47 protein-coding genes, 1 tRNA gene and 6 pseudogenes (2 of these 54 only partly in view) are annotated in these 57,671 nt (G+C 58.1%); 28 read left to right on the forward strand and 26 right to left on the reverse strand.

Features of this window, described 5'->3' with window-relative positions:
• Positions 1-1,156, forward strand: the 3' portion of a protein-coding gene (locus KRR23_RS09200) for a nitrite/sulfite reductase (RefSeq protein ID WP_216742254.1). The gene continues 503 nt to the left of window position 1, outside the view; 1,156 of the gene's 1,659 nt are visible here — the last part of the coding sequence; its start codon lies beyond the left edge, outside the window; it ends in the stop codon at positions 1,154-1,156.
• On the forward strand, positions 1,140-1,634 hold the full coding sequence (locus tag KRR23_RS09205; protein ID WP_019690775.1) for a DUF934 domain-containing protein: 495 nt from the start codon (positions 1,140-1,142) through the stop codon (positions 1,632-1,634). Before KRR23_RS09200 ends, KRR23_RS09205 begins: the two co-directional genes overlap by 17 nt.
• A 78-nt stretch (positions 1,635-1,712) precedes the next feature.
• On the opposite strand, the gene KRR23_RS09210 is transcribed toward KRR23_RS09205, so the two are convergent.
• On the reverse strand, positions 1,713-5,546 hold the full coding sequence (locus KRR23_RS09210; protein ID WP_216742255.1) for a DUF6543 domain-containing protein: 3,834 nt from the start codon (positions 5,544-5,546) through the stop codon (positions 1,713-1,715).
• Between the two features lie 204 nt (positions 5,547-5,750).
• On the reverse strand, positions 5,751-6,773 hold the full coding sequence (gene sohB / locus KRR23_RS09215; protein WP_216742256.1) for a protease SohB: 1,023 nt from the start codon (positions 6,771-6,773) through the stop codon (positions 5,751-5,753).
• 205 nt (positions 6,774-6,978) lie between these two features.
• On the opposite strand from sohB, the gene KRR23_RS09220 reads away from it, so the two are divergent.
• The 3 genes from KRR23_RS09220 to KRR23_RS09230 all read left to right on the forward strand — a co-directional run bounded on the left by KRR23_RS09220 (position 6,979) and on the right by KRR23_RS09230 (position 10,207).
• Positions 6,979-7,689 carry a histidine phosphatase family protein gene (locus tag KRR23_RS09220; RefSeq protein ID WP_216742257.1) on the forward strand — a complete coding sequence of 237 codons (711 nt, stop codon included), beginning with the start codon at positions 6,979-6,981 and terminating at the stop codon, positions 7,687-7,689.
• 50 nt (positions 7,690-7,739) lie between these two features.
• Positions 7,740-8,054: an SCP2 sterol-binding domain-containing protein gene (locus tag KRR23_RS09225; protein WP_019690779.1), complete on the forward strand. Its 315-nt coding sequence runs from the start codon at positions 7,740-7,742 to the stop codon at positions 8,052-8,054.
• Between the two features lie 305 nt (positions 8,055-8,359).
• On the forward strand, positions 8,360-10,207 hold the full coding sequence (locus KRR23_RS09230; RefSeq protein ID WP_216742460.1) for an amidohydrolase: 1,848 nt from the start codon (positions 8,360-8,362) through the stop codon (positions 10,205-10,207).
• A gap of 51 nt (positions 10,208-10,258) precedes the next feature.
• Here KRR23_RS09230 and KRR23_RS09235 read toward each other — a convergent pair whose 3' ends face one another.
• Entirely contained in the window at positions 10,259-11,233 is a 975-nt protein-coding gene (locus KRR23_RS09235) for a zeta toxin family protein (RefSeq protein WP_216742258.1), read from the reverse strand.
• A 522-nt stretch (positions 11,234-11,755) separates the two neighbouring features.
• Here KRR23_RS09235 and KRR23_RS09240 point away from each other — a divergent pair.
• Complete coding sequence (locus KRR23_RS09240) at positions 11,756-12,121, forward strand: DUF6124 family protein (protein WP_216742259.1); 366 nt, start codon at positions 11,756-11,758, stop codon at positions 12,119-12,121.
• A gap of 503 nt (positions 12,122-12,624) precedes the next feature.
• Positions 12,625-14,343 carry a hydrogenase maturation protein gene (locus KRR23_RS09245; RefSeq protein ID WP_216742260.1) on the forward strand — a complete coding sequence of 573 codons (1,719 nt, stop codon included), beginning with the start codon at positions 12,625-12,627 and terminating at the stop codon, positions 14,341-14,343.
• A gap of 117 nt (positions 14,344-14,460) precedes the next feature.
• Here KRR23_RS09245 and KRR23_RS09250 read toward each other — a convergent pair whose 3' ends face one another.
• On the reverse strand, positions 14,461-17,085 hold the full coding sequence (locus KRR23_RS09250; RefSeq protein WP_216742261.1) for a glucosidase: 2,625 nt from the start codon (positions 17,083-17,085) through the stop codon (positions 14,461-14,463).
• A gap of 141 nt (positions 17,086-17,226) precedes the next feature.
• On the opposite strand from KRR23_RS09250, the gene KRR23_RS09255 reads away from it, so the two are divergent.
• The 3 genes from KRR23_RS09255 (at position 17,227) to KRR23_RS09265 (ending at position 20,463) form a co-directional block, all read left to right on the forward strand.
• Positions 17,227-18,090: a LysR family transcriptional regulator gene (locus KRR23_RS09255; protein WP_216742262.1), complete on the forward strand. Its 864-nt coding sequence runs from the start codon at positions 17,227-17,229 to the stop codon at positions 18,088-18,090.
• A gap of 112 nt (positions 18,091-18,202) precedes the next feature.
• Positions 18,203-19,357, forward strand: coding sequence for an SRPBCC family protein (locus tag KRR23_RS09260; RefSeq protein ID WP_216742263.1), 1,155 nt, complete (start codon positions 18,203-18,205; stop codon positions 19,355-19,357).
• On the forward strand, positions 19,357-20,463 hold the full coding sequence (locus KRR23_RS09265; RefSeq protein ID WP_216742264.1) for an SMP-30/gluconolactonase/LRE family protein: 1,107 nt from the start codon (positions 19,357-19,359) through the stop codon (positions 20,461-20,463). Before KRR23_RS09260 ends, KRR23_RS09265 begins: the two co-directional genes overlap by 1 nt.
• A 39-nt stretch (positions 20,464-20,502) precedes the next feature.
• Here KRR23_RS09265 and KRR23_RS09270 read toward each other — a convergent pair whose 3' ends face one another.
• From KRR23_RS09270 to KRR23_RS09310, 9 genes are all read right to left on the reverse strand, one after another.
• Positions 20,503-20,742, reverse strand: a complete 240-nt coding sequence (locus tag KRR23_RS09270) for a YdcH family protein (RefSeq protein WP_216742265.1) — start codon at positions 20,740-20,742, stop codon at positions 20,503-20,505.
• Between the two features lie 208 nt (positions 20,743-20,950).
• Positions 20,951-21,610 carry a DUF799 domain-containing protein gene (locus KRR23_RS09275; protein WP_216742266.1) on the reverse strand — a complete coding sequence of 220 codons (660 nt, stop codon included), beginning with the start codon at positions 21,608-21,610 and terminating at the stop codon, positions 20,951-20,953.
• A complete protein-coding gene (locus KRR23_RS09280) occupies positions 21,607-21,978 on the reverse strand; it encodes a DUF4810 domain-containing protein (protein WP_054596990.1) in 372 nt (123 codons plus the stop codon). Before KRR23_RS09280 ends, KRR23_RS09275 begins: the two co-directional genes overlap by 4 nt.
• A gap of 30 nt (positions 21,979-22,008) precedes the next feature.
• Positions 22,009-22,683, reverse strand: coding sequence for a CsgG/HfaB family protein (locus KRR23_RS09285; protein WP_162491272.1), 675 nt, complete (start codon positions 22,681-22,683; stop codon positions 22,009-22,011).
• A gap of 205 nt (positions 22,684-22,888) precedes the next feature.
• Positions 22,889-25,987, reverse strand: a complete 3,099-nt coding sequence (locus tag KRR23_RS09290) for an error-prone DNA polymerase (protein ID WP_216742267.1) — start codon at positions 25,985-25,987, stop codon at positions 22,889-22,891.
• The gene (locus tag KRR23_RS09295; RefSeq protein ID WP_216742268.1) at positions 25,963-27,378 is read right to left on the reverse strand and encodes a DNA polymerase Y family protein; all 1,416 of its coding nucleotides are present in this window, start codon (positions 27,376-27,378) and stop codon (positions 25,963-25,965) included. The genes KRR23_RS09290 and KRR23_RS09295 overlap by 25 nt, the downstream gene beginning before the upstream one ends.
• 7 nt (positions 27,379-27,385) lie before the next feature.
• Positions 27,386-28,003 carry a translesion DNA synthesis-associated protein ImuA gene (gene imuA / locus KRR23_RS09300; protein WP_145014601.1) on the reverse strand — a complete coding sequence of 206 codons (618 nt, stop codon included), beginning with the start codon at positions 28,001-28,003 and terminating at the stop codon, positions 27,386-27,388.
• Positions 28,003-28,620: a transcriptional repressor LexA gene (lexA, locus tag KRR23_RS09305; RefSeq protein WP_216742269.1), complete on the reverse strand. Its 618-nt coding sequence runs from the start codon at positions 28,618-28,620 to the stop codon at positions 28,003-28,005. The genes imuA and lexA overlap by 1 nt, the downstream gene beginning before the upstream one ends.
• Before the next feature lie 47 nt (positions 28,621-28,667).
• The gene (locus tag KRR23_RS09310) at positions 28,668-29,585 is read right to left on the reverse strand and encodes a LysR family transcriptional regulator (RefSeq protein ID WP_216742270.1); all 918 of its coding nucleotides are present in this window, start codon (positions 29,583-29,585) and stop codon (positions 28,668-28,670) included.
• A gap of 104 nt (positions 29,586-29,689) precedes the next feature.
• Here KRR23_RS09310 and KRR23_RS09315 point away from each other — a divergent pair, with 104 nt between their 5' ends.
• The gene (locus KRR23_RS09315) at positions 29,690-31,435 is read left to right on the forward strand and encodes an amidohydrolase (protein ID WP_216742271.1); all 1,746 of its coding nucleotides are present in this window, start codon (positions 29,690-29,692) and stop codon (positions 31,433-31,435) included.
• Between the two features lie 96 nt (positions 31,436-31,531).
• Here the strand turns inward: KRR23_RS09315 and KRR23_RS09320 are convergent, their stop codons facing one another.
• The gene (locus tag KRR23_RS09320) at positions 31,532-32,419 is read right to left on the reverse strand and encodes a Dyp-type peroxidase (protein WP_216742272.1); all 888 of its coding nucleotides are present in this window, start codon (positions 32,417-32,419) and stop codon (positions 31,532-31,534) included.
• A gap of 319 nt (positions 32,420-32,738) precedes the next feature.
• Between KRR23_RS09320 and KRR23_RS09325 the strand changes: the two genes are divergently transcribed.
• On the forward strand, positions 32,739-34,364 hold the full coding sequence (locus KRR23_RS09325; protein WP_216742273.1) for an NADP-dependent glyceraldehyde-3-phosphate dehydrogenase: 1,626 nt from the start codon (positions 32,739-32,741) through the stop codon (positions 34,362-34,364).
• Between the two features lie 30 nt (positions 34,365-34,394).
• The gene (locus tag KRR23_RS09330) at positions 34,395-35,474 is read left to right on the forward strand and encodes an FUSC family protein (protein ID WP_216742274.1); all 1,080 of its coding nucleotides are present in this window, start codon (positions 34,395-34,397) and stop codon (positions 35,472-35,474) included.
• 6 nt (positions 35,475-35,480) lie between these two features.
• Here the strand turns inward: KRR23_RS09330 and KRR23_RS09335 are convergent, their stop codons facing one another.
• Positions 35,481-36,374 carry a DMT family transporter gene (locus tag KRR23_RS09335; protein WP_216742275.1) on the reverse strand — a complete coding sequence of 298 codons (894 nt, stop codon included), beginning with the start codon at positions 36,372-36,374 and terminating at the stop codon, positions 35,481-35,483.
• A gap of 133 nt (positions 36,375-36,507) precedes the next feature.
• Between KRR23_RS09335 and KRR23_RS09340 the strand changes: the two genes are divergently transcribed.
• Both KRR23_RS09340 and KRR23_RS09345 read left to right on the forward strand, forming a co-directional pair.
• On the forward strand, positions 36,508-36,945 hold the full coding sequence (locus KRR23_RS09340; protein ID WP_019690796.1) for an Lrp/AsnC family transcriptional regulator: 438 nt from the start codon (positions 36,508-36,510) through the stop codon (positions 36,943-36,945).
• Positions 36,946-37,002: 57 nt separating this feature from the next.
• Positions 37,003-37,332: a YceK/YidQ family lipoprotein gene (locus KRR23_RS09345; RefSeq protein ID WP_103317930.1), complete on the forward strand. Its 330-nt coding sequence runs from the start codon at positions 37,003-37,005 to the stop codon at positions 37,330-37,332.
• Positions 37,333-37,396: 64 nt separating this feature from the next.
• Here the strand turns inward: KRR23_RS09345 and KRR23_RS09350 are convergent, their stop codons facing one another.
• Positions 37,397-38,068: a Bax inhibitor-1/YccA family protein gene (locus tag KRR23_RS09350; protein ID WP_216742276.1), complete on the reverse strand. Its 672-nt coding sequence runs from the start codon at positions 38,066-38,068 to the stop codon at positions 37,397-37,399.
• A 124-nt stretch (positions 38,069-38,192) separates the two neighbouring features.
• Here KRR23_RS09350 and KRR23_RS09355 point away from each other — a divergent pair.
• Positions 38,193-38,280 (forward strand) — tRNA-Ser (locus KRR23_RS09355).
• 205 nt (positions 38,281-38,485) lie between these two features.
• On the opposite strand, the pseudogene KRR23_RS09360 reads toward KRR23_RS09355, so the two are convergent.
• Both KRR23_RS09360 and tnpB read right to left on the reverse strand, forming a co-directional pair.
• Positions 38,486-38,935, reverse strand: a pseudogene (locus KRR23_RS09360) (transposase); the annotation flags it as partial.
• 68 nt (positions 38,936-39,003) lie between these two features.
• A pseudogene (gene tnpB, locus KRR23_RS29375) lies at positions 39,004-39,120 on the reverse strand (IS66 family insertion sequence element accessory protein TnpB); the annotation flags it as partial.
• On the opposite strand from tnpB, the gene KRR23_RS29380 reads away from it, so the two are divergent.
• Together KRR23_RS29380 and KRR23_RS09365 are read left to right on the forward strand one after the other, a co-directional pair.
• Positions 39,101-39,205 (forward strand): IS3 family transposase, encoded by a 105-nt coding sequence (locus KRR23_RS29380; RefSeq protein ID WP_367880646.1) that lies wholly within the window; start codon positions 39,101-39,103, stop codon positions 39,203-39,205. The pseudogene tnpB and the gene KRR23_RS29380 sit on opposite strands and share 20 nt — an antisense overlap.
• Before the next feature lie 98 nt (positions 39,206-39,303).
• Positions 39,304-39,686: pseudogene (locus tag KRR23_RS09365) on the forward strand (DeoR/GlpR transcriptional regulator); the annotation flags it as partial.
• 17 nt (positions 39,687-39,703) lie between these two features.
• Here KRR23_RS09365 and KRR23_RS09370 read toward each other — a convergent pair.
• Complete coding sequence (locus tag KRR23_RS09370) at positions 39,704-40,135, reverse strand: Lrp/AsnC family transcriptional regulator (RefSeq protein ID WP_019578517.1); 432 nt, start codon at positions 40,133-40,135, stop codon at positions 39,704-39,706.
• A gap of 200 nt (positions 40,136-40,335) precedes the next feature.
• On the opposite strand from KRR23_RS09370, the gene KRR23_RS09375 reads away from it, so the two are divergent.
• From KRR23_RS09375 to KRR23_RS09390, 4 genes are all read left to right on the forward strand, one after another.
• Positions 40,336-41,055: a YitT family protein gene (locus KRR23_RS09375; RefSeq protein ID WP_216742277.1), complete on the forward strand. Its 720-nt coding sequence runs from the start codon at positions 40,336-40,338 to the stop codon at positions 41,053-41,055.
• Between the two features lie 100 nt (positions 41,056-41,155).
• On the forward strand, positions 41,156-42,640 hold the full coding sequence (gene amrS, locus KRR23_RS09380; protein ID WP_216742278.1) for an AmmeMemoRadiSam system radical SAM enzyme: 1,485 nt from the start codon (positions 41,156-41,158) through the stop codon (positions 42,638-42,640).
• A complete protein-coding gene (locus KRR23_RS09385; RefSeq protein ID WP_216742279.1) occupies positions 42,637-43,782 on the forward strand; it encodes a PLP-dependent aspartate aminotransferase family protein in 1,146 nt (381 codons plus the stop codon). The genes amrS and KRR23_RS09385 overlap by 4 nt, the downstream gene beginning before the upstream one ends.
• A 61-nt stretch (positions 43,783-43,843) precedes the next feature.
• Positions 43,844-45,100 (forward strand): PLP-dependent aminotransferase family protein, encoded by a 1,257-nt coding sequence (locus KRR23_RS09390; RefSeq protein ID WP_216742280.1) that lies wholly within the window; start codon positions 43,844-43,846, stop codon positions 45,098-45,100.
• 84 nt (positions 45,101-45,184) lie between these two features.
• Here KRR23_RS09390 and KRR23_RS09395 read toward each other — a convergent pair whose 3' ends face one another.
• On the reverse strand, positions 45,185-45,817 hold the full coding sequence (locus KRR23_RS09395; protein WP_216742281.1) for a LysE family translocator: 633 nt from the start codon (positions 45,815-45,817) through the stop codon (positions 45,185-45,187).
• A gap of 492 nt (positions 45,818-46,309) precedes the next feature.
• On the opposite strand from KRR23_RS09395, the pseudogene KRR23_RS09400 reads away from it, so the two are divergent.
• A pseudogene (locus tag KRR23_RS09400) lies at positions 46,310-46,580 on the forward strand (DNA cytosine methyltransferase); the annotation flags it as partial.
• Between the two features lie 257 nt (positions 46,581-46,837).
• Here the strand turns inward: KRR23_RS09400 and KRR23_RS09405 are convergent.
• On the reverse strand, positions 46,838-47,299 hold the full coding sequence (locus KRR23_RS09405) for a hypothetical protein (protein WP_216742282.1): 462 nt from the start codon (positions 47,297-47,299) through the stop codon (positions 46,838-46,840).
• 116 nt (positions 47,300-47,415) lie between these two features.
• On the opposite strand from KRR23_RS09405, the pseudogene KRR23_RS09410 reads away from it, so the two are divergent.
• Both KRR23_RS09410 and KRR23_RS09415 read left to right on the forward strand, forming a co-directional pair.
• A pseudogene (locus tag KRR23_RS09410) lies at positions 47,416-47,721 on the forward strand (integrase); the annotation flags it as partial.
• A gap of 107 nt (positions 47,722-47,828) precedes the next feature.
• Positions 47,829-48,268 (forward strand): annotated as a pseudogene (locus KRR23_RS09415) (glutathione S-transferase N-terminal domain-containing protein); the annotation flags it as partial.
• A gap of 126 nt (positions 48,269-48,394) precedes the next feature.
• Here KRR23_RS09415 and KRR23_RS09420 read toward each other — a convergent pair.
• From KRR23_RS09420 to KRR23_RS09435, 4 genes are read right to left on the reverse strand one after another with little or no spacing between them, the layout of a single operon-like run.
• Positions 48,395-51,307 carry a bpX6 domain-containing protein gene (locus KRR23_RS09420; protein ID WP_216742283.1) on the reverse strand — a complete coding sequence of 971 codons (2,913 nt, stop codon included), beginning with the start codon at positions 51,305-51,307 and terminating at the stop codon, positions 48,395-48,397.
• The gene (locus KRR23_RS09425) at positions 51,300-53,135 is read right to left on the reverse strand and encodes a hypothetical protein (RefSeq protein ID WP_216742284.1); all 1,836 of its coding nucleotides are present in this window, start codon (positions 53,133-53,135) and stop codon (positions 51,300-51,302) included. Before KRR23_RS09425 ends, KRR23_RS09420 begins: the two co-directional genes overlap by 8 nt.
• Positions 53,135-53,569: a hypothetical protein gene (locus KRR23_RS09430; protein WP_216742285.1), complete on the reverse strand. Its 435-nt coding sequence runs from the start codon at positions 53,567-53,569 to the stop codon at positions 53,135-53,137. The genes KRR23_RS09425 and KRR23_RS09430 overlap by 1 nt, the downstream gene beginning before the upstream one ends.
• Positions 53,566-54,687: an AAA family ATPase gene (locus tag KRR23_RS09435; RefSeq protein WP_216742286.1), complete on the reverse strand. Its 1,122-nt coding sequence runs from the start codon at positions 54,685-54,687 to the stop codon at positions 53,566-53,568. The genes KRR23_RS09430 and KRR23_RS09435 overlap by 4 nt, the downstream gene beginning before the upstream one ends.
• 283 nt (positions 54,688-54,970) lie before the next feature.
• Here KRR23_RS09435 and KRR23_RS09440 point away from each other — a divergent pair, with 283 nt between their 5' ends.
• From KRR23_RS09440 to KRR23_RS09450, 3 genes are all read left to right on the forward strand, one after another.
• A complete protein-coding gene (locus tag KRR23_RS09440) occupies positions 54,971-55,453 on the forward strand; it encodes a GNAT family N-acetyltransferase (RefSeq protein WP_216742287.1) in 483 nt (160 codons plus the stop codon).
• Between the two features lie 177 nt (positions 55,454-55,630).
• A complete protein-coding gene (locus KRR23_RS09445) occupies positions 55,631-56,068 on the forward strand; it encodes a T6SS immunity protein Tdi1 domain-containing protein (protein WP_216742288.1) in 438 nt (145 codons plus the stop codon).
• 56 nt (positions 56,069-56,124) lie between these two features.
• On the forward strand, positions 56,125-56,484 hold the full coding sequence (locus KRR23_RS09450) for a DUF3630 family protein (protein WP_216742289.1): 360 nt from the start codon (positions 56,125-56,127) through the stop codon (positions 56,482-56,484).
• Positions 56,485-56,730: 246 nt separating this feature from the next.
• Here KRR23_RS09450 and rtcA read toward each other — a convergent pair whose 3' ends face one another.
• On the reverse strand, positions 56,731-57,671 hold the 3' portion of the coding sequence (gene rtcA / locus KRR23_RS09455; protein ID WP_216742290.1) for an RNA 3'-terminal phosphate cyclase. 91 nt of this gene lie beyond the right edge of the window; 941 of the gene's 1,032 nt are visible here — the last part of the coding sequence; its start codon lies off the right edge, out of view; it ends in the stop codon at positions 56,731-56,733.

The following is a 57,671-nucleotide window of genomic DNA, read 5'->3' on the forward strand; positions in this document are numbered from 1 at the left end:
CGCCATCAACGGGTCGACGTCGGACCGTGCAGCCATTGAAGTCCATGACATCGGCCTTGAGCCGGTGCACAACGCCGCAGGCGAACTGGGTTTCCGCGTGCTGGTCGGTGGTGGCCTCGGCCGAACGCCTGTCGTTGGTGCGTTCATCAATGAATTCCTGCCATGGCAAGACCTGTTGAGCTACCTCGACGCCATCCTGCGTGTGTACAACCGCTATGGCCGTCGCGACAACAAGTACAAGGCGCGGATCAAGATTCTGGTCAAGGCCCTGACACCTGAAGTCTTCGCACAAAAAGTCGATGCGGAAATGGAACACCTTCGCGGTGGCCAGACCACGCTGACCGAGGCTGAAGTGCATCGCGTCGCCAAGCACTTCGTCGATCCGGACTACAAAGCCCTGAACGATCAGGCGGCAGAGCTGGCTGAACTCGACAAGCAATATCCGGGCTTTGCTCGCTGGCGCACCCGCAACACCCTGGCTCACAAGAAGCCGGGGTATGTCGCCGTGACCCTGTCGCTCAAGCCGACTGGCGTTGCTCCGGGCGACCTGACCGACAAGCAGCTCGATGGCGTTGCCGACCTGGCCGACCGCTACAGCTTTGGCCAACTGCGTACCTCCCACGAACAGAACATCATTCTGGCTGACGTCGAGCAGAGCCAACTGTTCACCCTGTGGAGTGAATTGCGTGAACAAGGTTTCGCTACTCCGAACATCGGCCTGCTGACCGACATCATCTGCTGCCCGGGTGGCGACTTCTGCTCCCTGGCCAACGCCAAGTCGATCCCGATCGCCGAAGCCATCCAGCGCCGTTTCGATGACCTGGACTATCTGTTCGACATCGGCGAACTGGACCTGAACATCTCCGGCTGCATGAACGCCTGTGGTCACCACCACGTCGGGCACATCGGCATTCTCGGAGTGGACAAGAAAGGTGAAGAGTTCTACCAGGTATCCCTCGGCGGCAGCGCCAGCCGTGACGCCAGCCTGGGCAAGATCCTCGGCCCGTCCTTTGCACAGGACGACATGCCTGACGTGATCTCGAAGCTGATCGACGTCTACGTGGAACAACGTACCGAAGACGAGCGCTTCATCGACACCTATCAACGTATCGGCATCGACCTCTTCAAGGAACGCGTCTATGCAGCGAATAATTAAGAACAACGAAGTCATCGACGAAACCTGGCACTTGTTGCCCAAGGACGCGACTTTCGACGGCATTTCCAACTGCGACGACCTGATCGTCCCGCTGGCCCTGTGGCGCGATCACGCGCATGCGCTCAAGGCGCGTGATGGCGGTTTAGGTGTGTGGCTGGATGCCGATGAAGAAGCCGAGGAAATCGGTGACGACGTCGATCAGTTCCAGGTTATTGCCTTGAACTTCCCGGCCTTCACCGACGGGCGCAACTACTCCAACGCGCGCCTGCTGCGTGACCGTTACGGCTACAAGGGCGAACTGCGGGCGATCGGCGATGTGCTGCGCGACCAGTTGTTCTACCTGCACCGCTGCGGTTTCGACGCGTATGCATTGCGCGCCGACAAGGACCCGTACGAAGCCCTTGAAAGCCTCAAGGACTTCTCGGTGACCTATCAAGCTGCCACCGACGAACCGCTGCCGCTGTTCCGTCGCCGCTGATCGACAAAAAACCTTGAGCCCGGCACCTATGCCGGGACTCAAGGTTTTTCGTTGTGGCTACAGACTTCCCGCCCCCACCTACGACGCTTGAAAAGTCTCGCCATCGAGACTGGCTTTTTTCACAGGCGGTTCCTTGAGTAAAGTGATTCTGTCTTCCAGTCGCACAAAACTGGCAAACGGGTCCCCCCCATCGAAGCCCGACCATTCCATGCCCTCGAAAAGGTGTTGGCAAAGCTCCTGCGAAGCATCCATCTCTTCAACCATCCGCCACACTCGCTGCTGCAAAGGTGCGTAGTCCACCAGGAAATCAGCCGTGCGCGTCAGCGCTGCCAGGGTATCGAAGAAACGACCATTCCCCCCTTTTGCAAAAATACGCTCCCAGCGTGCAGTCTGTTGTGCCGCCTGCTCAGGGAGAAGCCCGGTCAACCAGGCGTTTGGCCTGGCAACACCGCGTATCCCCGACCCCATCCATAAGTTGATCCCCGTCTGTTTTCGATGGGCCACTATCCATCGCAGACTGTCTACGTCGGTTAGCGGATTGCCTGAAAGCAAGACGTTGCCCTCGACCACCGACTGCTTACGAACCGACTCAGGCACTCGGGTAATCTGGTTATCACGCAGATCCAACCGCTCCAGGCCATGAAAATCGAGAGTAAAGACCGGGCACGACCGAAGCTCTGCCCTTCTCAAATTGAGTTGACGCAATTCGGACATATCAAACACTGCCGGCGAGAGACCGAGCGGATTTTCGCTTAGATCGAGCTCCTGAAGTCGGGTGAGCTCGGCGAGTTGGCCTACGGTTCCCTCCGTCAGGACCAGCCGGGTCGCTTTCAGGTTCAAGACCTCAAGCCGAGACAGCTGGCCGATGGCAGGCGGCAATCGACCAACCGCTATGCCATTGCGATCAAAGAGACGTAGATCAACGCCCTGCATATTCAACGTGCGAAGATTGGGGAAACACTCAAGGAATCCGTTAAGGCTGCCGCGCTGCGTTAACGTGAAATTCGGCATGGTGAGAGAAACTACGTCGTTCAACTTTACATTGAGCTGCGGGAGGTAATGCATCTGCTCGAAGTCCATGTCCAGATGAAAGCCGATGAACTGCCCATCCCGATAAACCCTGCTGTCTGGCCCGCTACGTTTTTGCCAAATGGCGATCAGTGCCTCGGCCAGTTCATATCGGGTATCACGTTCAATATCCATCCATTCGTCTATGCGCGCGTCGTTCTCCGCCTCAATCTCGGCGGCGCTCATTCCCTCGGCCTCCGCATCACCCTCGCGCAGAATCTCGATATCCATCTCTTCGACATCATCGGTTACGTCTTCGACCCAATCGGTGATATCGACGCGCAGTTGCTCCGACTGCAACCTCAGCCGATAAAGATCGGCCTGGGTCTGGGCTCCCGCATTCAACAAAAACTCATCCACTTGCTCAGTCGTAAAAGCAGGGTAAATCTCTTTAACCTGAAGCCTCATCATCTCTGTGGACAGCTCGCCGGACTGCGCGGTGTCAGGGAATCCACCACCTCGCAACCCGAGACGCTGAAAGGACAATCCGGAGTCCATCCGGTGTAGCCCGAGCATCAATTCGGAGCGCGGCAGGGCGTTCTCCCGAATTTTGAACTGCAAGTCCTGCCATTCATGGCCTGTACGCAAACCGAGGGCCGTGCGTTGTTCTTGCGGCAAAAGCCCGAGCAGCGCTTGATCAAAGCCAGCCGTACCAACTCGCTCGTAGAGCGCCTCGATTCGAGTCGCACGCGACCAGCCCGGCAGCCGTTCCAGTGCCTGCAAAACGAGCACATCACTGTCGGCGTTTTCGACCGACTTTAGATAAAGCCCCTCATAGGCGCGGCACAGACGTACATGCTGCGTGTACTGCTGCGCCTTGCCGCCCAACTGCCCCAGCACTCGCTTGGCGTCAGCCCGTGTGTGGGGCGCAGCAATGTCCACTCCCGACCTGTCGAGCATTTGCTCCACCGCGCTTTTTGGTAAACCCGGGTATTGATCCCGAAACAACCTGATCCAGTCATTATCCGAATGCTGCAGCGCGTCGTAGCGCTGCTTGAACTGTCCGACTCGTGTGCTCTTTAGCTGCTCGGCCTGCGCCGAGCCTTCGGGAAACGCGTCAATGGCACGCTGCAGATCCTGATCGAGCGTGAAACGACTGATGGTATCCGCCAGCATCGGAGCCGGCGACCGCTGCCCGGTGTGCATCAGGCGTAAGACATCATCGTCCACCGGGCTGACATGCGCTATCTGGGCCAGAACCTCATCGCTGAATGACTCGACACTCGGCCCAATACCTCGCATCAGCTGTGCCCGTTCAGCGGCAGCGGCGGAAGGTGCAACATTTCCGGCCACCAGCCAGGGCTCGCCGGACAAGGGTTCGTCCACAAGCGCAGGGGCAGGACCGGGTTCAGACCCAATGCCGACGGCATGCTCTTCGGCCTTGATGGCTGCCCCTTCCGCGGCCAGTGGCAAGGCATTGAGCAAACCGAATATGGTACGCGTGACACCTGCCGAGCGCTCTTCAGAGGTCTTGCCATCAACCGCCTGAGCCAACCCATAACCGGCATCGATCAACCCGGCCAGCGCCAACAAACCTTCGCCACCCGGAACGAACAACGCCAAGGGACCAAATTTGTTGATCCATTGCACAATGGGCTGAACCACCGCACTCAAATCATCCCGATTGACCTGGGCATCGTCTCGAATCGATTCAATACTGGACTGGGCTGCTTGCTTCATCAGCAACACCCACTGCGCGAAGGGATCGATTGGAGACGTTGCGACCTCGAAGTGAATGTAATCGGCAGGATCCCAGTAACCATCATCGTTGAAAAAACCATGGCCTTTCTTCAAATGATGCTGTTTGGGGTAAATCGCCATGCCGTCCAACGCGGTCAACACACCCGCGTGGAACGTACCGTCCTGCCGGTCATCTTCGGAAAAATGCGTTGCCAGAGCCGCGTTCCTGGCAACATCCCCGCCCACCTCGGCCACCCATTTGTGCAACGTCTGTTGATCGGCAAACTCGTGGAACGGAGAAGAGTTACTCGGGATATAAAGCAAAATCCGCTCACTGGTTTTCTCCCGAAAGCTCCAGATATCGCTCGATACATAACGGTAAACGACCAGACGCGCAGCCTCTATGGAAGACTCGGTCGTCGCCCAGGCTTTCAATTGCTCAACTGTCAGTTGCTCCCATGTTTGCTGCGGCTCAAACCCGGCAGCCCGCAGCGCCAGTTTGAGTCCGTCCTCGCTCAGGCTGTTTTCCTGGTGCTGCAAATAAGCCGCCATGACAAAGGCCGTCTTGACCGAAGTGCGCAGCGGATAACCTTGCGGTGCAAGACAGACCTCGTCGGACGGCCACGCAGCGTGCACATAAGCGGTGTATTTGTCCTTGAACTCCAGCTCCCACACCCACTTCTTGAACTCTGCCGGCTGCAGCTTCAGCTGAGTGCTCGGACCGTAGCGCTGAGGGACGGTTTGACGATAGATGCCCTCATAGTCCTGGAGCCCACCGTCTGGCTTGATAGACTCATCGATCTCGACGATTTGGACTTCCGGGCCCACGGCAGGAGGTGTGTACAGGCCGAATGCCGTTTCCCCGAAACGACCCGCGCCCACGGTCTGATCGTTGGACAACAGGGCCTGTACCAGGCTTTGTGATTTTCTGACCCGGCCTTGCTGCACGTCCTGTTGTGCAGGGTAACCATAAAAATGGTAATTGAGGTCAACCAGGCGAGCAGCCAATAACTCTGCTCCCCAACGTTCCTCGATCAGCTTCGCGGCAAATTGGGTCGGGGTCGAGGGCAATACAACGTCGAGAGCAAGGCTCGACAGTGGTTGTTTTTTCTGAGCAGATAACCGGCTGGTGACAGGCTGGTGTTGACTCTCTAGCGCCATCATTTGCAATCCTTTGCAGTTGATTCGGGAGCTAAGAGCTTATGCATCGCCTGCCGCAAAAAAAGCAGGAAATGTCTTCAATCTGGTGGGAAAACACGACGGCCTCAAAAGACTGAGATACGGAGGGTAAACACCAGCGGCTGAGCCTGTGCAGCGCCGAGCATTGCACTCGACGCTGCAATAACAGTGGCTAGAGTCCCGTGTTTCTTACCAAAAACGCTGCTGGGTGAGACGGCTCCACCACGTCAACAAGACCCGATCAATCGAACTGCTGGCCGCCAGGCCAACGCGTTCTTGCAGGCTCTTGCGCTCGGCATAATGCAGGTGAAACAGTTCCGCACCCTTGGCCCGTTCGGCAAGGTATTCATCGCTGGTTTTCAGCTCATCGACCAGTCGTTTTTCCAGCGCGGCAACACCCAGCCAGATTTCACCGGTGGCCACTTCATTGATGGCCAGTTGCGGCCGGTAGCGTGAGACGAAGTTCTTGAACAATTCGTGAGTCACGTCCAGGTCTTCCTGAAACTTCTCCCGGCCCTTCTCGGTGTTTTCGCCAAACACTGTCAGCGTGCGCTTGTACTCACCCGCCGTCAGGACTTCAAAGTCGATGTCGTGCTTTTTCAGCAACCGATTGACGTTAGGCAACTGCGCCACCACCCCGATCGAGCCCAGAATGGCAAACGGCGCGCTGATGATCTTCTCGCCGATGCACGCCATCATGTAACCGCCGCTGGCCGCGACCTTGTCAATACACACAGTCAATGGCACACCAGCCTGACGAATACGCGCCAGTTGCGAGGACGCCAGACCGTAGCTGTGAACCATGCCACCGCCGCTTTCCAGACGCAGCACGACTTCGTCCTTTGGCGTGGCCAAGGACAATAGCGCGGTGATCTCGTGGCGCAGGCTTTCAGTCGCCGAAGCCCTGATATCGCCATCGAAATCCAGCACGAACACCCGGGGTTTGGCTTCCGGCTTTTTCTTCTGTTTTTTCTCGGACTTGGCTTCGGATTTACGCAAGGCCTTGAGCTGGTCCTTGTCGAGCAGTGTCTGCTCCAGGCGCTCACGCAGTTCCTTGTAAAAATCATTGAGTTTACTGACCTGCAACTGGCCCGTGAACTTGCGCCGGCCTTTGCTGCGTAACGCCGCAAAGCTGGCCAGGACCACCAGAATGGCGATCACCAGGGTAACGGTTTTAGCCAGAAAACTTGCGTACTCGGCAAGAAAATCCACATTGACTCCTTAACGACAGTGCGCCGCAGAACTCGCGGGCGCGTATACCTTCAGCATACCCATGCGGCCGCGTTGCGACCAGTCGCGAAACCTTCTGTGACAGGCCTCCAACGAGCATTTCAAACAAGCGTATGTTTTTTCATTGACAGCTCATCGCCATCCTCATAACCTCGCAAAACCTTCAACGTACCCGGATGACGCGGACGTGGGCAGCATCTATTTGATTCGACATGGCCAGGCCTCCTTCGGTGCAGACGACTACGACGTGCTGTCGCCGACCGGTATTCGCCAGGCAGAAATACTCGGCAGTCACCTGGCTGAACTGGGATTGAGTTTCGATCGCTGCCTGTCGGGCGACCTGCGTCGCCAACAACACACCGCCAACAGCGCCCTGGCACAATTCGGCGCTGTCGGCCTGCCGGTGCCCCCTCTGGAAATCGATTCGGCTTTCAACGAGTTCGACGCCGACGCGGTGATCCGCGCACTGCTTCCAGACCTGCTGCCCGAAGAGCCCGAAGCCCTGAATATTCTGCGCAATGCCGCGCAGAATCGCGGCGAGTTTCAACGAATCTTTGCCTTGATCATCGAGCGCTGGCTGGCCGGTACTTACGACCCACCGGGATTGGAAAGCTGGCCAGGCTTCGTCGAGCGGGTCCAGGCCGGCTTGCAGCGTATTCTCGAGCAGGCCGACAACACCCAGAAAATCGCCGTATTCACGTCCGGCGGGACCATCACTGCCCTGCTCCACCTGATTACTCAAATGCCGGCCAGGCAGGCCTTTGAACTGAATTGGCAAATCGTTAACACCTCGCTCAACCAACTGAAGTTCCGTGGTCGCGAGGTGACACTGGCTTCCTTCAACAGTCATGCACATTTACAACTGCTGAAGGCCCCGGAACTCATCACATTCCGTTGAGTCCGGATCACTGTGACCCTTGTTGTAACACTTCATAAAAGGATCGAACCATGACCTCCGTAGCTGACGCCGTACAAGCCATGAAAGCCAAGTTCAACCCAGCCGCTGCTGCCGGCCTGGACCTGGTTTTCGGTTTCCGCATCGACGACACCAAGAACTTCTCACTGATCGTCAAAGACAGCACTTGCGAGCTGAAAGAAGGCGAAAACCCGGACGCCCAAGTGACTCTGGTCATGGACGGCGAAACCCTGGAAGGCATCGTCGATGGTTCGACCGATGGCATGCAAGCATTCATGGGCGGCAAACTGCGCGCTGAAGGCGACATGATGCTGGCCATGAAACTGTCCGAGCTGTTCCCAAGCTAAGACGACGGCTCCCAGCCTCGGGAGCCCTCTGGCTGCCTGCGAATCCCGCCTTTATGGCGGGATTCGTCGTTTCTGCCGGTCGTAAATGTGCCCGCCCACACATCGAATGCGAATTTGCCGTCTATATTCTTTGCTGGTCGTATGGGTTACGCATCCGACTGCCCGCTCGACCGAACACTGCGGAGAACGGCGCCATGAGCCCACCTGATGAACACGACGATTTCAGCCATCGCCGCGTACTGCAAGGCCTTTCGGAGGGCACCGTCAGTGCCTGGACCAGTCCTCTATTTGCGCAGAGCACCAGCATGACCAACTCCCCAGCCGATCTCATCCTGTTCAACGGTCGCATGCACACGGTTGACCGGGATAAACCCCACGCCAGTGCGGTCGCCATCAAGGACGGGCGGTTTATCGCCATCGGCAATGATACGGACGTCATGCCCCTGCGCGGCGCCAGCACGCAAGTCATCGACCTGCAAAAACGCACGGTGATCCCCGGTCTCAACGACTCGCACCTGCACCTGATCCGTGGCGGCCTTAACTACAACCTCGAACTGCGCTGGGAAGGCGTGCCGTCATTGGTTGACGCCTTGCGCCTGCTCAAGGACCAGGCCGATTGCACACCGGCACCGCAATGGGTACGGGTGGTCGGTGGCTGGACCGAGTTCCAGTTCGCCGAAAAGCGCCTGCCGACGATTGAAGAGCTGAACAAGGCTGCACCTGACACCCCGGTGTTCGTCCTGCACCTGTATGACCGCGCCCTGCTCAACCGCGCGGCGTTGAAAGTGGTTGGCTACGACCGCAATACCCCGAACCCGCCGGGTGGCGAAATCCAGCGCGATGCCAATGGCGACCCAACCGGCATGCTGATCGCCCGTCCGAACGCGATGATTCTGTACTCGACACTGGCCAAGGGGCCGAAGCTGCCACTGGAATATCAGGTCAACTCGACCCGGCAGTTCATGCGCGAACTCAATCGTCTCGGCGTCACCAGCGCCATCGATGCCGGTGGCGGTTTTCAGAATTACCCGGACGACTATCAGGTCATCCAGCAGTTGGCAAAGGACCAGCAACTGAGCGTGCGCATCGCCTACAACCTGTTCACCCAAAAACCCAAGGAAGAACTGACCGACTTCAAGAACTGGACCAGTACCTCGCACTACGGCCAGGGTGACGATTTCCTGCGGCACAACGGCGCTGGCGAAATGCTGGTGTTCTCCGCCGCCGACTTTGAAGACTTCCTCGAACCGCGCCCCGATCTGCCGCAGACCTTGGAACAGGAACTGGAACCGGTGGTTCGCCACTTGGTCGAGCAGCGCTGGCCATTTCGCCTGCACGCCACCTACAACGAATCGATCACGCGGATGCTCGACGTGTTCGAAAAGGTCAACCGCGATATCCCGTTCGACGGGCTGCCGTGGTTCTTCGATCACGCCGAAACCATCACCCCGCAGAACATCGAGCGGGTTCGTGCACTGGGCGGCGGCATTGCGATTCAGGATCGCATGGCCTTTCAGGGCGAGTACTTTGTCGACCGTTACGGCGCCAAAGCCGCCGAGCACACCCCACCGATCCAGCGCATGCTCGCCGAAGGCATTCCAGTCGGAGCCGGCACCGATGCCACACGGGTTTCCAGCTACAACCCGTGGACGTCGCTCTACTGGCTGGTCAGCGGCCGCACCGTCGGCGGTTTGGAGCTGTACCCGCAAGGCCTGAACCGCGACACGGCGCTGGAACTCTACACCCATGGCAGCGCCTGGTTCTCCTCCGAGCAAGGCACAAAAGGCCAGATCAAGGTCGGGCAACTGGCCGATCTGGTGGCGTTGTCTGCCGACTACTTCAGCATCGACGACGAAGCGATCAAATGGATTGAATCGGTGCTGACCGTGGTCAACGGTAAGGTGGTGTACGGCAGCCTCGAGTTCGAAAAACTTGGCCCGCCGCGTCTGCCGGTGATGCCCGACTGGTCACCGGTGGTGAACGTGCCGGGGCACTGGAAACCCTTGGCACCGCTCACCGCCCAGATGCATCAATGCGCAGGCACCTGCGCAGTGCATGCCCACAGCCATGAGCGGGCGCGCTTGTCGAACGCCCCCGTCAGTGACTTCCAGGGGTTCTGGGGCGCGTTTGGCTGTTCGTGTTTTGCGTTTTGACTCAAGGGGTTTGGCAGGAAGCCCGCCGACGGCGGGCTACTTGTCGGTTGATCAGTGATGCAAATGCTTGAACACGTAACCCACCAGGTCGGTGTTGACGAATGCGGGGACCTGATTATTCAGGCGTAGCGCCTCCAGCAGCGCGAGTTGGCAATCCCAGACCATTTCCCTTCGATCACGCCTGAGACTGACCTCGGCGCTGACGATGTGGTTATAGGCTGTGTAACAGGAGCGTGAGGTTTTGCCGGGGGCTCGCTCGATGGCGACCGGGTTGTCAACGACAGCCACTGTCGCGCCCTTATGATCGACCACTGATTGCGCGGCCAACTGACCGAGCGTGTCGCACTGGCTGCGACAGACGACCTTTCGGTTTTTCAGTTCACCGAACCCGCGCTCATACAGGGTGATTTGAGAACCGACCTTCTGCACGCAAGCCTCTTCAAAAGCGTTAAGCACTTTCTCGGCATTGCCCAGGCTCGCCTCAAGCTCCGAGAGTTTCAGGAAGCGCTCCAGTTGCTTGTCTTGAAGGCTCTTCAAGCCACGGGTGATTGTCGACAAATGGGTGAACTCTTTTTTACAGGCCACCACGTGAACTTCAAACTGATAGCCGGCTGACACGGCCAGCGGCGGGAATGCCGCGAAGTCTGCCGAGTCCAGCGCCAACTCCATGATGATGCTGTACTTCTCGGCAAAGGCCTTCTTGAAGATTTCTGTGCACACCGCCCGCACAAAGGCCTCGGTGTGCTCATACACGTGCAGCACCCCGTGGGTTTCCATCTGCGAATACTGCGGATGCTTTTTGCGGTACTCAGGTAGATACAGCCTGATGTAATTCGAATAGTTGCCGGTTTTCAGTAGTGAGTCTTCCAGCAACCAGGTTTTCCCCGAGCCCTGGATACCCGCCACGATCAGCATTTGCGGGTTGGAGGTACTAATGACCTTGTCTTTGAACAGACTGGCGCTGATGTCTGAAAACGCCGCTTTCACCTGTTCGTCCGTGTATGAGTATTCATTGCTGTTTGGCACGTTGATTAATTCCCTTTAAGTGGATGTCCGATCTTCTTGCCTGAAGATCAGGGGGCACTTTATGCCTTGGCCATCCACGTAAGGCCCTACATAGATAACACCTGCGAGTGCACCGAGTCGGTCTTGCCAAGGTGTAAAACCGCGCCCGAACGCAGCCTCGCGGGCTCGACAGCTACTACGGGTGTTTAAGCTTGCCTACACAGAGCCCATCAGAGGCTACAACGCCTTGCGTCACGGCCTACACCTGCGCCAGAATCCGCCGGCTTGTGCGCTTTGGTCCTCGCCTCTATCGTTTCCGTGTCGCTGATTATCAGCGATCGGGTTTGGTAGCCCGGACACACGGCGCACAGCGTCACCTTATGCAGGTGCTTTTTGTCGGCATTTGTTTTTATGGTGGCCATGCGCAGGGCGCCCTCGGGCGCGCCGGTTTCCAAGTGTCCGGTCTACCAACCCGCGTATGGCCACCACCCTTCGTTTGGTAGCGAGGGTGATGGTTCCTCTACTTACATTTGGAGCATCATCATGTTCAAAGCCACACCGAATCCCCCCGAAACCGATCCGGTTTCCCCCTACGCCTCCCTCGACTCGAAAGAACTCCACGCCGCCGCGCACCGCGCGCTCGATCACTACCTGGTACTGCCCGAAACCAAGCAGTTGTTAGCTGATCGCCGTCCCGGCTGCATTTTCGTCATTGCCCCGGACGTCGACAGCGAAACCCTGCTGGCCCATGCCTGCGAGACCCTCGCCTCGGTGAATGTCATGGCCAGCGATCTGGCGTTTGAGCTTGAAGGGCCCAAACGCAATACCGCACTGGCAATTCAACAGATGATTTCCTTGGCCGAACTCGCCGTGAATCGCGCCCTGGATCACCTCGATCCACCGGAGTAGCCGGAATAACCAATCCGGCGTCAGTCATTGTGGCGAGGGAGCTTGCTCCCGCTGGGTTGCGAAGCGACCCTGAAATCAGCCACCGCGAGTATCCAGAGGGAGCGCGATTGCCGGATTACGACCGCTTCGCGGCCGAGCGGGAGCAAGCTCCCTCGCCACAAGTCGCAACACCGTGGGGCTCTTGTGGCGAGGGGGCTTGCCCCCGTTGGGTCGCGAAGCGACCCTAAAACCGGTGTCCGCGTTGTATCTGGAAGTTCCCGTTGATCAAGGGAGCGGCTGCTTCGCAACCGAACGGGGGCAAGCCCCCTCGCCACAAGTTCTCGGCCGTGTCTGCGAACAACACAAAACCCGCCACCTTTTCACAAGGCTGCGGGTTTTGTCGTTTCAGATTGATCTCGGTCAGCTAACCCTCGCCGCACTCTCTCTACCCTTGCGCCTCCATCAAAGGCCAGGGACGGCTCAATGGGAGCCTCCGGCCGCGCATCCTCAGGGAAGAGTCACTCATGCGGTCATTGAAGATCATTTTGTTGTCATCGGCGTTCAACGGTTTGACCCAACGGGCCTGGCTGGACTTGCGCCAGTCAGGTCACGAGCCCAGTGTGGTGCTGTTCACCGACGAAGCCTCGGTGTGCCGACAGATCGAGGAATCGGCGGCCGATCTGGTGATCTGCCCGTTTCTCAAGGATCGCGTTCCGCAACGGCTCTGGAGCAACCCGGATCGCCCGGTGGTGATCATTCACCCAGGCATCGTCGGCGACCGCGGTGCCAGCGCGCTGGACTGGGCCATCACCCAGCAGGCCAGCCGCTGGGGCGTTACGGCCTTGCAAGCGGTCGAAGAAATGGACGCCGGACCGATCTGGTCGACCTATGAATTCAACATGCCCGCCGACGTGCGCAAATCCGAGCTGTACAACGGCCCGGTGAGTGACGCAGCGATCTATTGCATTCGTGACGTGGTGGAAAAATTCGCCAGCGATTTCGTCCCGACACCCCTCGATTACACGCAACCGAACGTCATCGGGCGCCTGAAGCCGAACATGAAACAGGCCGACCGAACCTTCAGCTGGCACGATTGTGCGCGGTTCATCAAACGCAGCATCGATGCCGCTGACGGTCAACCCGGAGTGCTGGCGAGCCTGGCCGGCGGGCAGTATTACCTGTACGACGCGCACCTCGATTCACGTAGCGGTACGCCGGGGGAAATCCTTGCCGTGCAAGACGATGCCGTACTGGTCGCGACCGGCGATCACAGCCTGTGGATCGGCTCGCTCAAGCGCAAGGCCTTGCCGGGGGAGGAAACCTTCAAGTTGCCGGCGCGGCATGTGCTGGCCGGGCAACTCGATGCAATACCGGTACTGGACGGATCGATCGCCAACCAACCGTTCAATGAGGCGACCTATCAACCGATTCGTTATCGGGAGTCGGGCCACGTCGGTGAATTGACCTTCGAGTTCTACAATGGCGCGATGAGCACCGAACAATGCCAGCGGCTAGTTGCAGCGCTGCAGTGGGCCAAGGCCCGGGACACTCAAGTGCTGCTGATCAAGGGCGGTCGTGGAAGCTTTTCCAACGGCGTGCACCTCAATGTCATTCAGGCAGCCAAGGTGCCGGGGCTGGAAGCCTGGGCCAATATTCAGGTGATCGACGATGTCTGCCAGGAAATGTTGACTGCCCGGCAATTGGTGGTCAGCGGCCTGACCGGCAGTGCCGGAGCTGGCGGCGTGATGCTGGCGCTGGCCGCCGACATCGTTTTCGCCCGGGCGGGTGTCGTGCTCAATCCGCATTACAAAACCATGGGTTTGTATGGCTCCGAATACTGGACCTACAGCTTGCCCCGCGCAGTGGGCAGCGAAATCGCGCACAAGCTGACCGAAGAGTGCCTGCCGGTCAGCGCGTTTCAGGCCTGGCAGCTGGGGATGATCCAGGACATTGGCCCACGCTGCCCCCGCGAGTTCAGCCAATGGCTGTTGCAACAGGCCAAGGGCGCTTTGACCAATGAAAAGTACGCGGCATTTCGCGCGCGCAAAACCAGCATGGACCTTCAGCAGATAGAACACTGTCGCGAGGTCGAGCTGGCCCAGATGCAGCTGGACATGGTGCACAACCGCCAGCAGTTCACCGAGAAGTGCCGCAACTTCGTGTTCAAGCGCAAAACCTGCCAGACCCCGCAGCGCTTGATCGCGCCGTGGGCATTGGAGCGCGAGGCAACGCTGATCGCTTGATAGGCCTGGTGATCGTTCCCACGCTCCCGCGTGGGAATGCAGCCCGTGACGCTCCGCGTCACTGGACGCGGAGCGTCCCTAGAGGCATTCCCACGCGGGAGCGTGGGAACGAGCTCGCTAGAGCAGCAACGCCACCAGCGCGCTCCAGCCGGTTTGATGGGACGCGCCGAGGCCACGGCCGGTTTCGCCATGGAAATACTCGTGAAACAGCACCAGGTCACAGCTCAACGGGTCGGCCTGGAGCTGCGCGTAGCCGACCATCGACGGTCGGCTACCGTTTTCATCCCGCAAGAACAGTCCGGTCAAACGCTGACTCAAACTGTCGGCTACCTGGGCAAGCGATGCCAGATAGCCTGAACCGCTGGGGTATTCGACCGAAAAATTTTCGCCGTAGTAGCGATGAAACTCACGCAACGACTCGATCAGCAGGTAATTGATCGGCATCCACAACGGCCCGCGCCAGTTGGAATTGCCGCCGTACAACCGCGAACCGGATTCCGCCGGTTCATAGTCGGCACACAGTTTGTTGCCATTGATCTGCATGCCAAATGGATGCTCGGCGAAGGCTTTGGACAAGGAGCGAACACCGAATTCGGAGAGGAACTCGGCCTCATCGAGCATGCGCTTGAGCAGGTTTTTGGTGCGCTCGCCACGCAACAGCGCGAGCAGTATCCGATTGCCTTTACCAGGCTCGGTCCAGCGTGAAATCAGACTCGCCAGGTCCGGCCGATGATGCAGGAAGCCCAATAAACGCTCACGCAAGCCGGGCAACCCTTCGTGCTCGTGCTGTTCCAGCACCTGCACCGCAAACAGCGGCATCAAGCCAACGATAGAGCGCAGGCGCAGCGGTTCGTTGACGCCATCCGGGCGGTGCAGCACATCGTAGAAAAACTGATCCTGCTCATCCCACAACCCTTCAGCGGCATCGTCCACGCGGTTGATGGCGCCGGCGATATAGAGGAAGTGCTCGAAGAACTTCACCGCGATGTCGACATACACCGGATTGCGCTTGGCCAGTTCCAGGGCAATCCGCATCAAATCCAGCGCATACGCCGCTACCCACGCCGTACCGTCGGCCTGATCCAGGTGAAAACCGGGTGGTAACGCGGCCGAACGGTCAAACAGCGCAATGTTGTCCAGCCCGAGAAACCCGCCCTGGAACAGGTTGCGACCTTCGGCGTCCTTGCGGTTGACCCACCAGGAAAAATTCAGCAGCAGCTTGTGGAAAATCCGCTCGAGAAAATCCATATCGCCGACGCCGGTCAAGGCCTTGTCACGCTGATACACCCGCCAACTGGCCCAGGCATGCACCGGCGGGTTGGCATCGTCGAAACGCCATTCGTAGGCCGGCAGTTGGCCGTTGGGGTGCATGAAGCGGTCTTTGACCAACAGCAGCAGTTGATGCTTGGCAAAACCCGGATCGATCAGCGCGTAAGCAACGGCCTGAAAGCCCAGGTCCCACGAGGCGTACCACGGGTATTCCCAGGTGTCGGGCATGGAAACGATGTCGGCGTTCGACAAATGCCGCCAGTGGGTGTTGCGGATGTGCAGCCGCCCGGGCGGTGGCGAGGGTTGTCCGGGGTCGCCGTCGAGCCAGCGATTGACGTCGAAATAATACAACTGCTTGGACCAGAGCAACCCGGCCAGTGCCTGACGCTGAACGTTACGCGCGTCCGGGTCAGGCATCTGAGCTTGCAGTACCGCGTAATAGTCATCGGCCTCCAGGCGACGGCGTTCGAACAGCGCCTTGGCGTTGACCTTGGGTGCGACGGTCGGCGCAAAGCGCAGGTAGATGATTTTGCGCGCCAGCCCGTCCAGTTCGAGAACGAAATGCGCCGCGACCCGAGTACCGACGTCACGTCGAATCGCCCCCGCCACACCGTCCACCAGATAATCGTTGATGCCATCCTTGAACGGGCCGTTGGCGGGCACACCGTCGAGTTTCGGATGATTGGTCTGGTTGTCGCAGAACAGCCACTCACACCCCTCCTCGCCCCAGGCACTGAGTTGCCGGTCCGCGAGCATCGGGTGCTGCGCCAGGACCGAGTCACCGGTCAGCGTCAGGCAGGGCATGTGCCGGTCACCGCCCCAACTCCAGGTGTTGCGCGCCCACACCTGAGGCAAGACTCGCAGACGCGCCGGCAGATCCGAACGATTGTGCACGGTGACCCGCATCAACAGATCGTCCGGGCTGTTCTTGGCGTATTCCACCGTTACGTCGAAGTAGCGGTCGTCCTCGAACACCCCGGTATCGAGGATTTCATACTCGGTATCGCAAAGGCCGCGACGAGCGTTCTCGGCCACCAGGTCGGCATAGGGAAACGTAGCCTGCGGGTATTTGTAGAGCATGCGCATGTAGGCATGGCTCGGCACCCCATCGACATAAAAATACAGCTCTTTGACGTCCTCGCCGTGATTGCCTTCGGCATTGTTCAGGCCAAACAGACGCTCCTTGAGAATCGGGTCGTGCTCGTTCCATAGCCCCAACCCGATGCACCAGTGCTGGGCCCGGTCGCAGAACCCGGCCAACCCGTCCTCACCCCAACGATAGGCCCGGCTGCGGGCGTGCTCATGCGGGAAATACGTCCAGGCATCGCCATCGGCGCTGTAGTCCTCGCGCACGGTGCCCCATTGCCGTTCACTCAAGTACGGGCCCCACTCACGCCAGCACTCCGCCTCATCACCAACCAGACGTTGGCCTTCGACGGTGTCGAGAATGTTCGTGGCCGACTGTGCTGTCATGGGAACGTCCGTTGTTGTCCGGGATGGTTTGCAGTGTAGAGCGTGGATTCGCCCCGGTGCACGCGGCTTCCTGTTCATTCAACTCGAGTTCAGGCGCACGCTTGCTCTACACTGCGGGGCTCTTCACCTCAGCGACTGCTTATGGACATCGATCTCGCCCGTACCTTTCTGGAAATCGTTCGCTGCGGCAGTCTTGCAGCCGCCGCCGATAAGCTGCACGTCACCCAGACCGCGATCACCGCTCGGGTACAGAAGCTCGAAAGCCAGCTCGCCAGCACCTTGTTTGTGCGCAACCGCGCTGGCGCTCGCCTGACCGCAGACGGTGAAGCCTTCGTGGTGTACGCCAATCAGCTGGTACAGACATGGGAAGCCGCGCGCCGGGATTTGCCGTTGCCGGAAGGCTACCGCAATGTGCTGCACATCGGCGGCGAGGTCAGTTTGTGCAACCCGTTGATGCTCAGTTGGGCCCGCGAACTGCGTGAGAAGATCCCCAGCCACGCCTTGCGCACAGAAATCCGCGACGGCGAAAACCTGCTGCGCCAGCTGGAATTGGGCGTGCTGGATGCCGCGCTGGTGTTTCAACCCGAGTACTGGCCACAGCTGCAAGTGGAGCAACTGCTGGAGGAGAAACTCATCCTGGTGCGCCTGCCGTCCAGACCCGAGCCCTACGTCTATATCGACTGGGGCAAAGAGTTCCGGCGCCAGCACGACGCGGCGCTGCCGGATAAGGCCAAAGCCGCGGTGAGTTTCAATCTCGGCCCGCTGGCGCTGCAATACATCCTGCAAAACGGTGGCACCGGTTATTTCCGCACGCGGGTGGTTCAGAGCTACCTCGACAGCGGCGTACTGGAACGAGTGCCCAAAGCCCCGGAATTCAGTTACCCGACCTTTCTGGTGTACTCGCGGGATCGCGACTCGGCGGTGCTGCAACAGGCCTTCGAGTTGTTGCGGGAACTGGTCAAAGCCGACAGCGACTGGTCGCAGCGCTGGGATCCATTGATCTGAGCAACATCCACACCCGTTCGGCGTGAATACTCACCCACTCCCGACATCCATTGGCTGAATAATTTCTCCGCGACTAGTCTTTGGTTAATAACAACGACAACAGGTGATCGCGGTGAGGCAAACCACGCAGGCGTTTCGTGCCCGTTACCGGGCCGATATTCATCGGCTCTACAACCCGTGGCTGCACGGCGGTTTTGTATTGGCCTTCGGTGTGCTGGGCATCACGCTGTTCTGGAGCACCGTGCACCAGGTGCAACCGCTGGAGTGGCTGGCGGTGCCGCTGACGCTGTTGTTTTTCAATTTCGCGGTCTACGTGGTGCACCGGCACCTGGGCCATCACAAAAAGGCTTTTGCGCGGTTGTTCTATACCCGGCACGCGGGCGATCACCACAGTTTTTTTGCCCCCGGCTACATGACCTACGATACGGCGCGCGACTGGCGGGTGATTCTGTTTCCGGCGTGGCTGATTGTGCTGCACAGCCTGGTGATCACCCTGCCCGCCTGGTGGTTGCTCAAACACCTCAATGGCAACGTCGCCGGACTGTTCGCAGGCTGCATGATCCTCGGCTACCTGGCCTACGAGGTGTTTCACGCCTGCGAACATCTGCCGCCGAACAATCCCGTCACCCGCCTGCCGTGGATTCGTCAGATGCGCCGCCTGCACGCACTGCATCACCGTCGCGAGCTGATGCAGGAGCGCAATTTCAACATCGTTTTTCCGCTGATGGACTACCTGTTTGGCACGCTGTATTGGGAGGCTGAACCCGATCATTCGCACCTTCAAACACGGCGAGCGCCCATGACCCGCCTGCAACACCGGATCGACATCGCGCGCGACCCGATCGCCGTGCTCGCCTACGCCAGCGCCGCGACGCGTTGGCCTGAGTGGCACCCTTCATCGCTGAAGGTCGACGGCCAGCCAGGACCACTGTACGCGGGGGCACGCTTTGAAGAGGACATTCATGCGGGTGGGCGGGCCGGGCATTTGAGCTGGGAGGTCGACGAATATTTGCCGGGGCGGCGCTGGAGCGCTCGCGCTCAGGGTGATCATGGCCTGGAACTGCTGCTGACCTATGAATGCGCCAGCGAGGGTGGCGGTACGCGCTTTGTTCGCACCCTGGAATACCGCTTCAGCGGACGGTTGATGCGCCTGGCCAATCGACTACTGCTCAAGCGGCGTATCGAGCACGAATCGGCAGTCTCGATGCTGGCCTTGCGCGATATGGCACAACGGATGATTCCGGTCCAGACAGGGGCAATCGCCTGATGCGCAATACACCACGTCGAATCAGCGTTCACAGGGTGCTGATAGTACTGCTGGTCGTGATCGGCCTGTTTCTGTTTCTCGCGCCGACCAAGGTTCAACCGGTGGCCTGGACGCCGCAGCCGGCCCCCTCATTGCAATCCGGGGTCTTCGCCGAGAACCGGATACTCAAAGGCCTGGAACAGACCGGCGCGGCGAACATCAACGGGCCCGAGGCACTGTTGCTGGAGGACGGCTTCCTGATCACCGGTCTGCACGATGGCCGGGTGATCCGCACCAGCCTCGATGGCAAGACGCTCAAGGTGCTGACCAACACCGGCGGTCGGCCGTTGGGCCTGGCGCGTCATCCGGACGGTCGGCTGATCATTGCCGACGCGATCAAAGGCTTGCTGTCCCTCGACGCCCAGGGTCAGTTGATTGCGTTGAGCACTGAAGCCAACGGCCTGCCCTTTGGCTTCACCGACGATGTCGCCGTCGACAAGACCGGGCATTACGCCTATTTCAGCGACGCTTCCAGTCACTGGGGGTATGGCAAGGATGGCGAAGCGATTATCGAGCACGGCGGCGACGGTCGCCTGTTACGTTACGACTTCCAGACAGGAAAAACCGAACAGCTGATCGACCAGCTGGAATTCGCCAACGGTGTCACGTTGGGGCCAAACGATGCTTTTGTGCTGGTCAATGAAACCGGCGCCTATCGCATCACCCGCTATTGGTTGAGCGGTCCCCGGGCGGGCAGCCACGAGGTGTTCGTCGACAACCTGCCAGGCTTGCCGGACAACCTCAGTTTCAATGGCCATGAGCGTTTCTGGGTCGCGCTGTACGCGCCCCGTAACGCCCTGCTCGACGGCACGGCCGGGTATCCGTTTGTGCGCAAGATGATCGTGCGGGCAATGATGGTTTTGCCCAAACCGGTAGAAAAGCGTGCGTTCGCGGTGGGCCTGGACCTGGACGGCAGGATCATCGCCAATCTGCAGGACGCCAGCAGCGGCAATTACTCACCTATCACCACGGTTCGCGAGTACGGCGACTGGTTGTATTTCGGCTCGCTCAAATCCAGCCACATGGCGCGGTTGCCATTGGCCAAAGCGTTGCAATCATCAGAGTAGGGGCCGAACAGGGGGCGACAAGGCGCCCCCCTACGTTGGTCACGTTCTGACAGAACCGTTCAAACTCCGGGATATTTCGTCTTTGATCGAAAGGCGCTTTGCCTTGAGCTTTGTCACTTCGTCATCTGCCAGAGCCTGGGCTTCTGCCTTCAGGACCTGCTTGTCGATATCCGAATATTTGTCCAGCAGCGCGTTCAGGTGAGGATCATTGGCACGCTTTTGCTGAATGACTTCCTTTGAGCAGCTCAGGTCCTGATACAGGTCATGATTAACCGGCATGGAACACCTCCGTTTGTTGATCGGTGGCGAACGCCTTTGCGCGCGCTCGCCAGTTATCAGAATGGCCTCGCTCGGCGGTTGCTGTCGACTATCAATCAGACCAGCGGTGCCCGTTGGTCGGACGTGTCGTTATTGTCAGCGCCCTCACCCACCAGAATAGTCTCGTGCCCGCCGCTGTGTTGAGCACCGCATGTCGGCAACCGGAATATCAGTCGGTGCCGTACATCGGCGACCGCGGCCCGTACAGCAAGCCCGCTGGGTGCCCCACTGACAACAGTCGTGCGCTGGTGATACCGGCAATCGGGTGAGCGGCGTCGGTTGAGCTGTTGATGACCTGCTTGACCGCTGCGGTGATCAGCAGACCCACCAAACCACCTGAGTTGTTGTTGCCACCCTCTTCGCTCGACGCGCTGGCCGAGCCAGTCCACAAGGTTGTGCCCGTCTTGAGGTCCATCAGTTTCGCGCTGGCGGTAACCACGGTTGCACTGGAGATCACCATGTAGCGAGTGCCGTAGTCAGTCACGGTAATGTAGAGCGCGGCATCGGCACCGAAGATTTCTTGCAGTTTGTTGGCCGGCGCCTGGTGGATGTCCGCCGGCGTGGTCAGGCCGTTCTGGTGGAACGTCTCGTCGACCAGCGCGATCGGCAGCACGTAGTAACCGGCTTCAGCCAGCGGGTACGTAACCTGCGAGAGCATGCTGTAGGACGCCTTGACGTCCGGCGAGTTGTTCAGCGGCGGCAGCACCAGAATGGTTTTTGGACGGCTTTGCTTGTAAGCCGAGTAGTCCACGGTCTTGGGGCTGACGCAACCGCCGAGAACGGCCAGGGCCAGCAAACCGGCCATCAGTTTCAATGAGCGCGCGATCATTGGGCATCTCCGGTCTTGGCGTTTTTAAGCAGAAAGTTCATGTACGGCGTCGACTCGGGAAACAGGGTCTTCTCGGTTCTGAACTGCTGCACCATCTGATCGTCCTTGCCCAGGCTCAGGTACAACAGCCCCAGGTGCGCGTGGTAACCAGGCGGCGGAGTCTTGCCGGTGGACTTGATCTTTTGCAGGTCGCGCTCCAGCGCTTCGGCCTGGGCTTCCTTGGGCTCTTCGCCTTTGAAATACTCATAAACCTGTGGCTGGTAGCCTTCCCACTGGTAAAGGGTTTTCGGACTGTTGCATCCGGCCAGCAGGCCACTCACCAGCAACATCGACGCCATCGGCGCCCACGACATATAACGCTTGAACATGCTTGTAACGCTCCTTGTCATCGACCTTGATCAGTTGCCCGGTTTCCATGCACCTGAATTCATGCCGTCCACCAGGCGGTTGATCGCCTCGCGCATGGCCAGGTCGAGCACCTTGCCGTTGAGGGTCGAATCGTAGGCAGCAGTACCGCCGAAGCCGATGACTTCACGGTTGGACAAGGCATATTCACCTGCGCCCTGAGTCGAATAAACGACTTCCGAGGTGCTGATATTGACGATATTCAAGTTGACCTTGGCGTATGCCACCTGGGTCTTGCCACGGCCAAGAATGCCGAACAGCTGGTGATCGCCGGTCTCTTTGCGACCGAACTCGGTGACGTCGCCGGTCACCACAAAGTCGGCACCCTTGAGGCGCTGGGACTGCCCCTTGATCGCCGCTTCCTGCTGGATCTCGCCCATGTTGTCGCGGTCCAGCACGCTGAAACGGTTGGTCTGCTGCAAGTGAGTGATCAGGATGGTCTTGGCCTGACCGCCGAGGCGATCCACACCATCGGAGAAGATCCCGCGCATGTAGCTCGAACGGTTGTCGAACTTGCCGACAGCCATCGGCACTCGAACACCGACAAAGGCCTGGCTGGCGCTTTCGACTTTGGCTACCGGCAATGCGCGGGAGCTTTCGGTCGCACACCCGGCCATCGCGCCTAATACGGCAATCGCTGCCCCTGATACCACCATTCGAGAGATCATTCTCACTGTGCACTCCTTCTGAAAAACGGTTTATCCCGGCATGACAGCGACCCGCCACTACGGATTGTGGTGGCGAAAAAGCGATGGGGATTCGAATCGATAAGCGACGTGCAGGACGTCGGCGGGCGGCATTATGCCAAAGTGCACTATTGAAGACAGTGTTTAAATTTTTTTTGGCGTCAGCTCTTTGAGCGATCCGGGTGACTTAGTGAAAGTCCCGGCTGTGCACGCTGATGCCGTTGAGCAACGGGCTCAGGTCACTCAAACGTCCGGCGATCAGGTGCCGGACTTCGCCGACCTTCTCCCAGCGGCCGTCGATCTTGAGCAATTGCGAGCCGATCAGTGCTTTGCGTTGACGCTCGGCGAGGTCGCGCCAGACCACGACGTTGATGTTGCCGAACTCGTCTTCAAGTGTCACGAAGGTCACGCCACTGGCCGTGCCCGGGCGTTGGCGGCCGGTGACCAGGCCGGCGACGCTGACGTTGCGCCCATGTTCGACCTCCAGCAACTCCCGTGAACTGCGGCAACGTCGGGAGCGCAACTCATCGCGCAACAATGCCAGCGGATGCGGGCCGAGGGTCGTGCCGACGCTGCTGTAATCGGCTTGCAGGTCTTCGCTCACGGTCGGTTTGGGCAACACCACGCAAGGCTCTTCCTGGCTCGGCAACCCGGCGAACAACCCAAGTTGTTTCTGTACCCCCGCCACTTCCCAGCGCGCGCGATGGCGATCACCGGCCAGCCGGCGCAACGCTCCGGCGTCGGCCAGTTGTTCTTGGGCTCGGGCATCGAGTCGGGCGCGCTCGCCCAGGTCGGCGATGTCGATGAACTCACCCTGCAAACGCGCTGCTTCGATGCGGCGTGCATCGTCCTCGCGAAAGCCCTTGATCATGCGCAACCCCAGGCGAATCGCCGGTTGCTCACCGTCAGTCGGCTCCAGGCTGCAATCCCAATCGCTGGCGGCCACGTCCACCGGACGGATCTGTAACTGATGCCGGCGTGCATCCTGGAGAATCTGGTCCGGGCTGTAGAAACCCATCGGCCAGCTGTTGATCAGCGCACAGGCGAACGCCGCCGGCTCATGGCATTTCAACCAGCAGCTGGCGTAGGTCAGCAAGGCAAAACTGGCGGCGTGGGATTCGGGAAAACCGTAGCTGCCAAAGCCCTTGATCTGCTCGAAGATCTGCGCGGCGAATTCCTCCGAGTAGCCGTTTTTCAGCATGCCTTCGCGAAGGCGCTTCTGGTGCGGTTCAAGGCCACCGTGGCGCTTCCAGGCCGCCATGCAACGGCGTAACTGATCGGCCTCGCCGGGGCTGTAATCGGCGGCCACAATCGCGATCTGCATGACCTGTTCCTGAAACAACGGCACGCCGAGAGTGCGTTTGAGCACGGCCTCCAGCTGTACCGAGGGATAGGTTTCCGGCTCTTCCTTGTTACGTCGCCTCAGGTACGGGTGCACCATCCCACCCTGGATCGGACCGGGACGAACGATGGCCACTTCGATCACCAGGTCATAGAAGTTTTGGGGTTTGAGCCGGGGCAACATCGACATCTGCGCCCGAGACTCGATCTGGAACACCCCGATGGTGTCGGCGCGGCTGATCATCTCGTAGGTTTTCGGGTCCTCGGACGGGATTTTGGCCAGGCTCAGGTCCCGTCCGCGATGGTCGCGCAACAGGTCAAAGCAACGGCGAATGGCGCTGAGCATGCCGAGGGCAAGAATGTCGACCTTGAGCAGGCCGACCATGTCCAGGTCGTCCTTGTCCCACTGGATGATCGTGCGCTCGGCCATGGCCGCGTTCTCCACCGGCACCAGGCTGTCCAGCGGCTGCTCGGAAATCACGAAACCGCCCGGATGCTGGGACAGGTGCCGGGGGAAGCCGATCAACTGCCGGGTCAGGCTCAGCACCTGGCGCAACACCGGGCTGTCCGGGTCGAAGCCACCTTCGCGCAAACGCTCCAGCGGCGGTACATCGTCGCTCCAATGGCCGCAGCAATCGGCCAGCGCATTGACCTGATCCGGCGGTAAACCAAGGGCCTTGGCCACGTCGCGGATCGCGCCGGCACCGTGGTAAGTGCTGACCACCGCCGTCAGCGCAGCCCGGGTCCGGCCATAACGCTGGAACACGTACTGCAAGACTTCTTCGCGGCGCTCATGCTCGAAGTCGACGTCGATGTCCGGCGGCTCGTTGCGCTCTTTGGAGAGGAAGCGCTCGAACAGCATGCTCGTCCGGCTCGGGTCGATTTCAGTGATGCCCAAGGCGTAACACACCGCCGAGTTGGCGGCCGAACCGCGCCCCTGACACAGAATGCGCTGGCTGCGGGCGAAGCTGACGATATCTTCGACGGTGAGGAAGTAACTCTCGTAACCGAGCTCGGCGATCAGCTTCAGTTCCTTTTCGATCAGCGCCATGACCGTGCTGTCCGGCCCTTCAGGCCAACGTCGGCACAGGCCTTGTTCGGTCAACCGGCGTAGCCAGGAAGTCGGGGTCTGCCCTTCGGGCACCAGTTCACGCGGGTATTGGTAGCGCAACTGGCCTAGGTCGAAAGTACAACGTCGGGCAATGATCAGCGTTTGTTCGAGCAACGACACTGGATACAGCTCGCGCAACGCCTCAAGGCTGCGCAAGTGTCGCTCGCCATTGGGATGCAAGCGCTGCCCGGCGTCGGCGACCCGCACATGCAGACGAATCGCCGTCATGGTGTCCTGCAACGCGCGGCGGCCACGTGCATGCATGTGCACATCACCGCTGGCCACCACCGGAATCTGCAAGCGGGCAGCCAGGGCCTGCCAATCAGCCAGACGCCGGGCGTCGTTCTGCCCACAGTGCAGCTCAACCGCCAGCCACAGCCGCTCGCCGAAAAGACCTTTCAGCCAGGCGCCGTGTTCCAGTGCGTCAACGGCATCTGGCACCCACAACGCCAACAGTCCGGGCAATGGCCCGTTGAAGTCTTCGCGCAGCACCCGGTACTGGCCCTTTTCCGTGCGCCGTCGGGCGTGGGTGATCAGCCGACACAGGGCCTGATAACCCTCAAGGTTTTCCACCAGCAACACCAGCTTGGGGCCGTTCTCGATGCGCATTTCACTGCCGATGATCAACGGCAACTCCAGCGCCTTGGCCGCTTGCCACGCACGGACGATGCCGGCCAGGGTGCACTCGTCGGTGATCGCCAGGGCTTGGTAACCCTGACGTTTGGCCCGCTCGAACAGCTCAAGGGCACTCGATGCACCGCGCTGGAAACTGAAGTTCGACAGGCAGTGCAGTTCGGCGTAGCCGGCGCTCATGCGAACCAGCCTTGCAGCCACAGCGGCCCGGCCTCGCCCACCGCACGATAGGCCCAGGCCTTGGAGCCTGCGCGGGTTTCGATCAGGTAGTAATCGCGGCGCACGTCGGCGCCATCCCACCAGCCGGACTCGATGCGCTCCGGGCCCATGAGGATGCGCGCCGAGCCTTCATTCACGGGCAATGGCTCGGTCAGCAACCAGCCGGGACGCTGTACATCAGGCAGCGCCGGACAGGCCTGAGGCTGTGCATTCGGCAGCCAGGCACACTCCGGCCGGTGATCGGACTGAAAACCCAGGCCCTGCACCGCCTCATCCCCGAGCCGCGCACGCAAGCGCTCACGCAGTTGCTCCCAGGGCAAGGACTGTTGCGGGCGTTCGTCGAACAGCTCCCGGCGCTGCGGGACGAAGCTTGGCAAGTCTTGCGCCGACAGCCGAAAACCGCGCACTGGCGCTTCGACCTGCACCTGTTCCAGCCGACCGCGCGCGAGTTCGAAGAGCATCGCCGGGTCGCGCTCGGCGCTCAACAGGCCGACCTTGATCAGCGTGTCCGGCAACCCGGCGTGTTCCAGATGCAGGTCAAAGCGCTGCACGCCGCTGTCCCGGCCACAGAGGAACGCCGAAAGATCGCCGGTCAGCCGGCGCAAGGGGAACAGCAATGCCTGATGGGATTGCACATCGAAATTCAGCTCGATCCGCACATCGAAACGGTCCGGCGGCAGATAAAACCCCAAGGCCAGCGGCCGTTCGCCCAACAAGGTATCGAGGTGCTTGAGCACTTGCGCTTCAAAGCGCCGGGCCAGGGTTTGACGCGGCAGCGCCTGAACCTGGCGCAAGGTGCGCAAGCCCATGCGCGACAGTGCGGTAGCGACCGTTTGCTCAAGCCCGATCCGCTCGACAGGCATCTGCCCGAGCAATTGCCGTAACCCGTCATTGTCCGGCACCGCCAGGCCGTCGTAGGCATTGGCCAGGACCCGTGCGGCCAGCGGGTTGGGCGCCGCGACCAAGCGATGGCGAAACCCCAGCGCCGTGAGCTCTGCGCGCAACCGCGCCTCGAACTGCGGCCAGGGCCCGAACAACCCCAGGCTCGACTCGATTTCAAACAGCACCGCACGCGGGTAATGCACGCTGACCTGGGAGCTGAAGCGGTAGGCCCAGGCGGCGAGAAACTGCTGCCAATGCTCGATTTCGGCCACGTCATAGTCGGCGCTGACAAAGGCCTTGCTCAAGGCCTGGGCGGCGGTCATCGACTGGCCCGGACGCAGCCCCAATGCTCGCGCCGGTGCATTGACCGCTTGCAACACCCGACGCTGCGCCGGACCGCTCAGCAGCACCAGCGGTTCGTCAGGATCGCTGCGCTGACGCAACACCGCGTCCAGCGCCAACTGCGGGAAAAGGATACAGACCCAGCGCATGCCAACCTCACTGCCCGGTGGCGAAGGCAATCGGTGCCGAACGGGCCAGCCCGCCACGGCACTTGAGCACCCTTAACTGCGCGGGCCTTGAATCGATGGCGATGCGCAGGGCTGCCGGCGAAGGATTAATGGCGTCCTTGATCGAGCGATAGGCAAACGCCAGGGTCTGCCCGGTTTCCGCCGCCACCTGCAAACGGCGCAAGGCGCGGTCATCCGCCTGTTGCGGCCAGCACAACACCGCCCCGCAACTGCCTGAGCGCAGGCATTGTTCCGCCGCCCACAGTGCCTCGCGGTCACTGGCCTGGATGATCGACAATTGCCGCAGATCCACCCCGGCGTTCTGCCAGGCTTGGGGATACGGCACATGCGGCGGCGCTACCAGCACCACTCGCTCACCAGCAGTCGTCAGCCGGGCCAAGGTTGGCCATACCAGTTGCAACTCGCCCACGCCCTGCCCGGCGACAAGGATTTCGCTCAGCGCCGCTTCCGGCCAGCCACCGCTGGGCAACGCCGCGTCCAGTGCCGCATGCCCGGTCGGCTGCGGGCTGATGCTCGGTGGCGCGGGCCGGCCTTTCCAGACCTGGCCGCCATTGAACAGCGTATCCAGCGCAACGACGGCGCCCATCACCCTTGCCTCACCAGACCACAGAACACCCCTTCAATCGCCAGGTCCTGATCGGCGCTGACCACAATGGGGCTGTAATCCGGGTTGCGCGGCAGCAACCGCACGCTGTCCCCTACCCGCTCAAAGCGCTTGATGGTGACTTCGCCCTCAAGCCGCGCAACGACGATCTGGCCGTTCCGCACCTCGGCACTGCGGCGCACGCCCACCAGATCACCGTCGAGAATGCCGTCGCCGATCATCGAGTCGCCCTGAACCCGCAGCAGGTAGTCCGGCGTACGCGAGAACATTGCCGGATCCAGCCACAAGCGGCTGTGCACCTCGGCATCGACGCCCATCGGCACACCGGCGGCCACCCGCCCGAGTACCGGGATGTCCAGCAACTCGGGGCGACGCGGCTGATTGAGCAAGCGAATACCGCGGGCCTGATGCGGATTGACCTCGATGAAACCGGCCTCGGTCAGCGCCACCACATGCTTGCGCGCCACGCTGCGCGAGGCAAAACCAAACGCCTCGCTGATTTCAGCGAGGCTCGGTGACTGGCCTTGTTGCGCGATACGGTCGCGGATGAAGGTCAGGATGGCGGTACGGCGGGGGGTTAAAGTCGTCATGGAGTACATTTGTACTCCTCTCGGGTTTTCCTGACAATAACCGCCAGTCGTAACGCTTAGCCCAGGCCGCGCTGGCGCAGAAAAGCCGAAATGAAATCGATGAAAGCCGCCACCTTGGCAGTGGCGCGACGGTGACTGGGGTACACCGCCAGGATGTGCGAACCGAACGCGTCCGGATCAATTTCGTAGTCGGCCATCAACCGCACCAGCCGGCCATCCGCCAGATACGGCGCGGCACTCCACAGCGGTGTGTGCAGCAATCCGCGCCCTGCCAGCGCAGCGGCCAGCAGCAAGTCGTAATTGTCGCTTTTCAGGCGCGGCCGCGACGGCTGGGGCAAGCTGAGCCGTTGACCGTCGCGCTCGACCCACCAGAATTCACGGTTCAGGGCCGCATGGTGATAGAGCAGCCAGTGATGCTGATCGAGGGTCTGCGGCGTCACCGGAACCAGGTTGTGCGCCAGGTAATCCGGGCTGGCACACAGGGCCAGGCGATTCTCACCGATGACTCGGGCGATCTGTCCGGGCAGGTCGTCATGACCTTCACGCAATGCCAGGTCGTAGCCGCTTTCGAGCAGATCGACGAACTCGTCGCACAGGTCGATGTGCAAACTGATTTGCGGGTATTCATCGAGAAAGCCTGCGCATACCTCGTCGAGAAAGGCCCGACCAAAGGCCAGCGGCGCAGTGATTTTCAGTGTGCCCTGCAAACCATGCTGCACCTGCAGGATCTCTTCGCTGACCTCTTGCAGGCGTTGCAACACCTGACGCGCGGTCTCCAGATAAAGCCGCCCGACCTCGGTCAATAAAGTGCGCCGCGTGCTGCGCTCGAACAAGCGCGCACCCAGCTCATCCTCAAGATGGCTGACCGCCTTAGTCAGCGCCGACGGAGTTTTGCCCAGTTGCTGCGCGGCACGACTGAAACTGCCGTGCTCTGCGGTCGCGACAAACATTTTCAAGGCACTGAGCGTGTCCATGGTTTTTCCATTCAGGCAAAAGGGTTTTGCTGGTTTCAGGTGTTCTGCCCAGCGCGCCAAGCCACTAGTCTCGCTGCCAAACGAATAAAAACAAGGCACCCCGCATGAATAGAGTTATACCGACACTCCTGAGCTGCGCCGTGGCTTTTGCCTCGATGGAAGCCATGGCCGCCGCCGATCTGGTATTGATCAATGGCAAGATCTTCACTGCCGACCACGCCCAACCCAAGGTCCAGGCCCTGGCAGTGCAGGACGGCAAAGTGTTGCAGGTCGGCAGCGACGCGCAGATCAAGGCATTGATCGAGCCCTCGACCCGGATCATCGATCTGGCGGGTAAAACCCTGATGCCCGGCCTGATCGACAGCCATTCACACGCGATCTTCGGCGGCCTCGAACTGGCCTCGGCCAACATGGAAGATGAACAGGTCAGTCTCGAAGAGCTGGAAAAACGTCTGCGCGGCTGGCGTGACGACGGCAAGGCAAAACACGGCGATGTGCTGAGTGTGGCCGGCATGAGTTCGACCTACTGGGCGCAAGCCGAAGCCTTTGCCCAGCGTTTCAACCAGGGTGAATGGGCGCAGGTGCCGATCGTGTTCATCGGCAGCGATCACCACACCGCCTGGGCCAACAACGTGATGCTCACGCGGGCCGGAATCGACGCCGCGCTGATCAACAATCTGCCCGCCGCCGAGCGCGACACCATCGGCCGCCTGGCAAATGGCGCGCCCAACGGTTTTCTGGTGGATGCGGGTTGGGACCGGGTCGCTTCAGTCATGCCCAAAGCCAGTCCGGCGGACCTGTTGCGTGCAGCCCAGGCTGCGCTGCAGTTCAACAACAGTCTGGGTATCACGGCCTGGATGGACCCGGCCGCCAACGCCGCGCCGGGGGAACCGGTGTTCGCCCTCAAGCCCACGGAGAAAACTGTCGGCGTATTGCCGGTGTACAAGGCGCTGTCTGAAACCGGGGCCATGAGCGCGCACGTCGCCGCGCTGCTGGTGGCCAACCCGCGGAGCCGCCCGGCCGATCTGGAGACGCTGGACACGGTGCGCCAGCAGTTCCAGGGCATCCCGAACCTGAGCCTGCCCGGCATCAAGATCTTCGCCGATGGCGTACTGGAATTTCCGGCGCAGAGCGCGGCGCTGATTGATCCCTACAACAACTCACACAAACAGGGTGAGCTGTTGATCGATCCTGCGCATTTCGGGGAGCTGGTCAGTGCCGCCGACCAACGCGGCTGGTTGGTGCACATTCACGCCATTGGCGATCGTGCGGTACGTGAGTCGTTGAACGGCATCGAGCAGGCGCGCAAGGATCGACAAAGCGGCGTGACCCACTCCATCACCCACCTGCAACTGGTCAACCCCAAGGAGTTTGCGCGCTTCAAGCCACTCAACGTGATCGCCTCGATGCAGTTGCTCTGGGCTACGGCTGACGAGTACACCCTGGACATGATCAAGCCGTACGTCAGCGCGCTCGCCTTCCGCTACCAGTACCCGGCGCACTCGCTGCTCAAGCAAGGCGCAACGATTGCCGGTGCGAGTGACTGGCCGGTGTCATCGCCGAACCCGTTCAATGCGATGGCCCAGGCCATCACCCGTGCCGGGCCCAAAGGCGTGTTGAACGTCGCCGAGGGCATTGACCGCGAGACGATGTTCTACGCCTACACCGTCAACGCCGCCCGCACCATCGGCCTGGAACAGCAGATCGGTTCGCTTGAGCCCGGCAAGCAGGCGGACTTCATTATCGTCGACCGCGATGTGTTCACGGTCGATGAAAAAGCCCTGCATGACACTCGGGTGCTGAGCACCTGGTTCGCCGGCCGCGAAGTCTACGTCTCCGTTGCACACTAAAACGCAACTACCGCGCCCATGACATCTTGCCAGCGATGACATCTGTAAGACCGCCATCGCCGGCAAGCCGTGCTCCTACAGGATGCGCGTTAGTCTTCAGCCGATGTTCAGTGCACGCAAATCCAGCTGGCCGTCCTTGAGCGGCGGGCACCAGTAGTAACCGCCAGTGATCGGCCGGCTCATGCGGTACAGAGCGTCAACGACGCCATCTTCCAGGCCACTCATGCGGCGCAGTTGGGCTTCGAAGGCGTTGAAGGAATGACCGAAGGCCAGGAACATCAGGCCGGCACGATCACCTTCGATCCACGGCATCGAACGGCGCACGATGAAGGCTTCGGGGGTGAAGCTTTCCTGGGCCGTGCGTTTAACGTGGGCGGAAATTGGCGCGTCGTCGAGTTCTTCATTGTCGCTCTTGCGGCGACCAATGATGTTGTCCTGTTCATGGGACGGCATCGCATTAAAACCGTTCAGGTCATGCTGCCACTGCTGGATCGCAGCGAAGCTGCCACCCACCGGACTGTCCTCACCCTCGGCCACCAGCGCTGCGGCAACGGCGGCTTCGTCGTGGGGGTTTTCGGTGCCGTCTTCATAGCCTGTCAGGTCGTGGCCACTCATATGACGGAAGGCTTCATTCATCTGCACCAGGCGCAACGCCGGAGCCAGCGCAACTTCAAGGGCACGGCTGCGGTTAAGCAACTCGCCGCGATCCTCACCGTGCAACCAGCACCACAGCGCGTGCTGGGTCGAAGGGTTATCGACGCCAACGCCGATCATCGCCGGAAACGGTCGCAGCCCCGCTACTTTCGCGCCCAGTGCATTGACCAGCGACTTGCCAAAACCGACCACTGCCGACTTGCCGTCCACCAGTTTCATCAGGTTGTCGAGCGCAGCCGGCAGAGCTTCGGCGGATTCGAGAGCGAAAAACAAATGACGCGCCTGAGGCGGAACGGGGGTGGCAAGGATGCCCGGCTGGTAGTAACTCATGAGAACTCCTCTGGAAAGGCATGAAGTTTACCCGGCACGCGGCAGTTTGTGTGTGTTGAAAGGTGCAGGAGCGGTGCAGACACGAAACTGTGCTGATGTCGCTCAAATCCTCCGTAGCAGTTGCCGAAGCAATCTGATAAAACGATTCAGCAATGCTAATCATGGCGCACATCTTATGCCGAGCCAAAAGCGGCATCAGAATGATGTGTAGCCATCGCCGTCATTCCAGAAAAAGACACGGCTGACAGGTCTTGACCTCATGGCAGTGTCTGGCGATAAAAACCTTATCCGCATCACCCAATCCAGACGGGGTAGCGACATGAGCACAGAAAACATCCTTGGCAACCTGTTCCCGACCGCCCGCGACATCCCGGAGCAATACCGTCTCGACGGGCAGACTGAGCAACGCGAATACCTCGTCGATGGCGTCCTGAAAATCTGGAACGGCCCTCTGGCAATCGTCCGCAGCCCGGTCTACCTGACCGGCGAAAATGGCGATGAACAAGTCATTCTCGGCAGCACGCCACTGCTCGACGCCGACACCGCGTTAACCGCCCTCGACGCCGCCGTCCGTGCCTATGATCGTGGTCAGGGCAGCTGGCCAACGATGCGGGTGGCCGAGCGGATTCAGCATGTCGAAGCATTCCTCGCCCGCATGCGCGAACAGCGCGAGGCAGTGGTCAAGCTGCTGATGTGGGAGATTGGCAAGAACCTCAAGGACTCGGAAAAAGAGTTCGACCGCACCTGTGATTACATCGTCGACACCATCAACGCCCTGAAGGAACTCGACCGTCGTTCCAGCCGATTTGAACTGGAACAGGACACGCTCGGCCAGATCCGCCGCGTGCCGCTCGGCGTCGCCTTGTGCATGGGGCCTTACAACTACCCGCTGAACGAGACCTTCACCACGCTGATTCCGGCGCTGATCATGGGCAACACCGTGGTGTTCAAACCGGCCAAGCTCGGCGTCCTGCTGATTCGCCCGTTGCTGGAAGCGTTCCGCGACAGCTTCCCGGCCGGGGTGATCAACGTGATCTACGGCAGCGGCCGCGAGACCGTCAGCGCGCTGATGGCCAGCGGCAAGATCGACATCTTTGCCTTCATCGGCACCAACAAGGCCGCCAGCGACCTGAAGAAACTTCACCCGAAACCACACCGTTTGCGCGCAGCGTTAGGCCTGGACGCGAAGAACCCCGGCATCGTGCTGCCCGAGGTGGATCTGGACAATGCGGTCAACGAAGCCGTCACCGGCTCGCTGTCGTTCAATGGCCAGCGCTGCACTGCGCTGAAGATCCTCTTCGTTCACGAGCAAGTGGTCGACCGTTTCATCGAGAAATTCAACCACAAGCTGGCCTCGCTCAAACCCGGCATGCCATGGGAAAGCGGTGTGTCACTGACGCCGCTGCCGGAGTCGGGCAAGGTCGATTACCTGCATGGGCTGATGGACGATGCCGTGAGAAAAGGCGCCAAGGTGGTGAACGACAATGGCGGCCAGGCACGCGGTTCATTCTTCTATCCGGCGGTGCTGTACCCGGTGACCACCGACATGCGCGTCTATCATGAAGAGCAGTTCGGCCCGGTGGTACCGATCGTGCCTTATCGTGACCTGGACACGGTGATCGACTACGTCCTGGAGTCGGACTTCGGACAGCAATTGAGCCTGTTCGGCACCAATCCTGCCGAGGTTGGGCGGCTGGTGGATATCTTTGCCAATCAGGTCGGGCGGATCAACATCAACGCCCAGTGCCAGCGCGGTCCGGACACCTTCCCGTTCAACGGGCGCAAGAATTCGGCCGAAGGCACGCTGTCGGTGCACGATGCGTTGCGAACATTCTCGATCCGCACGCTGGTGGCGACCAAGTTCCAGGAGAGCAACAAGGAGCTGATCAGCGACATCATCCGCGGACGGGAGTCGAGTTTCCTCACCACCGACTATATTTTCTAACACGCACACCGAGGACACCCTGCGAACCCGATGACAGCCTTTCGATCATCTCGATTGCCTCCGTTGCTGCGCCGGCTGCTGCGTCCGCTTCTGGACCCGTACCGGCGCTATCGCAACGCCAAACTGATCCACGCCGTTCGGGTGTCGCTGGGGCTGTTGGCGACGATTCTGCTGACCACCGGCATCCACCTGCCCCATGGTGAATGGGCGTCGGTAACCATGTTGGTGGTGATCGGTGGTTTGCAGCACCACGGCAATATCGGCAAAAAAGCTGCCGAGCGCGCGTATGGCACGCTGATCGGTGCTGGCGTGGGTTTGCTGCTGGTGGCGCAGCAGGCCTGGCTCGGCATGCCGTGGCTGACTTACTTCGGTATGTCGGTGGTCTGCGGCTTTTTCTCTTACCACGCGATTGGCAAAGGTGGTTACACCGCGCTGTTGTCGGCCATCACCGTATTCATCGTCGCCGGACACGGCGACAACCCGGTGACTGACGGACTCTGGCGCACAGTCGATATCCTCATCGGGATCGTCCTGGCCCTGGCCTTTTCCTTCGCACTCCCGCTTTACGCGGTGTACTCCTGGCGCTACAAACTCGCCAGTGCCTTGCGCGACTGCGCGAGTATTTACAGCCGAATCATCAGTGGCCAGTCGGTCACCGATGACCACTACCTCAAGATGCTCAGCCGTCTCAACGGGATGATGGTGCAACTGCGCTCGTTGATGCCTTCAGTGTCCAAGGAAGTGCGAATGTCCATGACCGAACTCGACGCCCTCCAGCGCAATTTGCGGATGTGCATCAGCACTCTGGAAATCCTCGCCAACACCCGTCCCGAAGCAAGCGACGAACAGGCCATGGCACAAATGCAACTGGCGCTGAAAGCCGAGCACCGGCAGGTTCGCGTTTTACTGATTGGCATGGCCCGGGCGCTGCAATCCGGTACGACACAACGCCTGGAGCGCGCGACCGATGAAACCGCACCGCAGACTGCCATGGGCACCCCGGTCTACAGCGCGCTGGACGGTTACCGATTACTGACCCGGCAACTGACTGCCAACCTGAATGACATGCGCCAGCGCTTGGTGAAGACTGCGCCGCGCTGGAAAATCTGAGCGCAGTCACTGCGTCGCGACTTTACGGACGCCGTTGCCCCACCCCTGTTGCATACCGGCAGCGGCCAGCAGAATCGCGACCACACCGATCCACTGCAACAGTTCGAGGCGATGGCCGAAGGCGAACCAGTCGACGAAAATCGCCGCAATCGGGTAGATAAACGACAGTGCACCGGTCAGTGCTGTCGGCAGTTTCTGTATCGCGCCGTAGAGCAGCACATACATCACGCCGGTGTGCACGATGCCCAATGTCAGCAAACTGGCCCAGGCGCTGGGTTGTTGCGGCAACGCGGAAAAATTCGCCCAGGGCGCAAGCAACAGCACACCGGTGCAGACCTGTATCAACGCGATCAAATGCGGCGGTGTGCCGGTCAGGCGTTTGATGATCAGCGCGGCAAAGGCATAAAGCAGCGCGGCGCCCAAAGCCAGTGCAATCCCCAGCAGGTACTCACCGCCTCCCGCGCCCTGCTCGCCATGCGCACTGACGATTGCCAGCATTCCGAGAAATGAAACCCCGAGCCAGAACAGCTTTTGTGCGGTGATCTTCTCGCCGAGAAACAACGCTGCCAGACCGACCAGCATGAACGGTTGCACGTTATAGACCGCAGTGCCGATGGCAATCGAGGCCCGGGAATAAGAGGCAAATAACAGCACCCAGTTACCGACAATCGCCACCCCGCTGAGCACCGCCAGCAAGAATGTGGTGCGGGTCAGAATGCCCGGGCGCAGAAAGCCGAACACTGCGCAAATCAGCAGCAAGGTCGCAGCGCCGAACACGCAGCGCCAGAACACCACGTCCAGCACAGGCTGGCCGGAAACCAGCACGAACCATCCGATGGTCCCGGAAATAAGCATGGCGGCGGTCATTTCCAACGAACCACGACGCAGTGTTTTATCCATGATCAGGCTCCTCGATATGAGCCCAAAGTATGCCAACCCAGCGCCGCGCCACTCCAGCGTCAAATGCAGGCTAAACTGCCAGTTCACCTTTTTTATCAAGGCAGATTCCAGTATTTGCCTAATCGGGGGTTGTATGACTGACGACATTGACCAACTGCTGATCGCAGCCCTCATGGAAGACTCCCGACGCTCACTCAAGGCCCTGGCACAGATCAGCGGCCTGTCATCACCCAGCGTCGCCGAGCGCCTGCGCCGACTCGAAGAGCGTGGCGTGCTCAAAGGCTACACCGTCGACATCGATCCCAAATGCTTCGGTTATCAACTGCAGGCCATCGTGCGTATTCGCCCGTTGCCCGGCCAGTTGCAGAATGTCGAACGGCAGATCCAGGCCATTCCCGAGTTCACCGAATGCGACAAGGTCACCGGCGATGACTGCTTCATCGCGCGCCTGCACGTGCGTTCGATGGAACAGCTGGACACCCTGCTCGACCGCCTCAACAGCTATGCCGAAACCAATACTGCAATCGTCAAGAAGACCCCGGTGAAACGACGGTTGCCGCCGATGGCGTGAGTGCTGTTTTGTTTTGAACCGCGTAGATTGAGGATTTTCCGGCGAAGGATTGGCGGTATGAAAGCTCAGGCAATGTTATTGGCAGCACTGATGCTCGCGGGGTGCGGCACCATCCAGACAGTGGTGCGCCACGACGATGCGGCCATAAAGAGCCTCAAGGAACAGAAAAGCTACTGCGGCGCCGTCCCTCGAATCTACAGCGGCGTGACCTACGATTTCTGCACACTGTATGCTCCCCTGCGCTCAGGCGTCGACGCGCAAAAATACGACAACGCCACGATTATCGTCTTGATAGACGCCGTTATTTCCGGTGCTCTCGACACTGTGTTGCTGCCCTACACCATTTACCGACAACAAGCCGATGGCAGCATCATCGTCACCGAGTGAGCCCAGCTCGAATGCCAGACAACAAAAAACCCGCCGTAGCGGGTTTTTTGCTCAAGGCTGGCGATCAGTCATCGCGGCCCATGATGCCGAACAGCTGCAACAAGCTGACGAACAGGTTGTAGATCGATACATACAGGCTGATGGTCGCCATGATGTAGTTACGCTCGCCGCCATGAATGATGGCGCTGGTCTGGAACAGAATGCAGACCGAAGAAAACAGCACGAAACCCGCGCTGATCGCCAGTTGCAGACCGCTGATCTTGAAGAACATGCCCGCCAGCGTCGCGCCCAGCAGGACGAAGAAACCAGCGGTGATGAAACCACCGAGGAAGCTCATGTCCTTGCGGGTGATCAGCACATAGGCCGACAGACCACCGAATACCAGTGCGGTCATCGCGAATGCCGAGCTGACCACTCCAGCGCCGCCTTGCATGCCCAGATAACGGTTGAGTATCGGGCCCAGCAGGAACCCCATGAAACCGGTCAGGGCAAACGCCGACACCAGGCCCCAGGCCGAGTCACGGAGCTTGTTGGTCAGGAAGAAAAGCCCGTAGAAGCCGATCAGCACCACGAACACGTTCGGGTAACCGACATGCATCTGCTGGGCGACGAACGCCATCACACCGCTGAATGCGAGCGTGAGGGCGAGTAAGCCATAAGTGTTGCGCAGGACGCGGCTAACCTCTAGCTGCTCAGCCTGCACGCTGTTATTAACTGCGTAATCCTGTTCGCGCATGGCGACACTCCTGTTGGTTTGAAACGTTCAGTCGCAAAGATCATAACAGACGCTCTGTAACAAGCTATGCAGAGAGTTTGACAGTGTGTTTCATTCAGGTATTATGGCGCCCGCAACGCAATACGGAGGTGTGGCCGAGTGGTTTAAGGCAACGGTCTTGAAAACCGTCGACTGTAACAGGTCCATGAGTTCGAATCCCATCGCCTCCGCCATATTTGTACCGACAAAGCCCTGATTATTCAGGGCTTTTTCGTTTCTGGGGTTTGGAAAAACCTACCAGCCCATACTTCAGCCCATACCTTGGGTGAGGCATGGCTTTTCGACCAGCGGCTAGTTTTTTGAATATTTTCTGGCGCTCCTGAAGCAACACCTGAAGGAAGCGCAGAGTAAGCGTACGCCCAACTCACCTTGCGTAAGTCAGGCCGGCACCCACTGATGCGGTAGCAGTTGCCCGATCTCACACGCCCGCTGTGTCGGCAGCCGTGTCAGCACATCTTCCAGATAGGCATACGGATCATGCCCGTTCATGCGTGCCGACTGGATCAGACTCATGATCGCCGCCGCCCGTTTGCCACTGCGAAGCGACCCGGCAAACAACCAGTTTGAGCGCCCAAGTGCCCATGGTCGGATTTTGATGATTGGGGCTGCCTTTTCCTGGCGTATTCGCCAACGATCCTCATCGCTCATGTCTCGAGCTTGGCGTTCGACTTCGTACAAGCCGCCAATCGAGTACAGCGCTTGTTCAGCCAGCTGGCTTTTGTTCGCCACGTGCAGATCGAAAAACTTGCGACGGGCGTGGGCCATGCAGCCAATTTCGGTGATGCCTTTTTCGAAACCGGCTTTGTAGCCAGCGAAATCGTCACATAATGGCAGGTGCTAAAGCGCTGTGATCGCGCCGCCTGCACCAACTCGTTGCCAAGCCCCCCCAACACCAAGGCCTGAAGTTGCTCGCTGTCGAGTTCGACTTCCGAGCCGTACCGAGTACCTGGCCAGTGAAACTTGCCCTGATTCAGCCTTCGCGCCGCAAGCCAGATACCCACGCCGTCATGCACCAGAACTTTCAATCACTCACGCATCAGACCGAAGCTAAACGGCCTGAGCCCTGTTGAATACAGAACTCAGGTCGCTCAGGCATAGACAGATAATCGTCCAACTTTGTGGGGTCAGTTCAAATTAGGTGGACACCATCGCCTTTGGCGTCGAGGTCAGAAAGGTGAGTTGGCCGGACGGTTACCCTGGCTCGGCTCCCGGAGGCAAGGATCACCCTGCTTGGTGGCGAACTGCGGGCCTCCGGCATGTCGACCTTCGGGGCGGCCGCGCAGGCGACATTGGAGCATTCGAGTGCCGACAGATTTTTCTTAGCGCCGATGGCGTTGTTGCAGAGTTGGGGCTCTGCGAAGCCAGTGCCGACCAGGCTTACCTCAAAGAAAACATGATCGGGCAAGCGGCACAGACCTTCGTGCTGGCTGACGCCACAAAATTAGGGCACGCCCTCCAGCAATATTGGTCTCCCCTCAAAGGGCCGTGGACGTTGATTACCGATTCAGGGGCAGATGAATCGCTGCTGGCGCCGTTCCGGGCACACAAAATGATCACCCTTGAAGTAGCCAACAGCTGACTGTTCTATGTACAGGCTCAAGGGACAAGCTTTCTTCTCTCGATAGGGACAGACAAGACAATGCTTGTACGTGTCTCACCGTACGCGTTGATCTTCGCAATGATATTTTCGATATCGGCCATTGACCTGGCATAGATCCTGATCAGGTAGGAGTCGTTACCCGTGACGTGCAGGCACTCAACGACTTCGGGTATGTCGTTGAGCGTCGCTATCAATTTGGATTTCGCAGGCTTGAGGGTGGTCATGCCGACGACAGCAGATATGCCGAACCCTAGCTTGGTTGGATCTAACTGAGCGCTATACCCCTTGATGACCCCAGAGTCTTCGAGCTTTCGCAACCGATCAGTGGTGGCGGGAATAGAAAGACCTGCATGCTTGGACAACTCCGTGATGGAAATGCGACCAAAGTCCTGCACCTTCCCCAAGATTTTGATGTCTATACGATCCATGTAAGTTCCCCCAGCAAAAAGTATAAATTTTAATGAAAAGCACGCGGTTTTCATTAAAAAATAATGCACCAAAATAAAGCGGAGTGCTAGTCTATTTGCAGCCCGGTAAAGCCTAACAAGAACCCGGGCAATCAATAGCTCTGAATCCTTAGCGTAACGCACTGCATAATAAAATATTCTCCTCCAAGGATGGTGTTCATATGGAAGATGAAAAAATAAAGTGTGAAAAAAAACCCTATCCATCATTCGCAAATTATATTGGAACGCAAGTCCTAAGTTTTCGTGATTTCAAGATGGATCAGATTTTTATGTATCTGGCTGGAGTCGCCCTTTTCTCGGTGGGGGCTAAGCTTTTCATAGTCAGTCAACTGGGGACTGACCCCTTAGATGTCCTGATCATCTCGATAAATAAAATACTCATGCTCGGAATGGGCGTTTGTTCGGGTATCGTTTCTCTATTCTTTCTGCTGTGGTGGATGCTCTGGAACAAGAAATATCCTCCGATAAGCCCATTTATTACAACCACACTTACAGGTCTGTTGATTGACCTCTGGTCCGTGCTGGGGCTTGGAGAGTATTTGATTGTCAGAGTGAATGAGTACACGATGTTGGCGATGGGTCTGGTGCTGTGTGCTTATTCGTCTGCACTGATTATCATGAGCGGTATTGGTATCAGAATCATGGACCTTGTGGTGCTTACCATGGTGTCCAAATGGGCGTGGTCATTCACCAAAGCCAAAATGATAATTGAAATTGGCATCTTTTCAACCGGATGGCTTCTAGGCGGGCCCTTCGGTGTGGGAACCATTGCATTCTTGTTGGTCATAGGCCCTCTTATACAGCCATTCATGAATATAAACGCCAGGCGTTTTTCACTTAAGAATTATGGATTGACCAGCGCTTCTTCCGCCTATCAATAACTACTAGGGAATTGCTGCCACTGTGGCGGCGGGATTGTTTCGCCTCGACTATTTCAACCGATGATATTGACAGCAACTTCCGTGAGATGAGGAGTGAGAGATGGACACTACAAAAAATAAAAACTGGACCTTGGAAAGCACGCCTGCAAAGTTGGAAGAAATACTCCCGAACGGCGTTGTAAAGTGTCATCTTTCTCCCCGAAACTGTGTCATTCAGGAGGGTAAAGTAGGTTTTTGCAAGGTGCGCGGAAACAGAGGCGGCCGGTTAGTTACATTGAATTATGGCAAAGGCGTTCACAGCACGGAAGAGACCATCGAAACCGAGGCGGTATTCCACTTTGCTCCCGGAGAGCGAATCCTTTCCCTAGGCAATATCGGCTGCATGCTTAACTGCGGCTACTGCCACAATTGGAAGACCTCTCAGGCCAAGTATGTGACAGATAAAGATGTTTACTACTATACGCCTGAACAGGTTGTAGAAACTGCCTTGAAGCATGGTATACGCGTTATCTCCTGGACGTATAACGACCCTGTTGTCTGGCATGAATTCATCCTCGACACGGCAAAGCTGGCAAAGGAAGCGGGCTTAATCAATTTATATAAATCAGCTTTTTTTATCAGTGAAGAAGCCATTGATGAACTATTGCCAGTCATCGACATATTCTCGATTTCACTAAAATCCATCTCCCCCGAATACTATCGAAAAGTCACAACAGGCTGGGTAGAGCCCGTTCTGGCTGGCATCAAGAAAGTATACGATGCTGGTAAATATGTTGAAGTCAGCACCTTGATGGTTACCGATATCAGTGACGATGAGGATACCGCCAGGAAAATTAGCCAGTGGGTACTGGATGAACTGGGCCCGAATGTACCGCTCCACTTTGTAAGGTTTCACCCTGATTATAAAATGAGTAATAGCATCAGGACGCCCGTGGATAGACTCCTGAAGGCTCGGGACATTGCCCGGAGCATGGGGGTTGAGCATGTTTATCTGGGTAACGTAAATGATGTCAAGGGCACCAATACCAACTGCAATAATTGTAACGCGCTACTCGTTACCCGCTACGGCTTGAATGCTGAAATAGTCGGATTGGATAGCAACGGCTGCTGTGCCCAGTGTGGGCACGACGCACACTTCAAGTTACTGGGCGAACACAAAGCGAACACGCCTGTTGAACTGCGAGAGGCTGCATTGACCTCTTACGAGAAGCGAAAGTTCGAGTGGCATGGGGATATCGTATCGCTGCACGCCCAAGTGCTGAATACTGAAGACTTTGAACAGACCGTCTACCTGCGGCGCAACTATACCGACGGGCTCAACAGTGATTGGAAATCACTGACATTGCGGCCGTATGAAAGCTATCGATTTATTATTGCCAAGGCACGAATTGATGAATCAGGCCCTGAAGTCTGGCTTCCCAAGGGGGTGAACTCAAATCTTCATGAAGTATTCGACAGGGCTCACTTCCCAACCGAGTCGATTGAAGAGATTGGTATTTCGCAAAACGACATCACGCCGACCATTGGGTATGAAGGCAAGCAGAACATGTATGAGCAGGTTATCAAACTGGTGAGCAAATCATGAACGTGTCTACTGAAATACTCCATATCAGGGTCGATGACCGAGAGGCCCACCCATCCGTGACGCCTATTTATCAGTGCAGCGCTTTTAGCGCTGACTCGGCGTTCTTCTACTCGAGAAAAGCCAATCCCAATGTGACTGAGCTGGAACAGGTTGTCGCTGCACTGGAAGGAAGCGAATACGCCTTGGCCTACAGCACCGGAATGAGTGCCATCTACATGGTTCTGGAGCTGCTGAAACCCGGTGGGTCGCTGGTGATCAACAAATATATCTATGGCTGTTCTTATAAGCTGTTTCAGCGATATGCGGCACGTATCGGTGCGAAACTGACGATTCTGGATCTCACCACGGAAAGTGGATTGAAAGAGTTGCCGTTGAACGTGGACATGGTCATTTTCGAAACACCGACCAATCCCTTTCTGAAAGATATTGATATTCATGCGGTCAGCAGGGCGGTCAAGCAAAACAACCCACACGCTCTGGTGGTCGTTGACAACACGTGGGCCACTCCGACATTTCAAAAGCCTCTGAACTTTGGCGCGGATATTTCTCTGTACAGCGCAACGAAGTATTTCTCCGGGCATAGCGATGTCATGGGCGGCCTGGTACTCGTCAACAATGAAATGATTTATACGCGCCTCCTCGAAGGCCGCTTTTATTCAGGCTCAATATTAACGCCTAATAGCGCATGGCTGCTTCGCAGAAGCATGCAGACATTTAACCTGCGCATGGAGAAACACAGCAACACAACCTCCAGTATGCTCAACTATCTGCGGGAACTGCCCTTTATTGAGCATGTTTATTATCCACGAGTCGATGGTAAACAATTGACCGGCTATGGTGGCATTGTGTTTGTTGATATTCGGCCCGACCTGGTCCCCTTTTACAAAACCTTCACCAGCGCTCTCAAATGGTTTGGAACGGGTACGGGAATGGCCTGTGTCACGTCAATGGTTGCGCAACCCTTTAGTGGAAGCCATGCCTCAATGACTGAGCAGGAAAAAGCGGATATGGGAATTGAAAAGGGTTTGGTTCGATTGTGTTTTGGTTTAGAGGCCCTTGAGGATCTTAAAGAGGATCTGCTTCAGGCATTTGTAGCCATGGAAAATATGGCCGATCAAAAAAGTGCACTTAAACCTGCGTAACAGATGTTAATCATGAGCAACGAGCCTTCAACGGCTCGTTGCTTTTTATGGAGAAGCGAGATTGCCCAGCGTACTCGAAAAAACGATATTCGAAGACCCTACTCTGAACGTTATCCATCTTCTAAATTCCATTTCCAGTGAATATCCAGAGGCAATCTCTCTGGCTTCCGGTCGACCTGACGACGAGCAATGCGACCTGTCCCTCATCGATAAAGGGCTGGCCAGCTATACACGATACGCCGTCGGTACGGAACACTCACTTGCGACACTACTTTGCCAATATGGAAAAACCACCGGAATTATCAACGGTATAATAGCCGAACACTTGCAGGTGGATGAAGGCATAAAGATTTCCAACCCTGAAAGTATTGTCGTGTGTATGGGATTTCAGGAAGCTGCGACCTTGACACTGCTATCAATTTTTGAAGGAAGTGGTGTTTTATTAGTGCCTGACCCTGTGTTCTCCGGAATAACGGGTGTTGCGAAATTATTAAGAATAAAAATTGTACCCGTTCCCGAGGACACCTTCCTCGATCCATCTGCCCTGCGCAAGGTAGCTGAAGATCTTGAGTCCAGGGGAGAAAAGGTAAAAGCGCTGTACGCGATTTCAGATTTTAGTAACCCTACTGCTAACAGCCTTTCCGATGAGGACAGAAAGGCCATGCTCTCCTTGGCCAATGAAATGAATTTTTTTATCCTGGAGGATAATGCCTACAGCTACTTCAGGTACGAGGGAGATAAAATCCCCTTGATGAAGTCGATCGACAGTAGTCGAGTATTCCTTCTTGGCTCTTTTGCAAAGTCAATTTTTCCGGGATTGCGTATGGGCTATATAGTCGCCCCAGAAAGCGCTGGGGTGATTTCCTTTAGCGCCAGATTATGTAAAGCCAAAAGCTTGATCACCGTCAATACACCTGCCCTGTGCCAAGCAGTTGTCGGAGGTTTGCTGATAGAGAACAATTACTCTTTAAAAGAGCTTAATCTACCAAGAGTGTTGTCTTACAGGCAAAAAAGAAACTATATGATTGAATGCCTTGAACGTGAATTCCCGATCAAGGCTGATTCTCGAAGAAGTGTCACCTGGAACCATCCAGAGGGAGGCTTTTTCATCAATGTACAGCTGCCTTTCACCTTTGAATATTTTGAAATGTGCGAGTGCGCCAGGAACTTCAAGGTTATTGTATTTCCCACTTCCTTGTTTTCGCTGACGAATGAGGCTGTCACTCAGGTCAGGTTGTCGTTTAGCAATGCGACAGAATCAGAAATCAAACAAGCGATAGGCAGCCTCAGGGCGTACATTGAATCCAGAATGCAGTAAAGCATCCTCCCGTTAGACCGTAGGGGATTGATGCCAAGGCTTACTCATCAGTCAATGAAAAATAAGCCTTGTCTCATTTCCCGCTTAAGCTCCTGCGGCGAGCATAACGCCAGTGGCTACTTGGTAGGCACCCAAAATGGTTATGGTTGACCCGGAAAAATAGTTGATCAACCTGAGCGTTGATTGGGAGATTCTGGTCTTGAATATGGAGGAGAATCCGCTCAATCCCAGCCACCAGACAGCCGAGCCTAGAAATATACCTGTCACCATAGGCAGCACTGAGTGCTGACCGCTTTGATCATTAGCCATGCCGTCGCTCATGGCAGCAAATATCGCAATAAACGACAGGATGGTCATTGGGTTCGACAGTGTCAAAAACAGTGTACTCAAATAGGCTTTTAACAGGTTGGCTCGTTCACCCTCCAGGGCTGTTGAGCTCGCTTTCGATCTTATTGTTTGATAACCAATGTACGCGAGGAACATCCCCCCCAAAATACACAACCATGGCTTAAAGCTAATGAGTGTCGCTATGATGACTGTGATCCCCAGCGCACCGACATATCCATAGATCGAATCAGCTGTGGCCGCCCCTAACCCTGTCGCGAGACCTGCTCTCCATCCAAGCGCAAGGCTCCTCTGTATGCACAACAGCCCAATGGGTCCCACAGGGGCTGCAATACAAAGCCCAATGATCATCGACTTAATGAAAATCAACATAAATGCACCTCCGCAATTGATGCTTAAAGGTTAGGGGAAGTGAATTTTTTTATGAATTAATTATTAATTTCCATACAGGCTTTTTCGATAATTTTGTACGAAGTATTCTGATTGTTCCTTCATTATTAAGGTGCGCTCTGTGATGAGCCTTACTAAACACGGCCGGTATGCCATTCGCCTTCGACGATGACGCCGGCCAGGACTGGTCGCAGGCTTTTTCGTTTCTGCGTTCAAGTCATCACGCAGACGTTCTGAAATGAGAGGGTCATCAAAAATACGGGGGATCAAAGTAGATAAGCCACGTGCCATCTCGCCTTAGCTCCGAGTCGGCAAAGTAGGCCCCCACTTCATTCTCTGTAAGTCCTGTGGCGTCAGCAATCTCCTTGCCCGTAGGCTTGCTTTTCATCAGCGGCCTCCTTGATTCGGCGGCATGTCGAATCCTCAACAAATAGCCCACAACCCCGAATCACGCCAACCGGCGAGGATCCCCCTATGTCCGCTTTCCAGAGCCAGGCACCGAAACAGATCACCTACGGCTCCGTCTGCTCGGGCATAGAAGCTGCGACGATGGTTTGGTATGCGCGCCACCTGGTTTGCCGAGATCGAGCCTTTCCCCAGCGCGGTTCTGGCCCACCACTCCCCCAACACGCCGAACCTTGGCGACATGACCCGACTCGGTGCCCAGGTGCTGGCCGGCAAGATCCCGGCACCGGACGTGCTGGTCGGCGGAACGCCAGGCCAGGCCTTCAGTGTCGCCGGTGTCCACGGCACGCAAGACCCTGATAGACGCTCCAAAATTTTCCGCATTTTCATATGCGTGCAAGGTCGACCTGGAGCCACGTCCTCATTATGGGCATTAGGCTCTGTACGAAAACTGCCTGCGTGTCGATCATGCTGCGTTAAAAACAGGTTCGGAATGCTCATTTAAAACCCTTAAATTCCGCCTCCTCGCCTGTTTTTTGCCTTGCCTGATCGCCACTCGGCGACTTTTCGTACAGACCCTAGCAAGCAGGAGGAGGGTCAGTGCACCAATGACGGTTGGGTAGCGACCGAGACGGTGAAGGTCACGACAAACAGCACGACGAGTACCCAGAACATCACCATAACTGTCAGCATGACGACCTTCAGGCTTTGATAAAGCCAGCGCAACCAATGGCCTTCGGGTTTTGCTTCTGAGCGGGTTCTGAGTACGCCTTTCAAATAGAAGCCGAGGAGGGCCAGCAGTGCGCCATCAATGAACAGCGCAGGCAGGCCGGCTTCGGGGAAAATGCTTCCCCACCGATAGAATGACGACCGGCTCAGGAACACCACATAACAAATGAGGCTGCCGTAGGGGATGGCTCTCCACCATTTACCGGCCAGCGCTCCGACCATCAGGCACATAATCACCATGAACGGGTTGAGGAGAATATTGATCATCCACTCCAGTACGTTGGGGAAGTAGCCCGGAGAATGGATGCTGCGCCAGATGTGTTCAAACATTGTTCAGGTTCCTGCCTTCTATGGAGTAAGTGCTGCTTCGGTGCTTCCGTGCCGCTGCACGGTATCGGCGTATTGTCGGGTTACATAAGTCCTGTTGTGTAAATTAGGGTCCGTACAGGTCTGTACGAAAAGTCGCCACTCTCTCCCATGTGTTCAATATTGCCCGGGAGTGGGGGTTAACGGCCAAAGAAAAACCCTGTCAGGGCGTTCGCAAAAACAAGGAAACGCCGAGGGACTATTACGCGAATGATGTGGTTTGGGATGCGGTTTACAAGAAGGCAGCCCAAGAGCTGAAAGATGCGATGGACCTGGCCTACCTGACCCGGCAGCGGCCGGCAGACGTTCTGGTCATGCGCAAGGATGATGCAGAGGGCGGATATTTGGGGGTGCAGCAAAACAAGACGCACAAAAAGCTGCGGGTATGACTCACCCACATAGGTAACAAAACGGTTCAAGCACATAGGTAACAGTTTTTAACTGGCACTGGTCGATTCCGAGGATCTGACCATGCCATGGCGAGAGCTGAAACCTCTGGACCTGCGTCGAGATTGACATCCCCTTTGAGCAGGAGGATTGGCGCTGAATCCCAATGCAATGGCGCCGGTCATCCAGGACGATGACTTCATTCTTTGGGAGTCAAACTCGATCATTCGCTACCTGGCGTCTCGCTACAACGGCGATCACCTTTACCCGACTGAAGCGAGAGCCAAAGCGCGGGTGGATCAATGGATTGATTGACAAGCGTCAGATCTCAACAAGTCTTGGAGTTATGCCTTCATGTCGCTGGTCAGGCATTCGCCTGAGTATCAGGACAGCCAAGCGTTAGCAGCCGCGTGCAGCAACTGGTCAATACACATGGAAATCCTCAATCGACAGCTCGACTCAACCGGGGCCTACGTCAGCGGCGACGAGTTTTCTCTGGCAGGCATACCGATCGGCCTTTCGGTTAATCGGTGGTTTGAAACACCGCTTTGTGGATTCAACCGGTCGATGCAACACAACTAAATTCTGTGTAAGCAGAAGGAGTGTTGCAGATGAAGCAGAGACCTCGGATCTATTACACCGGAAGCCAGAAAAAACTGATGCAGGATCCGTTCAGTTGAGGGACATGTTGCGCTGGCTGGCATCATCGACGTTGATATGGCTCAAGCGGCCCTGGTGGTCGAACAGCAACCAATCGGCGCCCAGGCAACGCACTTGCACATCTTGCAGCGGCCATTGCAGCGCAGCGCAAAGGCGGTCACTACTGCGGTGGATGAAATGCCAGCAGGTGTCCTGGTCGGAGACGACATAGCCGATCAACAGCCAGCGTTCGTACAGAAACAGACGCACGGGATCCTCATAGGCAAACCCTTCAACGCAGCCGGGCAAACGGTAGCCCTTGCGACTACCGTGCTGCTCCAACACAAGGATTGGATCGTCCTCTCTCTCGGACTTAATCCGCAATTCAATGACTTCGCTGGATGCACTGAACAGCTGGTAGCCGTCCTCATGAATCCTGGCGGGCACCGGTTCACGGCTGACCAGCCGACGTTCAGGCAGACGGTAGTGCCAAAGCTGGCTGCCCTCCTGAGGATCGGACAGCCACAGGCATTCGCTCTGCGCATCGTCCTTCAAGCTCACGATCCGGCCGGGCAAATCACTGACATGCCACAGGGTTTCAAACCCGCGGTCAACGTCCACCACCCGCAACTGATGCCCACGGCCGATGGTCCACGCCGTACCATCGAATGACTTGGCGAAAACGTCCAGTATCAGCATGCCCAGATCCGTCGCGGTGCGGTTGACCAGGTCCAGTTTACTGATTCGCCACACGTCATCGCGTCGGGCCAGAACCAGCACCATCTGCCGGCTATGGGCCAGGACGATCGTCTGCGCAGGTACCGGAAAATGGAAGAGAGTCTTACCGGCTGCGTCGATCACCACCGCCCCGGCCTCACCCAGGGCCACTAAATAACGTGTATCTTCCAGCGGTACTGCATCGAAAATGGCCCGACTGCCCATCTCCGGCGCCGTCCACTCAAGGGTCGAGCCGACACTCCCCAGCGACAGGCCCGCGGGACGCGGCAGCGCCTGGCCCGGCAGGTCGGCTTGCAGCAGTTTGTCCTTGCTCATTTTGACCAGCGCTTGCACCTGACTCTGGGTTAACCGCCCATGGCCACTGGCCTGATCAGCGACGATGGCGTGTACCGTGGCGCCGGTGAGCCAGGCCAGTGCGCCCGCGTGAGCCTTGTTCAGCAACAACGCTTCGGCCAGGGCGGTACGCTCGACGAAGCGCTTCGGATCACCCCGTAACTGCTCGACCCAAGTCCCGTAAGCCACCAGGGTATCGGGCAGTAAAATCGCCCGTTTGACCAGCGCACCGATGGCCAGTCGCCCTCCTGCGGCTTCGGCATTGAGCAACCATTGCGCGGCCCGCTCGCGCTCGGCAGGCAGGCTCCAGATCACGTCCACGGCCTGCAGCCAAAGGCCCTTGCCGGTCAAGGCTTCGGCCCATTCCAGGCGCAGGCGGTCGGCGCTCTCGGGCCACCTGCCCTGAAGCATCGTCACCGCATCCCCGAAAGCATCGTCACGACGGGCCACCAGCAACGCACGCTGCCAGTTGTCGGCCAGACACATCAGACGCACGATCATCGCTGCCGGCATATCCCATACCAGGGCAAGATCGGCCGCTTGCTGGTAACGTCCGTGTTTTTCCAGGTAATCGAGGGATTCCTGGCGCACTTTGAGCAATTCAGCGAGGACAAACACCGCCTCTTCGACACGACCCTCGCGGTCCAGACGTTCAAACGTCTGACGGTAGATCCGCCTGAGGTGGGACTCCAGATCTTCCTCAAACATCATCGAGCGACTGGGTCCACGGTGCTGATTGATCGCCAGTTTCTGACGCCGCTGAGGCGTACCAAACTCCTGCTCACCGTTGCTTTGCCCATTGCCCAGAGGAATGGCGTGGCGCAAGGCTTCTTCCAGATCGCCGTTCTCGAACATCTCTAGCATGCGCCGCACATAAACGGCCTGACGCTTGCCATACAGCCCGGACAGGCGCGAATGGAGGGTCAGACGAGTCAACCAGCGACGCCAGGCGGCGGGCTTGTGTTGAACACGCGTGGCACGCGGTGCAAGCGGCGGCTGCGCCGGTGTCCGTGACGTCCCCCCTTGCACAGGCGTTGCGCGACGCAGAAGCTTGCGCGCGCCCATCAACAACAGGGTGAACAGCACCGAACCGATCACCGCCCCTATCAGCACATTGCTTAATTCAAACGATACGGGCGCCACTGAACTCGCCGGCAACTTGGGTAAGCCATTGGTTTTGCCCTGGCCCCCCATCCAAAACAAGGCCACCAGCAACAGAAAGGTCACGCCGAATTTCAGCCAAGGCATTGATGGGTCTTCGGTATTCTTCCAGGCGCTGTTCTCTGGCGTGCTGACTTGAGGGAGCAGCTTTTTTGGCGCATTGCGCTGGCGTTCCAGCAGCGCTTGCATCACCCCTTCCCGCTCAGGGCTGACTGGCCCCAGCACACCGCCAAGAATTTCCCGCACATCGGTTGGCACTGCCAGAGACTCAAGCACCGGTTCCGGCAGCGTGCTGCGACAGTCATAAGTGTCCAGCATGGTGTAACCGCTGACGTCGATCCACTGACCTGGCACAAGCGGCGCGGCATCGCGCAGTTGCAAGGCGCTGACGTGGCTACCGCGTACGAGCCAGATATCGGCGACAGGCAAGCTGCGCATCTCTTGCGGGGTCAGCAGCGCAGAACACAAGGCTCGGCCTTGGCGGATCAGCGGCCACCCCCACTGCGCTTCGCACTGAACCGATACTGACTGGCGAAACCGCAGCAAGTCGCCGTCGGTGAAGCGGTAGACGCTGGCGCCGGTTTGCCACTGATCGAGGATCAAGCGTGCACGCTCGCACTCGTCAAAGCGTTCGAGGGAAAACCACACCCCTTCAATCTGTTGATGACCGGTAAGTACCGGACGGCGAATCAATGCTGCGTCATCCTCAAGCATCGGTGTCCTCCTTGTGTTTTTCCGGTATCTGGTTACAGAACACTTGCAAGCGCATGGTGCGCAGCGGAATCGAGTACACCAGCAACTCTCGGGCGCTGGTCAAGGCTGCGACCAGACCGCTCATGGGGCAGAAGCTGACCCTGGAAATGGCATGGGAGGTCGTGAACAAGACACGCTGCTGCCCTTCGCAATACAGGGCGATGGTTTGCTGATTGGGGCTGAGCAATACCAGGGAATAGTGGTCATCCCCCTCTTGCAGCAACAAACCCAGGCCCTTCCAGCGGCTGGCCAGATCGATCCGTTCCATCTGCACTAGGTGACCAGTGGCCGAGATCACCCGCCAGCTCTCGCTGCCATTGTCGACAGAGAGCAAAGCACAGCCACCGAAAGACCGACGCCACAGTGGACTGGCGGCAAACAGCACCTGACTCACACCTTCGGCGACGCCGAGCACGTGGGCGCGCGATCCAATCCCGTCGGCACCGACCGAATGGGCATACAACCGACCGCCGTCATTACGCACATAGGCCACAACTTCCTTATCGACCTTAGCCAGGCCCAGCACCCTATCCGTCAAACGGTGGGTTTTCCCGGTATCGGCCGGGGCGGAAGATCTTCCGGTTTGCACCACCCAAAAGGCCAGATGGCCCTGGGTATCCAGCAGAAACAGACGGCCGGCCGAGCTGCCGCCACGCAACCATGCTGCGGGTAGCAGTGTGGCGGTGCCGGGCGGTAGTTGCAGCTCTTCGCGGCTGGGTTTATCGACTGGTGTCAGGCCGGGCATGTTCCAGAACGACAGCTGCCGCTCGTCGCTCAACACCGCGCCAAGGGTACGGCTCAGGAAGGTTACGGTCAGTGGCACCCGCCCGGCAATCCAGAGACTGCGGCGGATTTCCAAGGGTTTTTTCTGGTTTTCAGCCGGCAGTTTGATCACCACCATGCCAGGCTCGTCGAGCATTTTCAGCGCGACATGGGTACCCGCACTGGAGATGACCGGCGGCAAGGTCAGGGAGACGCGCGGCACACTGCCTTTAAGCGATGGAGCTACCACCACCTCACCGTCAAACTGGCCTTTAAGCAACTGCAAGGCCAAACGCTCGTCGGGGATGGGCAGCGACACACGCCGGGTGGTCGCTGCCTGCAATTCAAAGGACAGGCTCTGCCCGTCAAGGCTGCGATGTACCTGAACCCGGTGGGTGCAGAACTGGTTGTCGGTCTTGGGCAAACGCTGACCAACGATCCAGCATTCCCCGGCATTGTGCTGCTGTGAGGCCAGCCAGACGCGCCAGGCCTGCCAGTGTTCATCGTCCACCATCTGATAGGTGCGGGCGTTGAGCAGACGCTTGAGTTGCGCCGAGGTGTCGAGTACATGGAGCCGAGGCATGTCTTGCAGAATACCCCAGCGCAACTCGGCACCGGCCTCCTCGGCGCGCCGCGCGAGCAACATCAGCAAAGCGAGGTGAACCAGGCGCGCGGCGCCCAATTGCAAGGGGCCGGCATCAAACAAGACGACAATCAAGCGATTAGCCTGGCGGGCGCGGTACTGTGGCGCGAGGAACACATGCTCGCCCACCACCGCCCGGCGCAGAAATTCTTCAGGCACCTCATCGGCCAGCAGCCATTCGCTGGATAACAGTCGTTCATAGGGACCACGGCGTTGCAGGTCGCCCAAGCCATCAGGCTCAGGCACACCCCCCTGTTGCAGACCGCGCAACGGGCCCAGCATTGGATTGAGACGGCCCAGCAGGTCGGCGAACAGTGGCAATTGCTCGGGGGCAAACCATTCCAGCCATTGGCGCCAGGGGTGCAGGGATTCAGGTAACTGCATTAGCGCCCTGCCCAATACGCATCGATTCGCTGCAGATGCTGCGGTGTCACCGGAAGTTGTCGATCAAGGGGAACCACCGCTGGCGGGTCGCGCCAGAGCAACAGCGGTGAACGTGAAAAGGCCATCGACAACGCCTGACCCACCAGATCAGTCGGCACCTCGGGTTCCCAACTGGTGGGCAGCCACAGCCCTGGCGCACGTTCATCCGCCGCGGCGTATGCTACACCGTCGACCCAGGGCAGATCGCTGGCAACACCCGAAACCACCAACACGTCGCGATTGGCCGTGGCTTGCAAGCGTGTTGCCTGTTCGGCGGGTATAAGTAACAACCGTGCATGCAGACGCCGTGCGGCATCGCCCCAGGCCACGGCGGCCTGCGGTTCGGCAGGCGCCAGCCGTGGCCGCCAGGCCCAGCCCTTTGCTGAGAAATTCATACAGCGGACGTCAACAGGCGGGTCATTTGCCCACGCACTTCCTGCAACCGCGCCGGCATGGTCTGGCTATTGAAGTTGGCGTCAATCTCCCGCAGCAGGCCTTCCAGTAAGGGGCTTGCCGGCGGTTCGGTGCGCGCCAGGTATTCCTCGGCCGTTTCCAACAGGCGATTGAGCCGCGACATCGGCTGCAAGGTCGCCTCCTCCACAGCACTGAACAAATGGCTGTTGCTGGACTGCGCGAAGATCTCTCGCAGAACCTCGCGGCCATGCTGCTGGGTTTCTTTGGTCGGCAACACATACAACAGCGGCCACAGGTCCGCTTCGCTAGCCTCAATACTCCCACCGAGCAAAGCTGCAGCAGCGATCAGCCGTTGGGATTTGACAATGCGTCGGTCCGACAACTGGATACCGGCCTCACGCAGACGGCGGATGGCTTGGGCCAATGAGGGGCGAACCAGTGTGAGATCGACATTTTTCAGAGCCTGGCCGAGGGTATCCAACTGACTCAAGCCAAGCAGTTGCTGAACCGGCCGTTGCTCGGACTGCCAACCACCCGCAAGCATCGCTTCCAGCTGATTATCCGGCACCGATTCGACAAACAGGTGCAGTAGAAATCGGTCACCGAATGCCCCCAGGGCTTCGTCGTCCGGTAGACCATTGGCGGCCCCGACACAGACCCGCAGCGGGCACTGGATCTGAGTGTGGCCTCGACGAAAGCGTCGTTCGTTGAGGACCCCCAGCAGCGTATTGAGGATTGCTGTAGAACCGAGGAAGACTTCGTCGAGAAACACAATATCGGCTTCTGGAAGCATGCCGCTGACATCAGTTTCCACCGTACCTTCGCGCAATTTTTTCAGGTCTACCGCGCCAAACAGCTCCGAAGGTTCGGTAAAACGGCCCAGAAGGTATTCGAAATAGCGCCCCCCCATGGATTGCGCAACCCGCCGCACCACTGCGCTTTTGGCTGTGCCCGGCGGGCCGATCACCAGGATGTGCTCCTGGGCAACGGCGGCCAGAACAATCAGCTCGGCCAACTGCTCGCGCCCCACCAAGCCTTCGGTGGCTACACGAACGGCCTGGCGAATTTGCGCAGCAGCGCTCTGCAATGAAGCAATCATGGGCATCTTCCCTGAAACTGGAGCCGTGAATCTTGCCTGACTGAAAGGCTCTGTCACAAGCCAACCAGAGACAATCAGTGGCTATTTGTCATCACTTTCCATGTGGGAGTCCTTTGTTTGCGTAACCGACGCCTGCGATGACCTGCTCTGAGCGTCGACTTGGGTCGATAGCGACTCTTAGTGACCGGCAGTAATCGGCTAGCAGCCATTGCGCAACGACAACCCGGGTGCTCCCTCGACACTCTTGTGAGAGGTTGAAGTTTCGCTAATTTTTAGGAAGATCATGGACATTCGATCGACGGAAGCAAAAGACTGGATGCTTTTGAAGAAAGTCCGTCTCACCGCACTTTTGGACACACCGACAGCGTTTGGTGTGAGTTACCAAACTGCCGCCAATTACAGTGACGAACAGTGGAAAGAACGAGCCTCGTCAGCCGGAACGGAATTCTGGCTGGCCATCACGGAAGACAAAACGGTGGGAATGATCGGTGCCGTGGTCAGTGGCGCAAATCGCTATAACTTGATCGGAATGTGGGTTGAACCCACTGCACGCGGCTCTGGCGTGGCAACTCAGCTGGTTGAGGCAGTGAAATCTCGCGCGATAGGGAAAGGGCATGATCGCGTTTTTCTGGACGTCTCTCCCGACAATGCGAAAGCCTCAAACTTCTATCTGAAGCAGGGTTTTTCTTTCATCGATGAATGGGAACCTTTAGAAAGTCACCCGCATATCATGGTTCAGACAATGCTCTGGACTATCCAAAACTAACTCACAAGCGTCTCTGCTCACTGAATGTCCGCAATGGGTTGTGGATTCAACCGGTCGATGCAACAGGCAGAAAACGGCCAGAATTGGGCATTCAAAAATGGCTTAACTCACCCTGGATGTTGTGCAACAAAAGGTGTAATTAACATTGCATCTGAAACGTGACGGTATTTAGACGCAATGGGACTGATTGAAGAAATTGAAAAAGCGTGGGGTTGGGCTGGCATCAAACCTTCACAGGTTGTTGGTGATAACGACTTCGGCAACCTCCTCATCAAAGACGTAGCAGGTCGCTATTGGCGTCTGTGCCCTGAAGATCTGTACTGCAATCGTGTCGCAAATGATCACGCAGAGCTTGATGCGCTCTCTCAGAGCCAGGACTTTTTGCATGATTGGCACATGGAAGCATTAGTCGAACAGGCAAGGGATCGGCTTGGCCTGCTTCGTCCTGGGTACAAGTACTGCCTGAAAATACCTGCCGTGTTGGGTGGGGAGTATGAAGGGGGCAATCTGGCAACGATCTCACTACACGAGCTGGTGGCAGTTTCAGGCCACCTCGCCAAGGAAATCGACGACTTACCCGACGGTGCACAAATCCGTTTCAACCTCACAGTGTAGCGAGTCGAAAGCGGACTCCGAATCTCCCATCCTACGGACCAGAAATATCATTCGAAATGCAAAATGACCAACCACCCATTCGCCCCACAGAAATAAAAATTTCCGAGTCCTCTGACTGGCAGCTTTTCGAAAATGTTGCTCGCGCTCTTGAACAAGGGCTCGGGGGGACATGGGTTGAGAAAGCTGACGGAATCGATCAACGTTACTGGGACTTGGCCGTAGAGGGGCAGGTCATCACGCTTCATCTCGAACACTATCTGGGCATCAGCGTCCTCCTGCCGCCTCCAGATCACGACCTGATGAACCCGGATAGGCTGCAAACTGCGGTGCGTCAATCACTGGGGGCATATCATGTTGAGGATCAACATCAACCCAGCCATGTGTTAACGGAGTTGGAGGCTAGGTTGAAGCGTTGATTCAACCTTCGGCTCAGGTTGTTCCGGCGGCGTCTGATGCTCGATTTGGATTGAGGCGCCAAATAGCGCCAAGCGCATTTCCTCCTCGCTAAGGTATGTGCTCATTCTTGGTTTCTCATTGTAGTGGTCTATGACCACATCCAAGCAGTGGCAGCCTATATCAGCGGACCGTTATGGGGTCGCGACATATAAACCGTTCAGGGCCAGAAACTCAAAGGCTTCGTGATCAAGTATCAGTAAAGCGGATCACTGGGTAGAGCGCTTGCACTCAACCTTGAGCCTGTTTGGTCCATCCTCCTGGCAATCGATTGTCATCGGCAGGAAGCGTTCAATCACCGCGATATTGCTTTGCAGATGCTCGGTCATCCGCGGCGTGGTAAAGCTTCCTCCGCCCGCCAGCGCCATGGGCAAGAGCAATTGATCAGCAAGGTGCTCGGCCACCGCAGCCCCTGCGCTCAACCAATCCACCGCCTGGTTGATTGCGCCATCCGCCACCTTTTCTGCGCGAAGCGTCGCTTGGCCAAATGCGCTGAACACTTCTGTGACGTGCTCAAAAGCGTATTCCAGCAGCAGGACGTTACCCGGCCCACATTCCTGATCAAGGGCGACACATTGCAATTCGTCTTCCGCCATTTCCAACCGTTTGGCGACCCGATCCAGTTCACGCTCGGCAACATTCGACGCTATGCCCGCAACCAGCGCACAAGCGTGTTGTGTGAGCAAGGCACCCCGCTCCAGCAGGTGTAACGGAACCAGTGTCGACGGCTGAATAAACGCCTCGACCTCTCCGCCCCCGGCCGGCACAAAACCGTGGCGCAACAGTTGCAACTCAACCTTCGCGCCCATGCGCCGCATTTGCGGCAACCAGGCCAGTTGCAGAAAGTCGGAGGGCGGCGCCATCGAGTTATGAGTGCCACCGGATATACGTACGCGACTGGCTTCAGGCGCCAACAACAAGGCTGGCAACAGCGTCTGCAGCACCAGCGTGCAGCTTCCAGCGGTGCCGATAGCAAAGCTGAAGTCCCCGCCGCGAATCGGGCCCGGCTCGAAGGACACGCTTTGCGAGCCCAACTCGGCGCCCTGCACTTTCGCATCGCAGACCTGGGCCGCCGCCAGAACGGCGGTCAGGTGCTGACGCAACAATCCGGGCCGACTGCGTTTGGCTCTAATGTTTTTAATATGCAGCG

Source organism: Pseudomonas sp. CVAP#3, from assembly GCF_018986375.1.
Taxonomy (GTDB): domain Bacteria; phylum Pseudomonadota; class Gammaproteobacteria; order Pseudomonadales; family Pseudomonadaceae; genus Aquipseudomonas; species Aquipseudomonas helvetica.

Excerpts from the sequence above, each read along its gene's own strand:
- KRR23_RS09205 (WP_019690775.1), top strand. The coding sequence starts at position 1,140 with ATGCAGCGAATAATTAAGAACAACGAAGTCATCGACGAAACCTGGCAC.
- KRR23_RS09210 (WP_216742255.1), bottom strand. The coding sequence starts at position 5,546 with ATGATGGCGCTAGAGAGTCAACACCAGCCTGTCACCAGCCGGTTATCT.
- KRR23_RS09225 (WP_019690779.1), top strand. The coding sequence starts at position 7,740 with ATGACCTCCGTAGCTGACGCCGTACAAGCCATGAAAGCCAAGTTCAAC.
- KRR23_RS09230 (WP_216742460.1), top strand. The coding sequence starts at position 8,360 with ATGACCAACTCCCCAGCCGATCTCATCCTGTTCAACGGTCGCATGCAC.
- KRR23_RS09240 (WP_216742259.1), top strand. The coding sequence starts at position 11,756 with ATGTTCAAAGCCACACCGAATCCCCCCGAAACCGATCCGGTTTCCCCC.
- KRR23_RS09245 (WP_216742260.1), top strand. The coding sequence starts at position 12,625 with ATGCGGTCATTGAAGATCATTTTGTTGTCATCGGCGTTCAACGGTTTG.
- KRR23_RS09250 (WP_216742261.1), bottom strand. The coding sequence starts at position 17,085 with ATGACAGCACAGTCGGCCACGAACATTCTCGACACCGTCGAAGGCCAA.
- KRR23_RS09255 (WP_216742262.1), top strand. The coding sequence starts at position 17,227 with ATGGACATCGATCTCGCCCGTACCTTTCTGGAAATCGTTCGCTGCGGC.
- KRR23_RS09265 (WP_216742264.1), top strand. The coding sequence starts at position 19,357 with ATGCGCAATACACCACGTCGAATCAGCGTTCACAGGGTGCTGATAGTA.
- KRR23_RS09270 (WP_216742265.1), bottom strand. The coding sequence starts at position 20,742 with ATGCCGGTTAATCATGACCTGTATCAGGACCTGAGCTGCTCAAAGGAA.
- KRR23_RS09275 (WP_216742266.1), bottom strand. The coding sequence starts at position 21,610 with ATGATCGCGCGCTCATTGAAACTGATGGCCGGTTTGCTGGCCCTGGCC.
- KRR23_RS09280 (WP_054596990.1), bottom strand. The coding sequence starts at position 21,978 with ATGTTCAAGCGTTATATGTCGTGGGCGCCGATGGCGTCGATGTTGCTG.
- KRR23_RS09285 (WP_162491272.1), bottom strand. The coding sequence starts at position 22,683 with ATGATCTCTCGAATGGTGGTATCAGGGGCAGCGATTGCCGTATTAGGC.
- KRR23_RS09295 (WP_216742268.1), bottom strand. The coding sequence starts at position 27,378 with ATGCGCTGGGTCTGTATCCTTTTCCCGCAGTTGGCGCTGGACGCGGTG.
- imuA (WP_145014601.1), bottom strand. The coding sequence starts at position 28,003 with ATGGGCGCCGTCGTTGCGCTGGATACGCTGTTCAATGGCGGCCAGGTC.
- lexA (WP_216742269.1), bottom strand. The coding sequence starts at position 28,620 with ATGTACTCCATGACGACTTTAACCCCCCGCCGTACCGCCATCCTGACC.
- KRR23_RS09310 (WP_216742270.1), bottom strand. The coding sequence starts at position 29,585 with ATGGACACGCTCAGTGCCTTGAAAATGTTTGTCGCGACCGCAGAGCAC.
- KRR23_RS09315 (WP_216742271.1), top strand. The coding sequence starts at position 29,690 with ATGAATAGAGTTATACCGACACTCCTGAGCTGCGCCGTGGCTTTTGCC.
- KRR23_RS09320 (WP_216742272.1), bottom strand. The coding sequence starts at position 32,419 with ATGAGTTACTACCAGCCGGGCATCCTTGCCACCCCCGTTCCGCCTCAG.
- KRR23_RS09325 (WP_216742273.1), top strand. The coding sequence starts at position 32,739 with ATGAGCACAGAAAACATCCTTGGCAACCTGTTCCCGACCGCCCGCGAC.
- KRR23_RS09330 (WP_216742274.1), top strand. The coding sequence starts at position 34,395 with ATGACAGCCTTTCGATCATCTCGATTGCCTCCGTTGCTGCGCCGGCTG.
- KRR23_RS09335 (WP_216742275.1), bottom strand. The coding sequence starts at position 36,374 with ATGGATAAAACACTGCGTCGTGGTTCGTTGGAAATGACCGCCGCCATG.
- KRR23_RS09340 (WP_019690796.1), top strand. The coding sequence starts at position 36,508 with ATGACTGACGACATTGACCAACTGCTGATCGCAGCCCTCATGGAAGAC.
- KRR23_RS09345 (WP_103317930.1), top strand. The coding sequence starts at position 37,003 with ATGAAAGCTCAGGCAATGTTATTGGCAGCACTGATGCTCGCGGGGTGC.
- KRR23_RS09350 (WP_216742276.1), bottom strand. The coding sequence starts at position 38,068 with ATGCGCGAACAGGATTACGCAGTTAATAACAGCGTGCAGGCTGAGCAG.
- KRR23_RS09370 (WP_019578517.1), bottom strand. The coding sequence starts at position 40,135 with ATGGATCGTATAGACATCAAAATCTTGGGGAAGGTGCAGGACTTTGGT.
- KRR23_RS09375 (WP_216742277.1), top strand. The coding sequence starts at position 40,336 with ATGGAAGATGAAAAAATAAAGTGTGAAAAAAAACCCTATCCATCATTC.
- amrS (WP_216742278.1), top strand. The coding sequence starts at position 41,156 with ATGGACACTACAAAAAATAAAAACTGGACCTTGGAAAGCACGCCTGCA.
- KRR23_RS09385 (WP_216742279.1), top strand. The coding sequence starts at position 42,637 with ATGAACGTGTCTACTGAAATACTCCATATCAGGGTCGATGACCGAGAG.
- KRR23_RS09395 (WP_216742281.1), bottom strand. The coding sequence starts at position 45,817 with ATGTTGATTTTCATTAAGTCGATGATCATTGGGCTTTGTATTGCAGCC.
- KRR23_RS09405 (WP_216742282.1), bottom strand. The coding sequence starts at position 47,299 with ATGTTTGAACACATCTGGCGCAGCATCCATTCTCCGGGCTACTTCCCC.
- KRR23_RS09420 (WP_216742283.1), bottom strand. The coding sequence starts at position 51,307 with ATGCTTGAGGATGACGCAGCATTGATTCGCCGTCCGGTACTTACCGGT.
- KRR23_RS09425 (WP_216742284.1), bottom strand. The coding sequence starts at position 53,135 with ATGCAGTTACCTGAATCCCTGCACCCCTGGCGCCAATGGCTGGAATGG.
- KRR23_RS09430 (WP_216742285.1), bottom strand. The coding sequence starts at position 53,569 with ATGAATTTCTCAGCAAAGGGCTGGGCCTGGCGGCCACGGCTGGCGCCT.
- KRR23_RS09435 (WP_216742286.1), bottom strand. The coding sequence starts at position 54,687 with ATGATTGCTTCATTGCAGAGCGCTGCTGCGCAAATTCGCCAGGCCGTT.
- KRR23_RS09440 (WP_216742287.1), top strand. The coding sequence starts at position 54,971 with ATGGACATTCGATCGACGGAAGCAAAAGACTGGATGCTTTTGAAGAAA.
- KRR23_RS09445 (WP_216742288.1), top strand. The coding sequence starts at position 55,631 with ATGGGACTGATTGAAGAAATTGAAAAAGCGTGGGGTTGGGCTGGCATC.
- KRR23_RS09450 (WP_216742289.1), top strand. The coding sequence starts at position 56,125 with ATGCAAAATGACCAACCACCCATTCGCCCCACAGAAATAAAAATTTCC.